Here is a 57,020-nt window from a genome sequence, read left to right as displayed (position 1 = left end):
CCATAGAACTGGTCGGCCACCGGCCTGTCCAGGCTACCACCGGCATCTACTGCCTGCGCCACCATGGCATCCACGTCTTCCACATAGAACATCAGGGTACTGGTGCGGCCCTTGAGGGTATGCGGGCTGATGGCGCCCCAGGCGGGGAATTCATCCGACAGCATCACCCTGGAATTGCCAACTGTATCTCGGCATGCGCAATCTTGCCGGCCTCGTCCGGCATGGTCAGGACCACTGTTGCACCAAAGGCACGCTGGTAGAAATCCAACGCTGCATGGCCGTCATGGACGGTGATGTAGGGCGTGATGCTGTAATAGCCATCAGGGATGGCGCGTGTGGCCTTACTCATGGAGACCTCCGGGTTTGTGCTTGTGCAAACAGTGTAGATAAGCGACATCCGTTTTGCCGGCCGTGCGATATCCGCATCGGCTTGTAAAGCATATTCAACAGTGCTAGCTTGCTGCCAGTACGCCGACCACGCCCGGAAACCCACCATGCTGAAGTACGATCGCCAGCCTCATATCGACTCCTACTACGTCGCCAGCACGCCCGACATCCCCAGCTACCCCGCCCTGGACGGCAGCATGCAGTGCGATATCTGCGTGGTTGGCGGTGGCCTGGCAGGGCTGTCCAGCGCCTTGAACCTGGCCGAACGTGGCTATAGCGTGGTACTGCTGGAGGGCTCCCGCCTCAGTCATGGCGCATCGGGCCGCAATGGCGGCCAGGTCATCAACGGCTATGCATGCGATATGGATACCCTCAGCCGGGCAGCTGGCGAGACTGCAGCCAAGGCCATGTGGGACATGTCGCTGGAAGCCATAGACATCATTGAGGAGCGCATACAGCGCCATCAGATCGATTGCGACTGGGAGCGCGGCCACACCCTGGCCGCCGTCAAACCGGCCAAGTTCGAGGAACTGGTGCAGTGGCAGGCCGAGGCCGAACGTCGCTTCGGCTACCGCCACTACACGCTGTGGGATAAAGCCGAGCTGCGCCAGCATCTGGATAGCCCACGCTATTGCGGTGGACTGTACGACGCCCTGGGGGGTCATATCCATCCGCTCAAATACGCCCTTGGGCTGGCCCGTGCAGCGCATACCGCCGGTGCCCGCCTGTACGAGAACACACCGGTTATCCGTATCGAGCAAGGCGCCCAAGCCAAGGTCCATACCGCCAGCGGCGTGGTGAGCTGCAAGCAGCTGATCCTGGCGGCCAATGTCTCCATGGGCGATCTGGTGCCCCCCTTGGGCAACAAGATCATGCCAGTGGGCACCTATGTCATCACCACCGAGCCACTGGGGGAAGCCCGCGCGCAATCCTTGATCAACCCGAACTTTGCCGTGGCCGACACCCAGTTCGTACTGGATTACTACCGCCTCACCCGCGACCATAGACTGCTGTTTGGCGGCAAGGTCAGCTACTCCGGCCTGCCCCCACCCAATTTGGCCAGCGCCATGCGCAGCGACATGCTGCGGGTATTCCCCCAGCTTGCCGATGTCCGGATAGACCATGCCTGGGGTGGCTTTGTTGATATCACCATGAGCCGCGCGCCGCACTGGGGCAGGCTGTCTCCCAATGTCTATTTCTGCCAGGGTTTCTCCGGCCACGGCGTTGCCGTGACCGGCCTCGCCGGCCGGCTGATCGCCGAGGCCATTGCCGGCCAGAATGAGCGACTGGACCTGTTCAGCCAGATCAACCACCACCCTTTCCCAGGCGGCAAACTGCTGCGCATGCCCAGCCTGGTGCTAGGCATGGCCTGGTACAGGCTGCGTGACTATTTCTAGTCGTGTCGCGTGTCGCTCGTGCAAGTCACGGTATATGCCCGGCACCTCAGAAACGCACAACACGCTTGCGCTCAACCTGGAAATCCGGCCGTAGCAAGCTGTCGCAATCGTGAAAGTACCGCGAGCTGTCCGCCAACAGGCTGGCGCCGCTGCGGTGGCATAGGGCCATACCACAGCCCTCCTCCGTCAACAGCTGGCCAAGCAGGGTATGCGGTACACCCGCCTCCACCAGATGTACGGTACTCACACCATGGCTCAGCGCATCCAGGGCAGCACGCACCGTAGTCGCACCAAGTGCCTCTGAGTGCTCGCCCAGCCAGACCTCCAATTGGGCACGGCTGTTCAAGCCATCATGGCTATCCACCGCATGCAGCACGTCGCCGTTCACCATCAGTACCAGTGTGTTGGCCTTCAAGCGCTGGGCCAGCAGGCTGCCGATTTGTTCCGGCACCAATAACTGATCGTTGCCATCCGCGTCGGGCGCCATCGGCATGATCACAGGCAGCAAGCCATTGGCCTGCATGATCTGCAGCAGGCTGGCATCCAGCGTGGCAACTTCTGCGGCCCGGCCAGCCGCTGCGGGCGGGGCGGCGCGCAGCAACTGACCATCCTGCCCGGCAAGGCCAATTGCTCTCGGACCGTCCTGATTGATCAGCCGCACCAGTTCCAGATTGATTTCAGCCAAGGCCGTCCTCGTCACCTGGGTCGCCACCCGCTCGACCAGGCTGGCGCCCCCTGCCGCATGGAAGGCAGGGGCGCCACCATGTATCAGTACGGCCTGCGCCCCCATCATGGCAAGCAGGCTGATGTCCTGGGCAAAGGTCTGCCGTATGGCGGGGTCGTAGCTGGCCGTACCAGCAAAGACCACTACCACCGTCTGCTGTTGCAAGGCCTGGACAAAGGGTAGCGATCCCGCCAGCAGATCAGCATTGAGGCCTTGCAGATAGGTCTGGGCGTTTGCCTTGGCGGGTGTCGCCATACCGGTGAAATGACGGACATTGGGAGTCATGATGCTTGGCTTTCGAGCAGAATACGACGCACATCGAAGGGAGTGGCAGCAGCGCGCAGCAAGGCGCGGAATGATCGCTCGCAGAATAGCCGGGCCGCATCGGCGAGAATTTGCAGGTGATCCTGGCTGGCATGCTGGGGAACCAGCAAGAGGATGAGCTCGCCGACCGGCTTGCCGTCTGGCGCATCAAAGGCTATGGGCAGTTCGGGGCGGATGAACACCGCCAGCGGGGCGGAAAGATCGGACAAGCGGGCGTGGGGTATGGCCACCCCCTGCCCCAATGCGGTCGAACCCATGCGCTCCCGCGCTTCCAGGCTACCGATGATGGGCTCGGCTGCCAGGCCATAACGCCGCTGCAGGTGCCGCGCCACATACTCAAACAATTGGTGCCTGTTCTGCACCTTCGCATCAAGCAGGATGTCCTCTACAGGACACATTCGGGCCAAGGTATTCATGGTTATTCCCTACGTCCGGCCGGGGCTTGCAAACCCGCGCCCCAAGAGCCTGTTCAATGTCTTTTCGTCGTGTCGTTCGCAGCCTTGCCGGCGAATGGCGGCGTTGCAAGCCGCTGACGGTACCCGTACCGCTGCGCGACTTGCGCCTTGCCCTTCATCCGGCAAGGTTGCGAACCCAGCGGGCCGCGACACGGCGAAAAAACATTGAACAGGCTCTATTGCCACAGCGGGGCGATACCGGATGAGAGAAGTGCCTGGATTGCGCTTGTGCTTGTGCTTGTGCTTGTGCTTGTGCTTGTGCTTGTGCTTGTGCTTGCAAGCGTTGCTATATCCGGTATCGCCAGGAAAGTTTATGTGGCTGGACGTAAAGAAGGCATATAGAGCGGTGCCACGCAGCTAAAGATTGCATAAAGTGGGTTTGATCCGACTGCCCGATGGCGCACCCACGGCGAGCGCGCCACAGTGCGCCAAACACGCTAGGGAGCAGCTGCGGCTAAGCTGCTTGAGAGCGTGAGGTATCGTGGGCACCCGTGCCTTCATGCCCCACTCCCACCAGCCTGTACCCCACCCCCAGCTCAGTCACAAAATGCCTGGGCTGGCTGGGGTCCGCTTCCAGTTTTTGCCTTAGATTGCCCATATAGACGCGCAGATAATGATCGCGCCCACTGGCATTCGGCCCCCAAACCGCCATCAGGAGCTGGTGATGGGTCATGACCCGGCCATGGCTTTTGATCAGGGCCGATAGCAAACGGTATTCGATAGGTGTCAGGTGGACTGCCGTGCCGCCACGGCTGACTTCGCGGCCTGCCAAGTCCACGCTGATCTCGCCAAAGCACACCACGGCGCTACTGGGCTGGATACTGGCGCTATTACGGCGCAGTTGCGCCCGCACGCGGGCCAGCAGTTCCGGCACGCCAAAAGGTTTTACCAGGTAGTCGTCGGCACCGGCGTCTAGCGCCGCCACTTTTTCTTCTTCGCGGTCGCGTGCCGACAACACGATGACCGGCGCTTGCGTCCAGTTGCGCAGCTCGCGTATCAGTTCGCGGCCGTCACGGTCCGGCAGGCCAAGGTCCACGATAAACAACTCGGGTTGGCGGCTGGCCGCCTCGATCAGCGCCCTGGCCACGGTCTCTGCCTCAAACACGGTAAAACCTTCGGTTTCCAGCGCGGTACGGACAAAGCGCCGGATATGGGGATCATCTTCGACGATCAGCAAGCGTTGCGCACTCATGGGCAGCTCAATGTGGGGCCAGCTCGGCCTCCGCCATCGACGGCGGCGTGCCAAGTGGCAAGGTGAAAACAAAACGGGCACCGCCTTCCGAGCGGTTCTCGGCATGGATGCGGCCGCCATGTGCCTCGATGATGGCGCGGCAAATGGCGAGGCCCAGCCCCACACCAGGCAGTGCTGATTCATTGTCGCCACGCTCGAACTTGCCGAACAAGCGCTCCTCGCGCCCATCTGGCAGGCCTGGGCCATTGTCCTCCACCACCACCCGCAACAGATCGCCACGGTGCTGCGCCCGTATGCAGATTTCGCTGCCGGCAGGGGTGTACTTGGCAGCATTATCCAGCAAGTTCACCAGCACCCGCTCCAGCAATACCGGGTCGAACTCGCACAGCGGCAGATCAGGCGGCAACTGACTCACCACCCTGTGGCCTGCCAGCACCGCGTCCAACTGGCGCCGTGCCGAACCCAGCACTTCTTCCAGCGAGTGCCAATCCCGCCGCAGCTCTACCGCTCCCGATTGCAAACGCGCCATGTCCAGCAGCTTGCCTACCAGTTCGGCCATGCCCCTGGCCTTGTCGCCCACCGCCAGCGTCAGCTCCTGGCGGCTGGCCTCGCTCAATCCCTCGCGCCCCAGGGTATCGGCCAGCCCCACCAATGCCGTCAGGGGGGTGCGTAAATCATGCGAGACGGCGGTCAGTAGCCCATTGCGCAGGCGCTCACCTTCCATGCTGACCAGCGCATCCTGCGCTACTTCCACGAAATGTACCCGCTCCAGTGCCAATGCCACCTGGGCGGCACAGGCTTCCAACAGGCGCCTGTCCTCGGGTTCGTCCAGCAGCGTGGGGTCGGTCGCCTGCAGTGCCAGCACGCCGCGCGTGCGCATGGGTGCCTTGAGCGGCAGGTAGTGCGCCGGGCTGGCTGGCAGGGTTTGGGTACCCTGCCCCGCAGCTTGCTGGTGGTCATACACCCATTGGGCAATCTCGCTATCGGCCTGCAAGCCCTCTCGCTCGCCAAGCGTATGCGGCCCTACCGTCGTGGAGCGCACCCGCTCGTGTGAATCCGGCAGCAGCACTGCACAGCGGGCATGGAAAACCCCTTGCAACCGTTCCAGTGCCGTGCCCACGATCTGCTCTGTCGTCAGCGCACCCGATAGCTCACGAGCCAGCCCGGCCAGTTCGTCCGCCCGTCGCTCGCGCTGACGTGCCACATCGGCCTCGAAGCGCAGCTTGGCAGCCAGTTGGCCGATGACCAGGGCCACCCCCAGCATCAAGGCAAAGGTCAGTACATACTGTGTATCACTCACCGCAAAGGTAAAACGCGGCGGCACGAAGAAAAAATCAAAGCTCAGCACTGCCGCCAGCGCCGCCCAGGCACCCGGCCCACGCCCATACCGCAGCGCGGCGCCCACCACAGCCAGCAGGAACACCATCACCACATTGGCCAGGTCAAAAACCGACAGCAGCGGCGTGGCCAGCAGCGTGGTCACCGCCACATAGGCAGTTGCCCAGGCATAGCCGCGCCAGTCTGGTCGCGCTGGTCTGCCGCGCGCGTCCCGCTCGCCCAGCGCGTTGGTGTCATCCCCCCCCACCAGGTAAAGATCCAGCTCCACTGCCTGTTCTGCCAACTGGTCGGCCAGACCGGGCAGTAGCTTGCGGCGCCAGCCGGCCTTCAGCCTATGGCCTATCACCAGCTTGCTGGCATTACGGCTGCGGGCATAGGCGGCCAGGGTTCTGGCTGCATCGGAACCCGCCAATGTCGCCGTCTCGGCCCCCAGCTCTTCGGCCAATTTCAATGTTTCCAATACCCGCGCCCGTCGCTCTGCCGGTAGCCGTTGCAGGGATGGTGTCTCCACATACACCGCAATCCAGTCGGCCTGCAGTTTAGCTGCCAGCCGGGCCGCCGCCCGTACCAGCTTCTCGCCGCTGCTCCCCATGCCCACGCACACCACCAAGCGCTCCTTGGCCTGCCAGACATTGGCAATGGCCCGATCGGCGCGATAGGCCCGCATCTGGGCATCCACCCGGTCGGCAGTACGGCGCAAGGCCAGCTCGCGCAGGGCAATCAGATTGCCCTTGCGAAAGAAGTTGCGCGCTGCGCGCTCGGCTGCATCCGCCAAGTACACCTTGCCGGCCGCCAGCCTCGCCAGCAGCTCATCCGGAGGCAGGTCTACCAAGGTCACTTCGTCCGCCCCATCAAAAACCTGGTCAGGCACCGTTTCACGTACCCGCACCCCGGTAATCGATCCCACCACGTCGTTCAGGCTGTCCAGATGCTGCACATTGAGTGCGGTGTAGACATCAATCCCTGCAGCCAGCAACTCCTCCACATCCTGCCAGCGCTTGGCATGGCGGCTACCCTCCACATTGCTGTGGGCTAACTCGTCCACCACGATCAGGCGAGGCTTGCTGGCCAGTGCAGCGTCAAGGTCAAATTCGGCCAACAATTTGTCGCGGTATTGCATCTTGCGCGAGGGCAGCAGGGGCAAACCCTCCAGCAGCGCCCCCGTCTCAGCCCTGCCGTGGGTTTCGACTATGCCTATCAATACATCCACGCCTTCGCTCAGCTTTTGCCTGGCAGCCTGCAACATGGCGTAGGTCTTGCCTACGCCGGCACAGGCGCCAAAGAATATCTTCAGCTTGCCCCGCGCAGCGGCCATCGCCTCTGCCTGCAAGGCTTCCAGCAAACGGTCTGGATCAGGTCTTTGTTCGGTCATGGTTCGATGCCTGTCATCAGGCCATTATGCGGTGGCGCCAGGCAGCCTGGCGAGAATGCAGGCGAGGTGCATGGTCTTTGACCATACACCTCGTATGCACAACCAACATGGCACGGCCACTGCCACCGGTCTTTCGAAAGGAGATCGGGCGATGAGCCCGCGTTGGCAACAGCCTGCCAGACTTGCCTTCAGCCGTGTTTCAAGCTGCGAAACACGGCTGCGCAAGCCCTGGGCTCAAACCCTGCCCTGCGCGTTCAACGCCATATTCAGTTTCAGTACATTCACCGTGCGATCGCCAAAAATCCGCCAGCTGGGGTACTCGGTATGGGCATCCACCAGCCGCTGTACGTCCTCCGGCTTCAAGCCGCGCGCCTTCGCTACCCTGCCTATCTGGTAATACGCTGCGGCAGGCGAGATGTGCGGATCCAGCCCCGACGCCGAGCTGGTGACCAGCTCGGCAGGTACCGGGCCGGCCTGATCAGGATGAGCGACACGCATCGCCTCTATCCGCGCCTTCACCGCCTCAGCCAAGGCCGGATGCTGCGGGCCATAGTTGGAACCGCTGGAGGCAGCCGCGTTGTTTGGTACTGGCCCCGTGGCCGATGGCCGCCCCCAGAAATAGCCTGGGCCGCTAAAGCTTTGGCCTATGAGGCTGCTGCCCACTACCTGGCCTTGCCGCTGTATCAAGCTGCCATTGGCTTGATCCGGAAACACCACCTGCGCCACACCGGTAATCGCGGCCGGGTAAAGCACACCGGTAATGACACTCAGCACTACAAATAGCGTCAAGGCTGGACGTATCAGGTTCTTCATCATGTTTACTCCTTGTGGGCCGGTGCCATGGGCGATGCCCTGCACCGGCCTGTTGTCTTAGAGCCTGTTCACGATCTCTTCGCCGGGGTGAAAAGTCGTGATCAGGCGCTTAAGCCAGGCCCAAACCGCCCAGCACCATATCGATCAGCTTGATGCCCACGAATGGCACCAGCAGGCCACCAAGGCCATACACCAGCAGGTTGCGGCGCAATAGCGCACCGGCAGCCATCGCGCGGTAAGCCACGCCCTTCAGTGCCAGCGGTATGAGGAAGACAATGATCAAGGCGTTGAAAATTACCGCCGAGAGTATGGCCGAGGCAGGACTGTTCAGACCCATCACGTTCAGTGCTGCCAGTTGCGGATAGGTCACCGCGAACGCTGCCGGAATGATGGCGAAATACTTGGCCACATCATTGGCCACCGAGAAGGTGGTCAGGGCACCGCGCGTCATCAGCATCTGCTTGCCGGTCTCGACTATCTCGATCAGCTTGGTCGGATTGCTGTCCAGGTCGACCATATTGCCGGCCTCCTTGGCAGCCTGGGTGCCGCTGTTCATGGCGACCGCCACATCGGCCTGGGCCAGCGCCGGGGCGTCGTTGGTACCGTCGCCCGTCATGGCAACCAGCCGGCCTTCAGCCTGGTAGTCGCGTATCAGCTTAAGCTTGTCCTCTGGCCTTGCCTCTGCCAGAAAATCGTCCACACCCGCCTCGGCCGCGATGGCAGCTGCGGTCAGGCGGTTGTCGCCAGTGATCATCACCGTCTTGATGCCCATCTGGCGCAGCTCAGCAAAGCGCTCCTTGATACCGCCCTTGACGATATCCTTGAGCTCCACCACCCCCATCACCAGATTGCCGTCGGCAACCACCAGCGGCGTACCACCACGGCGTGCCACCTGCTCAACCAGTTCGACCACCGCCTGAGGCCACTGACCGCCCTGGGCCAATACATGCGCCCTGACTGCCTCGGCCGCGCCTTTACGTACCTGGCGGGCGCCGATATCCACCCCGCTCATACGCGTCTGCGCCGTAAAGTGGACAAACTGGGCGTCGTGCAATTCGCGGCCACGCAGTGCAAAGCGGGTCTTGGCCAGCACTACGATGGAGCGTCCCTCGGGCGTCTCATCGGCCAGTGAAGCCAGTTGGGCTACATCCGCCAATTCACCACCGCTCACGCCCGGCGCCGGCAGAAAGGCACTGGCTTGGCGATTGCCGAGCGTAATGGTGCCGGTCTTGTCCAGCAGCAGCACATCCACGTCACCGGCGGCTTCTACTGCACGGCCTGATGTGGCTATCACGTTGGCCTGCATCATCCGGCTCATGCCCGCCACACCAATCGCGCTCAGCAAGCCGCCTATGGTGGTCGGGATCAGGCAGACCAGCAGCGCCACCAGCACCGTCACGCTCACCGGGCTGCCAGCACCTGCCGCACTCACGCTATACATCGAGAACGGCAACAGGGTTGCCGTCGCCAGCAAGAACACCAGGGTCAGTGCCACCAGCAGTATGGTCAGGGCAATCTCGTTAGGCGTCTTCTTGCGCTTGGCGCCTTCCACCATGGCAATCATGCGGTCCAGGAAGGCCTCGCCCGGGTTGGCCGTCACACGGGCGATCAGCCAGTCGCTCAGGACCCGCGTACCGCCAGTGATGGCCGAAAAATCCCCCCCCGATTCACGGATCACCGGGGCAGATTCGCCCGTGATGGCCGACTCATCCACCGACGCCACGCCTTCCAGCACCTCGGCATCGGCCGGTACGGTATCACCGGCTTCCACCAGCACGATGTCGCCCCGCCGCAGGCTGGCAGAGTCCAGCACCGTTACCTTGCCATCACGGCTGGCATCCGACAGCTTCTTGGCGACGACATTACGGCGGCTACCCCGCAGGGCCGCAGCCTGGGCCTTGCCACGGCCTTCTGCCAATGCCTCGGCAAAATTGGCAAACAGCACGGTAAACCACAGCCAGGCAGCAATCCCCAGGATAAACCCGGCGCCCGCCTCACCCTCGCCCCCCAGGGCGTGGATACCCAGCACCGTAGTCAGCACGCTGCCTACCCACACCACAAACATCACGGGGTTGCGAAACTGCGCCTGCGGCGACAACTTTCTGAACGACTCCACCACGGCCGGCTTGAGCAGCACAGGGTCCAGCAAACGCCAGGATTGATTCATCGGCTTGTTTTCCTGCAAGTCCACACCCTTGGCTGGCGTGGCTGTCTTTAGTCTGTCATTCATCTCAGCCTCCTTGGCCAGCAAACAGTTGCAGATGGTCAACCACCGGCCCCAGGGCCAGGGCGGGGATATAGGTCAGGGCGCCGACGATCAGCACCGTGCCCACCAGCAGCACGACGAACAGCGGCCCGTGGGTAGGCATGGTGCCAACCGACACAGCCAGCCTGGGCTTGCGCGCCAGCGAGCCGGCAATGGCCAACACGGGGATCAGCACGCCAAAGCGGCCAAACCACATGGCCAGACCCAGCGCCAGGTTGTAGTAGGGGGTGTTGGCAGAGAGGCCGGCAAAAGCCGAGCCATTGTTGTTGGCAGCAGAGCTGAAGGCATACAGGGCCTCGCTGAAACCATGGGCACCAGGGTTCCACAGGCTAGTCAACGCCTGGGGCAGCAGCACCGCCACAGCCGTACCGCCCAGCACCAGCAAGGGGGTAATCAGGATGGCGATGGAGACCATCTTCATCTCGAACGACTCGATCTTCTTGCCCAGATACTCCGGCGTGCGGCCTATCATCAGCCCAGCCAGAAAGACAGCCAGCATGGCGAACAGCAGCATGCCGTACAGGCCCGAACCCACACCGCCAAACACCACCTCGCCCAGTTGCATCAGCCAGGTAGTCACGCCGCCAGCCAGTGGCATCAGGCTATCGTGCATGGTATTGACGGCACCGCAGCTGGCTGCCGTGGTAATCACGGCAAACAGGCTGGAAGCCACGATGCCAAAGCGTGTTTCCTTGCCTTCCATATTGCCCAGGCCGGCATCCATACCCAGTTGTACCAGCAGCGGGTTGGCATGCGATTCCGCCCAGACCACTACCGCCACCATGGCGACAAAGATCAGGGTCATTGATGCCAATACCACCACGCCCTGCCGCACATCGCCCACCATACGGCCGAACATGAAGCACAGCGCGGCCGGTATCAGCAGGATGCTAAGCATCTGCAGGAAGTTGCTGGCGCCCGTGGGGTTCTCATAAGGATGGGCGGAGTTGGCATTGAAGAAACCTCCACCATTGGTACCCAGCAGCTTGATGGCCTCTTGCGATGCCACCGGCCCCATCGCCAGCGTCTGGGTGCGCACCGTCACCGTTTCCATCACAGCGGCGCCTTGTGCATCCACCAGCGGCTTGCCTGCCTCATCTGTCTTGGCCACTTGGTAGCTCACTGGCTCCACCAGCTGTGCCTCAACATAGGGCGAGAAGTTCTGTATCACGCCCTGGCCCACCAGGAATACGGCAAACAGTGATGCCAAGGGCAGCAGCAGCCAAACCGTGGCACGGCTCAGATCCAGCCAGGCATTGCCCAGACCTTGGGCATGCTTGCGGGCAAAGCCACGTACCAGGGCAACCACCACCGCAATACCGGTAGCCGCCGACAGGAAGTTCTGCACCGTCAATGCCAGCATCTGGGTCAGGTAGCTCATGGTGGCTTCGCCCACATAGCCCTGCCAGTTGGTGTTGGTAACGAAGGAGACGGCTGTGTTGAAGGCCGAGGCCGCCTCCACATTAGGCATGCCCGCCGGGTTGAAAGGCAGACTCAGTTGCAGCCGTTGCAGCAGATACACGGCCAGCAGGCCTGCCAGGTTGAACAGCACGATGGCCGCTGCATAGCGCCACCAGGGCATGTCTTCTTCGCCATTCGCGCCGATCAGCTTCATCAGGCCACGATCGACCTTGCCCATCCAGCCCAGCCGCTGGGCCAGCCCCCCTGACATCAAGGCAGCCAGATAGCGCCCCAAGGGCCAGGCCAGGGTTAGCAATACCAACAGGTACAAACCCGTTTGCACAACTGCGGACTGGTTCATGCCACCTCCTCCGCATTGAACAATGCATAAAGCAGGTAGGCGAACAGGCCGATGGACACACCACCGGCCAGCCAGTAAATCCATACCAATCCAGGGTTCATTTTGCTTGCCCCTCCAGTTTGCGGCAGGCAGCAATCAGGCCCAGAATGGCCCCGCCAAACACCGCGATCAACGACAACACCAGCATTTCCACAGCCGACTCCATGAATGGGAAAAGACAGTGCCCATGCTAGGGAGATCGCCGTAAAGACAGTGTCGAGATAGGCGGAACGGGTATAAAGATTGTGTAAAGATGGGGCGCCAGGGGGCCTGGCTTGCGCCGGTGATAGAACTGACATGGTGTAGCGAAAAGCCTGCTCCGGCAGACAGGGGCGACCGACAAGGTACAATGGCGGCTTACGTGTCTCACACCGAAAGCAGGACCATGAAAAACTGGCTCAATCGCCATTCCAATAGCCGCATACGCCGTCTCAACCAGCGTCAGCGCAAGAAGTACCATCTGGCCGAATTCGTGGAACTGGGCTTTCACCTGACGCTGCGCTTCAAGCAGCTGCTGTCTGAATCCGAACTAGAATCCTGGATCAACGCCATCTGCGATGAAGCCGAGCGCACACACCTGATCGTGGGCGGTTTCAGCAGCGGCATGACAGCCCTGGAAACCGACGGTTTTGTGGTGGCAGAGCACGGCTCGGTCAGTGACACCCAACGCGATGCCTTTACCGCCTTCCTCCGCCAACACCCCCTGGTCGCCGAGGTGGATGCCGGTGAGCTGGTCGATAGCTGGTACGGCCAACTGTAATCACACACGCGGGGTTGCAACTGCACCAGATGCCTCCCCGCCCCGCCCTACCCGTTCCAACGCGCCATGGAATACCCATGAACATCAGCGAAACCCTCATCAGCCCCACCGAGCTCAGGCCTGTACGCGAATGGGTGGCACGCATGGCCAGTCCGCTGGGCATCACCTTGGCCGGACGTAGCACGGCTGAGCTGGTTGGCGCAGTCGAGCAGGCTGTCAGCCAGTGGCAGCAAGGTCGCCCGCCCAAGGCCGCCGAGGTCAAGCCCGAAGACCTGCATATCGTGCTGGGCACCATCTGGGGAGAGCAGTTGACCGCCCAGTTCGACTGGCTCTGGGTCAACCTCACGTTTCACGACTTCAACGACTGGAGTTCACTGGCCGTGGTCTCGCCCGACCGCGCGTTGATGATCCTGCCCTACGCCTATGTCTGCCTGTGCCGCGATGACCAGAGCGTGGCCGTGAACATGCTTGCCGCCTTCAATGCCATCGGCCGCCAGACACTCCCTGCCGCAGCGCCGGGCAGCTACAGCAATGTCATGGATACCGTAGCAAACTAGCCCTTGCCCCAGGCACTTCGTGCCTGGCTGGCGCGCTCGAATTTTGCCGTCATGCCGTCCGCATCGGCTTGTTGCAACTGCGCAATCAAGCTATCGAGTTCCGCCCGGTAGGCACGCAGGTCCTCAAGCAAGCCATCGCGGTTGGCGAGTGCAATATCGCGCCACATCTCGGGGTGGCTACCCGCAATACGGCTGAAATCGCGGAAGCCGCTGGCTGCCAAGGCCAAGCAGGTATCGGCATCGGGCCGATTCAGCACCGTGTTCATATAGGCAAAAGCCAGCAGGTGCGGCATATGGCTGACTGCCGCAAAGACTGCGTCGTGCTCGGCGGCGTCCAGCACCACCAGATGGGCACTACAGGCCTGCCATAAGGCGCTTATCCTGGCCAAGGTATCGGCACTGGTTTCCGGCAGCGGGCATAGCACCACCTTGCGGCCCTCATACAGGCCATAGCGTGCTGCTGCAGCGCCAGACAGATCCGACCCCGCAATCGGGTGGGCCGGCAGGCAGCGATCCAGGCTATCGCCCAGATGCTTGCGGTAGAGCGCCGCGACATCGCGCTTGGTGCTGCCCGCATCGGTCACCAAAGCGTGGCGCGGCAAGGCGGGTGCGATACGCGCCAGGACGGCGTCCATCTGGCCTACCGGTGTCGCCAGCAGGACCAGATCGGCATCGCGGACAGCCGTTGCGGCATCCTGTTCAGCCAGATCAATCACCTTGAGCTGCATGGCCCGCGCCAGATTCTCGGGCGAACGCCCCACACCCACGACCTGGCCCACCAACCCCGCCCGCTTCAGGTCCAGGGCAAACGATCCACCTATCAGGCCCACACCGATTACCACCAGCTTGCTCAACACATCCCACTCCTAGATTTTGCGCCGCCAGCCAGATTTTCCCGGCATCGGGGTCACCCTGTAAGCCTATCGCCATTCAAGCGACCAAGGGTGCCAGAGCGCCACCCATCTCCAGCCCGGAACCCATCATGCGACAACTGATACTACTGACCCTGCTGTGCAGCCTGACCACCTTTGCGGCAGAACCCGCGCCTGGCCTGCAGGATGATGCAGCCGGCCAGGCCCTGCTGAGCGAGCGTATCGCCCGGGCCTATGTCTGGCGAGGGCTGGAGGCAGAGAATGCCGAAGCCCGCCGCCAGCAACAAGCCGCCTCTGCACAGTTCGAGCGGCAGCTGGCCAAGCTACGTGCGGGCAGCCGGGAGCACGCCGAACTGGCAGACGACTATGCCCTGCTGGCCCAGCTTTGGGCTGACTACCACGCACTCACCCAAGCCCCGGTGACACGCGAAGGAGCGGCACGACTGGCCGAACTGTCGGAGGAGCTGGCCTGGATAGCCCGCAAGGCGAGCGATCGACTGGCACGGCCCGCGGGCAACAAGCCACAGCCCAACCGGATAGCCGGCGATATTGCCACTTTGTCGCAGCGACTGGCCAAGACTTATCTCTTGCAAGCATATGGCTTGAAGGTTGCCTTCCTGCAGCGCGACCTGATCGAAAGCCGCGCAGCCTTTCTGCAACTGAGCCAGCAACTGAAGGCCCGCCCCGACAACACACCCGCCCTAGAGGCCAAGCTGGCCTTGATGGATAGCCAGTGGTTCTTCTTCCAGCAGGCCATCGATGAGCTAGCCAAGCGCAATACTGATCCGCAACTGCGCCGCAATGTCATCACCACCAGCGACCGTATTTACGAGGTAGCGCTTGATCTGGCCGCCCACTACCAAAGGCGCGGCCAGGATTGATCACGCCTGCCACATCGCTGTGCTCTTACAGCTCCCGGCCTACCGCCTGGGCAATCAGGCGCAGGGAGGCCATCAGGTCGTTGAGCTCCTGTGGTGTCAGTGCCTGGTCGGCATCACACCAGGCATCGCAGGGGTTGGGGTGCATCTCTACCAGCAGGCCATCGGCACCGGCAGCCACGGCGGCGCGAGCCAGCGCCGGCACCATCCAGGCCTTGCCACCGGCGTGGCTAGGGTCCACCAGTACCGGCAGATGGGTTTCCTTCTTCAACACCGGGATGGCCGTCACATCCAGCACATTGCGGTAAGCCGTCTCGAAGGTACGTATGCCGCGCTCGCACAGGATGATGTTGTTGTTGCCACCCGCCGCAATGTACTCGGCCGCCATCAGCCACTCCGAAATCGTGGCCGACAAGCCGCGCTTGAGGATGACGGGCTTGTTGACCCGGCCGACTTCCTTGAGCAGATCGAAGTTCTGCATATTGCGGGCACCGATCTGTATCACGTCCACATCGTGCTCCAGGAAGGTATCCAGCATGCGCACATCCATCAGCTCGGTCACGATGGGCATGTTGTACTCGCGTGCCGCCGCCTGGAAGAATTCCAGACCCTGTACCCCCAAACCCTGGAAAGCATAGGGGCTGGTACGCGGCTTGAAGGCGCCACCCCGCATCATCTTGCAGCCAGCCGCATGCACGCCTGCCGCCGCCAGGTGCATCTGCTCCTGGGTCTCGACCGAACACGGCCCAGCTATCACCTGCACCTGCTTGCCGCCCAGCTTGATGCCACGGATATCGATCACGCTGCCGGCCGGGTGTCCTTCACGTGCCACAAGCTTGTAGGGCTTGACGATATGGATGGCACGCTCGACGCCCGCCATCTGCTCGAAGCTCTGCTCGTTGAGCGGGCGCTCGTCGCCGATGGCGCCCACGATGGTGCGCTCGCTACCGCGCGAAACATGCTCGGTAAGGCCAGAGGCGCGGATCTTGCTGACAACGGCGTCAAGCTCGGACTGGGTCGATTCGGGGGACATTACGATGATCATGGCGGTCTTTCTATGGGGTGGATGGCAGAAAATGGACAAAGAAAAAGGCGGGCCTTTTGGGCCCGCCTTCTTGAATCTTTACTTGCTTCAGGGTGTAACAGGGCAGCCCGCGTCAACTCGTGATCGGAAAATAATAAAACGAGAAGAAAGCGGTGAAACGACGCATGACGGTTACGGCTGCCTGAAGTAGATGTTGGGGCCAGCTTAACCCAAAATTTCGCGCAATGCAGCAATTGCTGCCTGTACCGATGCAAAAATCGCCGCCGGGCTGGCTTCGTCGAACATATAGGCCGGGGTTGAAATAAACGCATGGGTACGGTCCAGGCAGGCCTGGTCCACCGCCAACGGCATATGGAACTGCCCCCAGGCCTCGATGGCATCGGACAAGGGGTTGCCGCCATAGCCCACGGTGATCTGTGCCTTGCTATAGCCCGCCTCGCGGGCGGCCAGGCCCAGCAGCAGCGGCGCGGCGCAGATGGCCACCACCGGCTTTTTGGCCAGCACAAACGGCATGATGGCGGCCTTTACATCGTCATGCATGCGGGCATTGACGCCCTCTTCGGCAAAGGTACAGAGATTCTTGGCCGCCCCAAACCCACCGGGGAACACGATGGCGTCGTATTCATCGGGATTGAGCTGATCCAGCGCCCTGACATTGCCACGGGCAATGCGGGCGGCTTCGACCAGAATATTGCGACTCTCCTCTGTTCCCTCGCCGCTGAGATGATCCACCACATGGCGCTGCGGCCTATCGGGTGCATAGCAGTCGTAGTGCATGCCATGCTGACTCAGCGCCACCAGGGTAGCGACTGCTTCGGTAATTTCACTGCCATCCAGATAACCGCAACCGGACAGTACAACCGCTACTCTGGACATGGTCATCTCCCCGTTCATGGCTTGCGCTCAACAATCATATAGTGCTTCTTCATGGCTTCCAGTACGTGGAACTCGCCCTTGAAACCCGCCGGTATCACCAGCGACTCCCCTGCACCCACCTCCACAGCCAGGCCAGCCTCGTCGATCAGGCGGCAGCGCCCTTCGGTGACAAAGAAGAACTCATCCTCGGTATCGCCCATGGCAATACGCCAGCGTCCCGGCTCACACGCCCAGACACCGGCATACACCTCGCCGCTCTCATTGGTGTAGTGATTCCAGGTAGTGCGCTGCGGATTCCCCTCTACACGACGCTCCTCCCTGGGATGGTCATACTCGGGCGCAGTGTTCTGCTGGCTGAAAGCAATGATGGCGGGCACGGCACTATCCTGTTGCAGTAAGGTTTCAAGCCATTCTAGCTGTATGTCGCCCCGCTTGGGCAAGCATGACGTTTGCAAGTTCTGCCACATCCCTGCGCCAGGGTGCCGCACAAACAGCGCACGCAACACAATGCGTATTTACAAACTGATACAAGCCAGTGAATAATATACGCAATGCGTAAACGGATAACACCATGACTCTGCCACAACAGACCCTGCTGCGCGACGCCATGCGTAGCCTCAACCTGACCCGCGATGCGCTCTGCGAGAGGCTTGGCGTGAGCCGCAGAGCGTTGGACAGTTGGCTACTCCCCGATGATTCCAATGAGCAGCGCAGCATGCCCACCGTGGTTGCCCGCTTCATTGGCGAGATCATGGCAGCACAGCAGCCCGAAAAATATACACATAGCGTACACAAACCAATCAGCAACATCGTCGCAGGCAGCCCACACCTGCTCTCAGTCAGCCAGTTTGATAGGGAATCCGTACAGGCCCTGTTCCGGCTTGCCGACCTGCTGCAGCCGGTAGCCCGGCGGCAAAAGGTCTGCCGGGTGCTGGAAGGCGCCGTGCTGGCCAACCTGTTCTTCGAAGCCAGCACCCGCACCCGCATCAGCTTTGGCGCCGCCTTCTGCCGCCTGGGTGGCGCAGTCTGCGACACCACCGGCTTTACTTTCTCGTCCATGGCCAAAGGGGAATCCATCCATGACACCAGCCGCGTTATCAGCGGCTATGTCGACGCCATGGTCGTGCGCCACCCCGAGCAGGGTGCTGTGGCCGAGTTTGCCAGCGCAACCCATATACCCGTCATCAACGGCGGCGACGGCCCCGGCGAACACCCCACCCAAGCCCTGCTGGACCTCTACACACTGGAACGGGAATTTTCGCGCCTGGGCAAGCTGATCGACGGCTGCCACATCGCCATCGTAGGCGATCTCAAACACGGCCGTGCCGTGCACTCCCTGGTCAAGCTGCTGTGCCTGTATCAGCGACTCACCATCAGCCTGGTCGCCCCGGTCGGGCTGGAACTCCCCAGCGAACTGATGGATCAGCTCAGCCGCAATGGCAATCAGCTGCGTTGCAGCCAACAACTGGCCCAGGGTCTGGCCGGTGCCGACGTAATCTACGCCACCCGCGTGCAGAAAGAGCGCATGGGCGGCGAAGTGCTCGAAGGCTATAGCCCTGACTTCCAGATCAATCTGGCCGCCGTGCAAAACTGGTGCAAGCCCGACACGGTCATCATGCACCCCCTCCCCCGCGACAGCCGCCCCGATGCCCACGACCTGGCCATCGACCTGAACCCCGACCCCCGCCTGGCCATCTTCCGCCAGACCGATAACGGCATTCCGGTACGCATGGCCATCTTCGCCCAGCTGCTGGGGGTAGACCAGCAGGTGCCCCACGCCCTGCGCGACTGCAACTGGCGCCACCCACCGCACCTGGGGCCGGAGGATGCAGCGTTTGATGTGCTGGAGTGAGGGGCTGGTATGGGCTCAATTCATGGATGGCGGATTGAGTGGTCGGCGCCCCCCCCGGTGCTCACCGTTTGCGTAGCCTCAACCAGCCGGCTGGGATGCGTTTATCAATTGAGCAGCTCAACCTCGACTTGTTCAAACCAACCGTATTGAAGTACGGCATCGCAAGCCAACTCTGGATCGGGCGAGTAGTAGACGACTGCCAAGCTCTTCTCTGCTCGGCTGCAGGTCACGTAGAACAAGCGGCGGGTGCGGTCCGAACCGGTCTCTCGGCCAGCGGCTTCGTTTTCAAGATCCGTCTTTGACTTCTCCTTGATGCCGAAGAACTTGTCGTAGGCAAATAGGAAGCCTCGCGCCTCGTCGTCGTTGATCACCACCAACACACGGGGGAACTCAAGCCCTTTGACGCCCTGGTGCGTTCCGAACTGCGACTGTCCTTGCACGTACAAGTCGTAACGTTCGATCTGGCTCAGTGGGGCTTCAAGAGCTTTGCTCCACGCGCTCAACTCAGGGCTGATGTCGTCGGCCTCTCCATTATCAGAGCCTTCCACCTGATCGCCCTGATCGGCGTTGTCCTCGGCCGCCGCAGCGCTGGCGTCACCTAGAACAAAGGGGGCCAATGTGTCCGGAACGACAAATAGATTCGTCTGCGCAACAAACTCGAGCACTGTCTGCGCAGTGACATCTGGCTGTTCCGTGATCAGCGCCAGAAGCCCGTCGCACGCTGCCTTGGCCTTGCCGAGTTGCGCAACCTGATTTGATCCAGCCTCTTGAAGCGTTGCTCGATCCAGGAGCGGCGACGACGCCTTGATGATCGCCGTGGCCCCGAACCGGTCGTTAGCGCGAAGCGCTTTGATCAGAGGCAAAACGTCCCGCGTGAAGAATCCAAGACCTGCACCGGTGCCTTGGAGCAAATTCGTCCTGAAGTTGTCGATACCCCAAAGCGATTCGAAGAACTCCACGAAGCCGAATCGTCGCGCAGACATCAGATGCTCAAGGGCAAGTGTCTTCACCGTGTCAGAGTTCTGCCAGTCTGGGTCACCGGTGATTGTCGCCATCCGTTGACGTACCGCCGCTTCGATAGCGGAGGGGTCAACGCCTACCTGAGGAGCAATGAAGAACCGAACCACGCCCCTTTCAGCATCACTGCGCGAGACCTGCTGTTCGCCGTCGACATCACGGCGGATGCTGTTGGTGAGCTCAACGATGCGGGATGGGCACCGGTGGTTCATCCGCTTCCGAGGCAAAGCCCACCTGGGCGGGATGACCTTGTCCAGCCGTTCTTTCCCGTCCAAGTAGATGCGTTGCATCATGTCGCCGAACAGTCCCAGGCTGAACCGGCCATGAAATTCTTCTTCCAGATGCAAGAAGGCGTCCATGAGTGCCGTGTTCGTGTCCTGGCTTTCATCAATGAGCAAGACCGGACACCTGCTGACCAACATCCGCCGCAAGCCTGGTTTGCTGGTCAGGAATGCGGCGGTCATGGCGATGACCTCCGAGTGATTCAGAGAGTCACGCGAGCGGTTGTCGCTAGTCGGGCTGTAAATGAACTTGATGATGGAATCTAAACGCGCCAGCCGGCGACGTTTGCTCTCCATAGATCGAAGCCGTTCAGCGCCTGATTTCGTGCTGAGACGCCCCTTCCTGTGCTGCTCCTCGAGCTTAGCAAGCTCCTCTTCAAGATTCTTTGCGACCCACTGACGGATGTCAGCGTTGAAACCCTCGATCAGCGACCACGCGAAAGCGTGGATCGTCATGACTTCGACCCGTGGATCGAACTCGAGACGTTGCTTGATTTCTTCGCAGGCGGCGTTGGTGTAGGTGATGATGCCAATCTTCTTGCCAGTGAGCGTCAGATGCCGGCCATGCTCTCCATCGATCGTTTTTCTGACGGCGCTGACCAAGGACCGCGTCTTTCCTGAGCCAGCACCTGCATACAGAAAGAAGCTTCTTGGCTTGCCCAAGTCAAGACACTCGATGATCGTTGCGTCGGCATCGGCATCAAATTGATCATCGGCAGCCGTCATGGCGTGCCTCCCGGCCCAAGACCAGCAGCGGCAGCTACTGGAACGGCTGTAGCCGCCGCTGTCGTTAAGATTTCCACCTGTTTTTTCTTCAACTGCTCCTGTAGCCATTCCAGACCTTCGGCGATGTACTGAGGCACCTTCAGATTGTGGAAGTTGTCCGCCATCAAGACTTCGAGCGCGAACTCCGCCTTCTTGCCGCCCTTCAGCTCGTTGTACATGCGAGTACCGATCGCGGTCGCCCCACCACCATTAGCGATGGCATTCCGAAATTTGGCGTTCAATCCGGGGCCGGCAAACGCAGCAAAGAAGTCCACGTTTTCGAACACGAGCGCGTCCTCAAAAGTATAGGGATAGGCGGTCTCCTTGGTTGTGGCACCCGGCAGTGTGACCTCAACAGGTGTCTGGTATGCCGCGCGTACGGCGAACAGCGTGTCGCTGGCATCCGTGATCGTCTTGGCCGCCGGCGGTGCGCCGATGAGGGCGTCTACATCGTCCAAGGCTGGCACCCAGGTCTTGAGGGTGACGTTGTTGGTTTTCTGGCTAGCGCCCAAAGCAGGTTGGACTGATGAGCCCCCTGTCCCCGTCAGACTGTCCAGATCGGTGATGATCAGCGTCAACAGGCCAAGATGATCGATCAACGGGCGCAGACGATGGGCATGGCTACCGCCAATCTCCAGCAACGTGAGGTAGCTCTGATGCAGCACCTTGTAGTGCGCCCGAATGAAGTTGGGTATGAGCATGCGCTCAGCAGGTCCCTCGACGAGGATCGCTGCGTCAGCGAAGAACAGGTCGGCGTGCTGCGCACGCAAGTACCGGGTAACGAAGTGCTCGGTGTCCGCCCCCTCCCCAAACACCTGCGACAGGTTGATCACCGTCGACACAGGTACCTTGGCCACCATGCCGGCCGGCAGTCTCCGGAAATACCTCAGGTTTGCGAAGGGCGTTTCGTGCGCAACGTGGCTCGAGTGTGTGCTGACGATTAGCTGCGTGCGTAGTGCGTCGCTCTCGCCTAGCTCTGGGCGTCTGCGTAGCACCTCATAAGCCTTCTTAATGAAGACTTGCTGCACTTGCGCGTGCAGGTGAGCTTCAGGCTCCTCCACGAGGACTAGGTGAAGCGGCTCAATGCTTGTAGCTTCGACACCTTTGGACGCCTTGCCGACGCGCATCCAGGCATCGCGGAAGCTCATCAGCCGGAAGATCATCGAAATGAGGTTCTGATAGCCGAGTCCGTTGCTACCTTCCGGAAGCAGCAGGAGGGGCGCTACTGCGCCCGCATCTGAAATCACGTCAACCTCGAAATTGACCGCAGCACTGTGGTTTAACCCATCGATCGCTCGTAAGCGTGTCGATACGCGCGGCCGCGGGTCGCTGACACCTGGATAGCCCAGGCCTTCCACCTCGGTGAAGCATTCGCTGAAGCTCTCTGTCAGTTTCAGGTCGAATGCATCTTCAGCCGCCTCCATGGCTTGGAGAGCCTCCAGATCCATGGGGTCTGGCCCCTTGGCTGGATCCAGATGCTTGGCGTAGTAGCTTCTGAGTTGTTCCGACAGCCGTGTTCCGCCTGCCGAGGTTTGCAGCTCACCTTCTTCTTCGGCCCCACTCGGGATCTCGCCAAAGCCGCGCTGCGCGGGAATGTCATGCACTCGAATCAGACCATTGAGAGGATCGCCCTCAATCGGCAGTGCTGTTGCCGAAAGCGCCTGCGGCACAGCACGAAGCTTTTCAGGGTTTGCAAGTAGCGCTGGATCCAGCGGATAGACCCGAATCGTGAACATCGAGCTCAGTCGCTTGGTGAGGAAGTCGACCAGCGTTTCGGGCCAGACCGTCAACTTGGAAGTGGACGCTGCATCGGCGGCCTTGGCTGCGGCAGCAACCGCAGCTGCGGTGCGCATGGTATTGGCTTCGGTGACTGCAGTGATGAACTCCTTGAAAAGTGCATTGAGGGCCTTGGGCTCGTAGCGCAATCTCACTCCCAGCCGTCCGCCAGTCCATTCCATGAGCGGGACCAAATCTCGAACACGATGGACTTCTTCTTCCTTGACCTGTAGCCATAAATCTAAGGTTGGGAGCGCGTGCACCCAGGGATCCAGGGTGAGTTCTGCCACGCCACCTTTCTCGTCACCTTTCTGGTTCGCCTGCAGCCATGCTTCGCCGATGTCAACGAGGGTCCTCAGGTGACACAATGTGAAGTCATGAATATCGAAGGGACAGCGTCGCGGCGTTAGGAATCGCCGTAGGGCCAGTATGGCCGAGGTCTTGCCGCTGTTATTCGCACCGACAAACAATGTCGTTTTGGGCGACAGATCCACGCGTGCCGACAATAGCTTCCTGAAATTCGCGATCTCGACGAATTCGATGTGCATGTAGCACCCTCCCTTTGGCATGTATTTTTGTAGCGCTAACTTTAGCGTGAGGCTGCGGATAGCCGGAACAGATCCGAACTACCCAACTATAGCTAGGCGTGTTCTTTGTTAGTGCTGCTCAAATCTAGTGGATGGGAAAAGGCGTTGCCAAGCGGAATCTCGGACGACCGCCTAGGCCGATCAGCTGACAAGTTGTTGCTGCTGATGCACCCAATACGCCATGCATGCGAACCCTATGATCTTCACAAGCCTTCAGCGTAGGAGATCATGTACGACAGCATCCACCGCTGACGGCACTTCTGGCATTGCGGTAACCGCTTGCCATGCCACTGCAAACGGCGCGACCAGCCCCCTGCACGACGCTGCAGCAGGCGGGTACGCTGGGCGCCATGAATTACCTCGCCCACGCCTACCTTGCCCAGCATGACGACGAAGCCATGGTCGGCACGCTGCTAGGGGATTTTGTCGGCCTGGACAAGCTTGATCATTTACTGGCCCACACTGCAGCTGGAAATCCGCCTGCATCGCAAGATAGACCTCTATACCGACAGCCACTCGGCCGTACTGGCCACCAGGCAGCATTCCCCTGGCGCCAGCTATCAGCGCAGCCTGAGACAGCGTACTTCCCGATGAATTTATACAGTCCCCGCCCGCGCTGATACCACCCAGCAAGATGAATGACACCAATTCTTCCACCTTAAGAAACAATCAATTCACCAAATCAGCCATTCTTCCTCCAATCGGTTTTTGGCAAAGTAGCGTCACTTGCATCGCAACACGGATGCCAACACTACTGAAGACAAGGACCCACCATGAGCCGCATTGCGCTCATCACCGCCGACATTGCCACGCGTGAACAGCACGCTCTGCTGCACAGCGTTGGCGAGCTGCAAGGCTATATCCCCAATCTACTGAGGATCGTTGCCAACTCGCCCGCCGCGCTACGTGCTTTTCTCGATCTGCACAGCCTTACCCGTGATGGCAGCCTAGACCTCCCCACCCGGGAGCGGATTGCAATTGCGCTAGCCCAGAAGAACGGAAGCACCTACTGCCTCTCTGTACATGCGCAGCTGGGCAGCCAGGCCGGACTCAATGGTGCCGAGATGGAATCGAACCGGCTGGGCGATAGTCACGATGCCAAGGCGGCTGTGGCTGTCCGCTTTGCCTGCCAGCTGATCGAACACCGCGGTGATCTGGATGACGATGAGCTCCGGGCCATGCGCAATGCCGGCTACAGCGACGCCGAGATTGTCGAGGTCATTAGCCATACCGGGCTGAATTTCCTTAGCAATCTGATGAGCAAAGTGAGCCAGGTCGATATTGATTTCCCCTTGGTTACGCTGAACTGAGCACCCACAACATGATTTCCAGACTCATGTCTTTCTTGCGCACTGGCCGCCACGGGCACCCCTTTTCCGCCTCAACATCCGCAAGCGGTTTGAGCTGGCTGCTGCTCGCTGGCCATACGCCACAACGCAGCCCCATTGCCGAAGGCCGCGATCTGCTGGCTCTGGCAGACGGAGCCGATCACCTCGAATTGGCCTTACAGCTTCACTGTACCTACTAACCCTCGACTCACCCATACAGGAGCACTCTCATGTCCAAACAACCCGTCAAACTCTATACCTTCCCCTTGTCCGGTCATGCCCACCGTGTCCGGCTGGCGCTGTCGCTGCTGAACGTGCCTACCGAGCTGATCGAAGTGGATCTACGCAAGGCGGAGCATAAGCAGCCTGACTTTCTCAAGTTGAATACCTTTGGCCAGGTACCGGTCATTGACGACAACGGCACCGTGATTGCCGATTCCAATGCCATCCTGGTGTACCTGGCTCGCAAGTACGGCAACAGCGACTGGCTGCCGGCCGACGCTGCTGGAGAAGCCGCTGTTCAGCGCTGGCTGTCGGTTGCTGCAGGGCTGGTGGCATTTGGTCCGGCTGCTGCGCGGCTGGTGACAGTATTTGGTGCAGGTTTCAACGCTGACGAAGTCATCAACCGCTCGCATAATCTGCTTAAAGTGATGGATGCCGAACTGGCCGATCGTCCCTTCCTGATCGGCAGCAAGCCCAGCATTGCCGATATCGCCAACTACACCTATATCGCGCATGCACCCGAGGGTAATGTCGCACTCGGTGCATACCCCCAAGTCAGCGCTTGGTTGCGTCGCATTGAAGCTCTGCCCGGCTTTGTAGGCATGCAGAAAACAGCCGTCGGCCTGGCTGCCTGATCAGCCAGTTGCAAAGGGCAGGCAAGCTGCCTGCCCTTGAAAACCTGTTTGTCGCTTGCGGGATTTCAGCTATCAGCGCCTCGCCCGGCAAGGCCAGGACTATGCATGTCCGCGCAACAGCGCATCGACTAAGGAAAAATCATGAGCTCCCCGAACACCGGCACTACCTCCCCCTGGCATCGCGGTGAACGGGCGATCCATGAGCAAATGGGCACTGCAGCCCAGATGGAGGCCATTGGCAGGCGGGTCATCCGAGACTACATGCCGGACCAGCACCGCACCTTCTATGAGCAATTGCCCTTTATTGTGGCGGGTGGCGTGGATGAGCAAGGTTACCCTTGGGCCAGCATCCTGGAGGGTAACCCTGGCTTCATCCGCTCACCCGACCCGCGTCAGTTGCTGATTCGCACCAAGCCTGCAACTGGCGATCCATTGCTAGAATGTCTGCAGGATGGCGCTGCCGTCGGACTACTGGGTATCGAGCTGCATACCCGTCGCCGCAACCGCATGAATGGACAGATCCACCTGCAGCAGGATGGTGATATCGCGGTGCAAGTTGGCCACTCCTTCGGCAACTGTCCGCAATATATCCAGGATCGGCAGTTCTCTTTTTCCCAGCCACCCGGGCAAGCTTATAGCGGTGCCGTCGAGCAGTTGAGCGGGCTCGATGCAGCGGCGAGGGAAGCCATTGTCGCTGCCGACACTTTCTTTGTTGCCAGTTACTTTCCCGGCGACGCTGACAATCCCGGCCCCCAGGTCGATGTATCGCACCGTGGCGGTAAACCAGGTTTTGTCCTGGTCGACGGTGACACGCTCGCGATTCCCGACTTTGCCGGCAATATGCACTTCAATACGCTAGGCAACCTGCTGGTTCACCCCAAGGCGGGGCTGGTATTCATCGACTTCGCCAGCGGCGATATGCTGCAATTGAGCGGCAGTACCGAAATCCAGTTTGCTGGCGAGGACATTGCCGCCTTTCAGGGGGCCGAGCGCCTGTGGCGCTTCCAGGTCGAACGGGTTGTACGCCGCCGCGCCGTGCTGGCCTTGCGCTGGCAACTCAGGGACTTCTCACCTAACTCTTTGATGACCGGATCCTGGGAACAGGCTGCTGCCAGGCGAGCTGCGGCGGCACTGGAGAACGCTTGGCGACCGTTCCGCATCGAGCGGATCGTTGAGGAGAGTTCGGCGGTACGCTCGTTCTATCTAAGCCCGACCGATGGCGTGGGTCTGGCCGCCTTCCGTGCGGGGCAGCATCTGCCGATACGCCTGTCCCTGCCGGGACAGGAAAAACCGGTAATCCGTACATACACCTTGTCACTCGGGCCGTCCGAAGGCGTCTACCGCATCAGCGTCAAGCGCGGCAGTACTGTTTCAGCGCATCTACACGACACGCTCCGGGTCGGCGACCTGATCGAGGCCCGCGCCCCGCAAGGTGACTTTGTGGTCGATGCAGCCGAGCGGCGTCCGCTGGTGCTTCTGGCCGGTGGTATCGGCATTACGCCCATGCTGGCGATGCTGCATCATGTCGTCTTTGAGGGACTACGCACCCGCCGGATAAGGCCGACCTACCTGTTTTATGCCACCCGCACGGTTAGCGAGCGGGCGTTCGATGCTGAAATCGACGACTTGCTCCGTCGTGCCAGCAATGCCGTGCAGGTCGTGCGTCTGAGCAGTCAACCCGAAGCCGACCGCGTACATGGTCACGATTACGAAGTTGCGGGCCACCTTGATCTGGCCTTGATCAAATCGGCTCTGCCGCTGGATGACTACGACTTTTACCTTTGTGGCCCGGCACCGTTCATGCAAAGCCTGTATGACGGTCTGCGTGATCTGCGGATTGCCGATGACCGTATTCATGCCGAAGCCTTTGGTCCGGCAGCTTTGGCGCGGCGGCAGGATAGCGCGCCTGCGGTGCCTGCACTCGCGCCTGTCGCCGATCACGACGTCAAGGTACTGTTCGCCGAATCAGGCAAAGAGGCACGCTGGCAGGCCGGTGGCGCCAGCCTGCTCGAACTGGCCGAGGAACGCGGCTTGACACCGGAATTCAGCTGCCGCGGTGGTAGCTGCGGTACCTGCAAGGTGTCACTACTGGAGGGTGCCGTTACCTATCCTCAACGGCCCGCATTTCCATTGGCCGAGGGTGAGGTCTTGCCGTGCTGCGCCGTACCCGCCCGTAGCAGCGAGCAGGCTGCCCGCATTGTCTTAAAGCTCTGAACCCGCTGGCTGAGCATTTACTCACACTCAGTTCAGGTGCTTGTCGGCGCGCAGGCGATCTACCATGAGGTCGATGAAACTGCGCACCTTGGCCGAGCCGTACTTGCTCTCGCGGTGCACGATGTGTATGGGCAAAGGCGCGTTCTCATATTCGGATAACACGATCTTGAGTTCACCCGTCGCTAGGTGCGGAGCTATCTGATACGACATAAGGCGGGTAATACCCAGCCCGCTGCGCGCAGCCTCGATCGCAGCATCATTGCTGGTCACCGTAAGCCGCGGCTTCAGCTTGATATTGGCGGGACCGGATTCCGGCCCGAACTTCCACTCCACCGCCGGCGACACCCCGGTCGCAGCAATGATAGTCCGGTCGCGCAATACCTGGGGGGTTAGCGGAATGCCGTGCCGTTCCAGGTATTCAGGCGAGGCGCACAGCACGCGCCGGACCTGGCCTACCTTGATGGCACGCATGCTGGAGTCAGGCAAGGGGCCGATGCGTACCGCCACATCCACACCTTCCTCCAGCATATTCACCACCCGATCCAGGAACAGCGCCGACACATCAGCCTCAGGGTAGCGGTTCAGGTAATCAATGATGCCGGGCATGACAAACATCTTGCCGAACAGTACTGGCGCCGTCACCGTGAGATGGCCGCGTGGCGCCGCATTGATACCTGCCGCCGCCTCGTCGGCCTCATCCACCTCACCGAGGATGCGGCGGGCATCGTCCAGATAGCGCTGACCTGCCTCTGTCACCCGCACATAGCGAGTCGTGCGTTGCAGCAGCTTGACCCCCAAACGGGCTTCCAAGGCCGAGATGGCGCGCGTCACAGCCGGCGGCGACATGCCCAATCGCCTTGCACCACCTGCAAAACTCTCTTCCTCGCCCACCGCTACGAACACCGTCATCAGGTGCAGTCTGTCCATACATTCATTCCTTTAATTGGAATAATCTATTGCATTCTACATCCATTCTTCTATTCGATGAACTTTGGCAAAGTGGCGTCACTCGCACCGCACTGGGCGCTGCGAACTGCAAGCCACCCAACCAAGGAACCATCATGAGCCGTATCAGCATCCCTACCGTCGAACAATCTCTTGAAGCAAGCAAGCCGCTTCTGGCAGCCGTGAAGCAACAACTCGGCGTTGTCCCCAACCTGATGAAACTGATCGGCCACAGCCCCGCCGCATTGGAAGGCTATCTGTCGCTTAATGCCGCATTGAACAAGGGCAAGCTGGACGCCGCATTGCGTGAGCGGATCGCCCTGACGGTAGCCGAGTACAACGGCTGCGACTACTGCCTGTCGGCGCATACCTACCTGGGTCTGAATGTCGCCAAGCTCAGCGAAGCCGACATTGCCGCCGCCCGTGACCACCACAGCAGCGATGCCAGAACTGCCGCCGCCCTGCGCTTTGCCTACCGTGTTGCCACTGAGCGCGGCCGGGTCAGTGATACCGATCTGGCCGCGCTGCGCCAGGCCGGCTTCGACGAGGCCGAGGTAGTGGAAATCGTTCTGGTCGTTGCCCTGAATGTGCTGACCAATTACGTCAACAACGTCGCCCAGACCGATATCGACTTCCCCAAGGTCTCGGCCAAGTAAGCCAGTTCGCCAACCACCCTCTCCACTCACTCAGGAATCCACATGAAAGTCGCCCACACCCGATTCATCGCCCAACTGGCACTCGCCGCCACCATGATCATCCCGGCCTTTGCCGCAGCACCCATGACCAAGGACGGTGTCACCACCATCCACCTGACGGAGTACAACGGCTACTTCGCTGCGCAGGAAACCCTGACTGACCTCAAGCCCGGCGAGTACGATTTTGTCGTCACCAACAAGGCGGGCAAGTTTGTCGGTTTCAATGTGCAGGATCAAAAGACCCATGAGCTGCTGGGTGGTTTTGGCCTGAACCCCAACGAAACCAAGACGGCCCGTGTCACGGTTACGGCCAATGGCTTCCGCTACCGCTGCCCCATCAATGTCACGCCCTGGTACGACGTGGACATGACCAAGTAATCCTTCCCACCCTGCCTGCAGCTGCATTGCCTAAGGCAGGGTCACTGCCGCTACGGCTGGCAAGCCAGCCCTGCGGGAAAACTGATGATGGCGCTGGAATGGCCACATTGACGAGGCGCTTCATGCGCCTCGTACTCTTCTTGCCTGGCTGTTGACACACAGAGCCAGTTCACGCTCTTTTCGCGCCCGGGTGTAAATCGTGAGCCGGCTATAGGCACCGGCCGGCAGGCAGCTCAAGCGCACAGCCAAACACTGAACTATCGTGTTGGTGTGAAAACCCCGGTTTGCCTCCATCCACTCTTTATCGGCACCCACCATGTCAAATCCCCCTTTTGACGTCCATCAGACGCCACACAATCAGGGCCTACTTCGCAGTTTGATGCTGATGGCCTGGATGGTCGAAGCGCGCGACCCCTACACCGGTGGTCATTTGTGGCGCGTGGCACGCATGGCCGAGGAACTGGGACGATCATTGGGCATGCCGGACAAGGAAGTCCACCGCATTGCCCTCGCCGGGTTCCTGCACGATATTGGCAAGATCGGCGTTCCCGATGCCGTGCTGCGCAAGCCGGGCAAGCTGGACGACGACGAATATGCGGTCATCAAGGCCCACCCAGCCATAGGCCAGCGCATTCTGGCCGAGCATCCGCTGGCACATTTGGTCATGGACGTCGTCTTCCACCATCACGAAACACCAGATGGCCGCGGCTACCCAGTGGGTCTGGTTGGCACAGCCATTCCACTGGACGCGCGGTTGGTGGGCATCTGCGACGCCTTCGATGCCATGACCAGTACCCGCCCCTATCGCAAGGGCATGCCTATCGCCGCCGCGCTGGAGATCATCAGCAGCGCCGCAGGCAGACAGTTTGACGCCGAACTGGCGAGCCGTTTTGTGGCACTGGGCCGGGAGGGCGCCTTTGACCATATCGTCGGCCATACCGACGAGGGAATTCCACTCGGTGTTTGTGCCAGCTGCGGTCCGGTGATCCAACGCTATCGCGCTACTCAGCCTGGAGAGCATGCCGATTGCCCGGCCTGCAATGCGCGCTATGAGTGGCAGCAGACAGGCAGTGGCCTGCATGCAGCCCATGTGGGTAAAACCCATGGCAACCTGAGCCTACCTTTGCCCGATACCAGTCTGCTACAGACACTGCTGAGCGAGTGGGCACCTTTGCTGACATAAAGTGCCGGTCACGGCGGCGGCCCCAGGCATACAAACAAAGCCCAATTATTCCACCTGTCGTAACAATCATTTCCCCACAGAGAGGATTCTACTCTTCCTGCAACACGGTCAAAGTGGTGCCTGTTCGCTATTCGATCACCCACAACCAAAGGAAGCGCCATGACCGACATCACTCTGTTCCACACCTCCACCTGCCCCTATTGCGTACAGGCTGAACGTTTGTTGGGCCGTAAGGGCATCACCGCCATAAACAAGGTCAACATTGAACAGTCGGCCACCTTGCGTGACGAAATGATCGCCCGCAGCGGCCGGCGCACAGTGCCGCAAATCTTTATCAACGGCGAGCACATAGGTGGGTTTGATGACTTGGTTCGACTTGATCAGGGCGGCGCTCTCGATCCTCTGCTAGGTCTATGAGCCTGTTCAACGTCTTCTCGCCTCGTCGAAAAGCATTGAACCGGCTCTCCATGCATAGCAGCCGACCAGTTGCAGCAAACCACCCCAAAATACGGTAAACCATCATGACAGACCAACAGATCACTAGCCGCCCGCCCCTGCCACCTTTCGACCGCGACAGCGCACTAGCCAAAGTCAGGGCAGCTGAAGACGGCTGGAACGGGCGTAATCCTGCCAAGGTTGCGCTGGCTTATACAGCAGACAGCCGTTGGCGCAATCGCAACGAGTTCCTGAACGGCAGGGAAGAAATTGCAGCCTTCCTGCACCGAAAATGGCAGCGCGAACACAACTACCGACTAATCAAGGAGCTATGGGCCTATACCGGCAACCAAATCGCCGTACGTTTTGCCTACGAATGGCATGACGACACAGGTCAGTGGTACCGCTCTTATGGTAATGAGAACTGGGAATTCGATGCACAAGGGCTGATGGCAGTGCGCCACGCCAGCATCAACGACTTGACCATCGCTGAAACCGAGCGGCTGTTTCACTGGCCGATAGGCAAACGGCCGGAAGATCACCCAGGGCTGAGCCAACTGGGTCTGTAATACATGAAAGACTCCGCTGCAGACGCCCCCTCCTGACTTTGCTGTCACTGCTCACCATGCCCAAGACAGGCGGAGCGAGGGCACGGCCAGTGCCGTACACGGCGCTGCACCGGGCGGGTACACTGGGTGCCATGAACTACCTCGCCCATATCTACCTTGCCCAGCACGACGACGAAGCCATGGTCGGCGCCTTGCTGGGGGATTTTGTCGGCTCGGACAAGCTCGATCATTACAGCCCCACGCTGCAGGCGGAAATCCGCCTGCATCGCAAAATAGACCGCTATACCGACAGCCATGCTGCAGTGCTGGCTGCCAGGCAGTGTTTCCCAGATGGTCGGCGCCGCTACGCCGGTATTTTGCTCGATGTCTATTACGACCATCTGCTGGCTCGCCAGTGGTCGCGCTACAGCGATACGCCGCTGGATCAGTTCAACCAGCGCTTCTATGCCGCCCTGCAGTCCAGGCAAGACCAGTGGCCTGAGCGGCTGGCAGAGATCGCCCCGCACATGATGGCGCATGACTGGCTGGGCGCCTATCGCCAGCGCGAAAGCGTGGACCATGCCATACGCCGTATCGCCACGCGGCTTTCCCGCAATGGTGACCGCCTGGTCGATTGCCTGGGTGACCTGCAATCGCATGAAGTGGCGCTGGCGCGGGGTTTCGATGTTTTCTTCCCCCAGCTTATCGGCTACGTTCAGGCCGAGCGCCGAGGGTTGTGAGCGGTCGCCGGGCTATCGGTGCCCGGTTTCGCACCACCAGCCTGCCCTTCCGTCCCTACCGGCCGGGTTTCGTCCCAAGGCCAACACGGCGGCGCCACTTGCCCGCTATGCTGCACACCATTCCTGCCACGACGGACACGCCATCATGCTCAGCAGCCTGCTATTCACCTTTCGCCTGCTCCTCACCTGGGGTGCCATTTTCTGGGTTGTCATTGTGCTCTGGAGCACCATAGCGCCACCCGGCCATGGCGACCCACACTGGGTCTGGGTGCTAGCCATCGGCCTGGTGATGAGCTGCCTTGTGATCAGCGCCGCCTCGCACAAGCGCCGGGTACGGCTAATTGCAGGCAGGCTTGATGGCAGCACGCTGTCCAATCGGCAACGGCGACAGATCGAGATCCCCCTGCCAGCCAGCGAGGCCTTCGAACTGGTCGATGCAGCGATCCGGGAATTACCACGGGTCGAGGAAATCGAGAGCACCGCTGACAGCCTGCAGGTACGGGCCAAGGTGCAGCGTATCGACCCCTATGGCAAGGGCCTGCCTGGCCGCATCCTGTTCGGCATGTTCCGCACCGGCCGCAACCAGATATTGGCCACTGTGATGCCGGGCGAAGGCACAGGCAGTGTGACGCTGATCTGCGAGCCGGAAGGCGGTGCCTGGGGTGACTGGTTCAAGATGGACGATGCCACCAATCTGGAGAATGCCGAAGCCATCGCCCGCGCCATCCGCCGCCGGGTAACCACGCTCCGCCAGCTTGAGCAGGAGCAGGCACGCCAGAGCGAGGCCGAAAAGGAGCTCACCCTTGCCAGGCTCAGCTTGTTGCAGGCGCAGGTGGAGCCGCATTTTCTCTACAACACCCTGACCAGCGCCCAGTACCTGACCCGCAGCAATCCGGCCTTGGCAGACGAGATGCTGGGCAATCTGATCGTGTATCTGCGCCGCTCCCTCCCCAGCACCGACCACGCCTTTGCCGGCCTGGGCAACGAGCTGGAACGGGCCCGTGCCTACCTCGATATCCTGCGCATACGCATGGGCGACAGGCTGAAGCTGCAGATCGAGGTGCCCAACTCACTGCTGGCGCTCCCCCTGCCCAGCATGATGCTGCAAACCCTGGTGGAGAATGCCATCAAGCATGGTCTGGAACCCAAGCCCGGCGGTGGCACCATCTGGATACTGGCCCGCGCCAGCGCCGGTCAGATCACATTGACGGTGGCAGATGATGGTCAGGGCTTCAATGCAGAGAGCAGCGGCACCGGCATAGGCTTGAAGAACCTGCGCGAGCGCCTGCGCCTGGCCTATGGCAATCTCGCCTCGTTTACCATCGTCGCCAACTTCCCGCAGGGTGTGGCTGCCACCCTCACCCTGCCCGGCAGCAGCCTGCCCACCCTGGCCTTGCAGGAGCAGCAACATGCTTAGGTGTGTGATTGCCGAAGACGAGCCCCTGCTGCGCCAGGCACTGCAAGTGCTGCTGAGCGAGACCTGGCCCTCGGCACAAATCGTCGCCCTATGCGAAGAAGGTGGCGAAGCGCTGGAAGCCATCAGCACCTTGCTGCCCGACGTCGCCCTGCTGGATATCCGCATGCCTGGCCTGACCGGGCTGGAGGTAGCCGCTGCGGCCGCCGAGGTCAGCCCGGCGACCCAGGTGGTATTCATTACCGCCTACGACCAATACGCCATCGATGCCTTTGAGCGCGGCGCCGTGGACTACCTGCTCAAGCCGGTGAGCCGGGAGCGGCTGGCCAGCACCATGCACAGGCTGCAGACCCGCGCAGCCGCCGGTGCCATAGACCACGCCACCCTGGTGCAGTTGTTGGGCCAGCTCAACCAGCGCAAGCTCATCACGCCAGAGCCAGCCCCGCTGGTGTGGCTGACGGCCAGCGCCGGCAAGGAGACGCGGCTGATACTGGTGGAAGACGTGGTCTATTTTCAGTCTGACAATAAATACACGGTGGTCATGACAGCCGAAGGTGAAGCCTTGCTACGCAAGCCGTTAAAGGAGTTGCTGCCCTTGCTGGATACCAATCTGTTCAAGCAGATTCATCGTGCCACCATCGTCAATCTCAAGGCCATTGCCTCCATCAGCCGGGACGACAGCGGCAAGGGCGCACTCAAACTGAAGCAACGTCCCGAATTGCTGAGCATCAGCCAGCCCTTCATGGCCCTGTTCAAAACCATGTAGCTGCCACACCTTGCGTGGCGTGGCTTATCTCGCGGCCAGCGGTAGACGATCGGGCGCGATGAATGCCTGCCGCGATGACTCCTGCGCCAGCAGGCCTTCGCTGTAGTGATGGCTCAAGGCATCGCGGCTGCTCAGCATCAGCCCGGCCGCACGCCGTTCAAACCGTCGCCATTGTTGCTGCCAGCGCAGGTGCTGCCCGGCATCGTCGGGCAGGTACAGGGCGATCAGCTTCAACAGCGCCTCGGTGATGGTGACGTGGTACTTGTCATCGGCCTTGAGGTGGCCGCAATAACAACGCAAGGCATGGCGAAACCGTGTCGCCCCCTCTTCCAGGCCGTATTGGCGCATGGCGGCCCAGGCTGCAAATACATGGGCCCTATGGTCGAACGCATGGGGTGCCAGCGTCCCGCGCTCCAGCGCTCCCAGCACATCGGGCAAGCCAGGCAAACGTGCAGCCACCAGCGTCTCTGACGAGGTGCTGGCGATATGGGTGACCGTACCGGGCGTGGGAATAGGGCTATTCACAAAGGCTAAGCAATGGCGGCAGGAAGGCGGCGCCATTGTCGCACCCCTGGGTGAATATTCCCGAATATATCCAGCACCACAACGCTTCCTGCACAACGCTTGCCCGGCACGCAGCCCTGCTGCCAAGGCTTTGCGCACGCCTTGCCCTGGCAAGGCATCACCTTGGGCAGCACGGTTCAACTGCCGCTTATCGGTCAAACTTAAAATTAGTATTTCGTTATATTGCCATTAACAAATCAATAGCCTAGCCTTGGTTTTGTCGCCACCAAACCGATAACCCTTCAGGAGTCCGCCATGTCCTCCAAGCTGCCACGCCTTGCACTCATCACCCTGTTGATTGCCAGCCAAGCCGGCACGGCGGCGGGCCTGACGGTAGGCATGAGCTGGCACTTGCAACTGCAAGGCACCCTGCAAAAGCCGAACCGCCAGTTGTACGACATCGACCTGTTTGATATGCCTGCCACCACCATCGCCCAGCTGAAGAGCCAGGGCCGTACCGTCATCTGCTATTTCAGTGCCGGCAGCTACGAAAACTGGCGGCCCGATGCCAACCAGTTCCCCCAGGCTGCCCTGGGCAAACCGCTGGATGGCTGGGAAGGCGAGAACTGGCTGGATATACGCAATGCCACCGTGCGCAGCATCATGGGAAAGCGCATGGATCTGGCCAAGCAGAAGGGTTGTGATGGGGTGGACCCCGACAATGTGGACGGCTACAGCAACGATACCGGCCTGCCACTGACCGCTGCGCACCAGCTCGACTACAACCGCTTCCTGGCTGATACGGCCCACGCCAAGGGCCTGCTGATCGGGCTGAAGAACACGGTGGAACTGGCGCCCGACCTGGTGGGCAAGTTTGATTTTGCGATCAACGAAAGCTGCTACAAGTACCGCGAGTGCGGCGTCTACCAGACCTTTATTGCCATGGGCAAACCCATATTCATTGCCGAATACCGCAGCACGCCCAATACCAACTGGTGTGCCGATGCCAAGCGCAATCGTTACTCGCTGCAGTATTTCAAGCTGGCGCTCAAGGGCGTAGGCACGCTCTGCAGCTGACAGGCCTGGTTGTGGCCGGGTGGTGGCAACTAGAACGGCACCACTCGGCTCACCAGGTCCTCACGCTCCACTTCGGCCAGAAAGGCATCACCCAGGCGCGCCGTTTCGGCCCTGACCTGGCGCCAGTATTTTTGCCGTGTACTGTCGTCGAAGTCGCGAAAGTCGTTACGGTCGGGAATCTTGCCGTGTGGCAGCCTTGCCACCCAGTCTGGCGAGGGGGCAACCAGCACGACATTTTCCAGTCGCTGTGGCAACGGCCGGCGCCAGGGCAGGTTCTTGTCGAACCATCCCGGCACGATGTGCGGGTAAAAGTGTGGATAGAGCACCAGATCACTGAGCTGGGTATAGGGCAGGTCCAGGTGGTAGTCGATCAAGCCGCCATCACGATAGCGGCCTGCGGGTGCGTGGTTGGGGTTGTTCACCCCCGCAACCACCAAGGGGATGGCTGCCGTGGCATGCAGCGCATCCAGCAGATTATCGGCCTTGAGTGGCGCGATATGGGTGGGAAAATCCCCCGCCAATGGGGGTGCCGGATGGCGGGGGTCGGCAAACCAGACGCGATCCCAGCCTTTGGCATACAGCTTGCGCGACAACAGATTGGCGGTGGCCACCGCCAGCACCCCGGCCAACTGGGTAGGCCCATGCTCGGAGGCCAACAGCCCCCGGGCTTTCACCGTCGTCAACGTCAGGCTGTAGCTGGGGTGATGCAGCAGGCTGGCCGGATCGCCCTGGAACAAATCCGCCAACATGCACCGCAAGGCGGTGCCCACCTGGCTGGCCGTCACGCCCTTGGCATAGGTTTCCTCGGTATAGCGCTCCGCCAGCCTCCCCAGTGCACGTGCCGGGTCGTCCTGCATGGCACAGACAAAACGCCAGGCGCCGATGGAGCTGCCTATCAGTTGCCGCTGGCGTGGACTGCGCGCTAGCCAGTCACCGAACAAGGCCTGATCCAGCCCGGTCAGCGCCAACGCCTTCGGCCCGCCCGCGGCACCGGGCAACAGGCCGATATCGGCCGGCGCCAGGCCACGCTGCCGGATATGCTGCAGCGCACGATGCCCCGCCCGCCAAACCAGGGGCGCGGAGTGTTGTATATGGATGGCAGGCGTTAATGACATGGCAGTTTTCGCGGCAATGCAACAAAAACACATTCTAGAGCCAGCAGCGAGCTTGCCGCCAGTTGGCTATCAAGCACCGTTTACCCAGCCCAGCGCCACGTTCAGAGCGGGTGCGGCATCACGCGGTTTCTGCAAGTGGCCTCCAGGCCCTAGAATGCTGCCTTCCTCGCCCCGTCATTGCCGCTCCCATGAACTTCAGCGTCCTCCTTCTGCTCCTCGTCACCCTGGTCTGGGGTACCACCTTCCCCTTGCTCAAGTCGGCTTCCAGCAGCCTTAGCGGGGTCGAGATATCGGCCATACGCTTTGTCATTGCCGCCGTCTGCATGCTGCCGTTTGTGTTCAAGGCACGCCGCGAAACCTGGCGGGATGGCGCTCTGCTGGGCGCTTTGGCGCTGACCTCCTATGTGGCGCAGGCTTACGGGCTGGAGCACATCTCGTCCAACCGCAGTGCCTTCCTGACCAGCCTGAACGTGCTGATGGTGCCCTTTATCGGCCTGCTGTTCGGTGGCCGGCTCTCCATCCTGATGGTGGGGGCCGCCACTGTGGCCTGCAGCGGCATAGGGCTGATGTCATGGGAAGGCGGCGGCAACCTGCTGGGCGACAGCGCTACCTTGCTGTGCGCCCTGGCCTATGCCCTCTACACCATCATGCTGTCGCAGCGTGCTGGCCGGCATGATGCCCGCCAGCTGGCCGCCACGCAGATCATCCTGATGGCGCTGTTTGCCAGCCTGTGGGTGCTGGGCAGTGGCGCCAGCGGTGGGGGAGCGGCGTTGGCCAGCCTGCCCGAACGACTGATGCCGCATATTGGCACTCTGGTTTATCTGGGGCTGGTCGCCACGGCCGGCATGCTGATGCTGCAGGCCTATGCGCAGCGCAATGTCTCGGCCGACAAGGCCGCCGTCATCTACGCGCTGGAGCCCGTCTTTGCCGCCTTGTTTGGCTGGCTGCTGCTGAGCGAATCGCTGACCGTACAGGCAGGCATCGGTGGCGCCATGGTGGTGGTGGCCGTCATCATCAGCGAGCTCAAGCCGGCCGAGCCCAAGCCCGCGAGCTGATTGATATTACTGGTCTGCCGGGCTATCACTCAGCTATCGCAGCTCCTTACCCTGCCCATCATGCCGGTATCCCTCAAGCGTACGCACAGCTACCTGTTGGCCATCACCCTGGCATTGGCTGCCTGCGGTGGTGGCGGTGGGGGCGGTAGCACACCTACCCAACCCACCCAGCCGGGCAACCCGGCAGACCGGGGCTTTAGCGACCCGTTGGCTTACTCGAGCAGTGGCAATGCCTCGCTCAGCGTGGCCAATGAGGGTGCCGCCCTGACCCACCACAGCCTCAACCTGGGCGGACGGGTAATCGACTACACCGCAACGGCCGGCCACCTGATCGCCAGCCATCCACAGACCAGCCAGCCCAAGGCAGCCTTCTTCTATGTGGCCTACACCGCCAAGAACCAGGATGTGCGTACCCGGCCTGTCACCTTTTTCTACAATGGCGGGCCGGGTTCTGCCAGCGTCTGGCTGCACCTGGGCTCCTATGGCCCCAAGCGCCTGCAGGTAGGCTACCCAGCCACCAGCCAGCCACAACCGTTTCCGCTAGTCGATAACCAGGAGAGCCTGCTCGATACCAGCGATCTGGTATTCGTCGATGCCATCGGCGCCGGGCTATCGCAGGCCATCGCGCCCCATACCAACCAGACATTCTGGGGGGTGGATGCCGACGCCGAAGCCTTCCGCGACTTTGTCACCCGCTACCTGGCGGTCAACCAGCGTACGGCTTCGCCCAAGTTCATCCTGGGGGAATCCTATGGCGGCGTGCGCAGCAGTGTTCTGGCCGATCTGCTGGAAGCGGCCGGCACCCGCATGAACGGTGTGATCCTGCTCTCCCCCATACTCAACTACTATAGCAATTGCGCCGTCTATAGCCCTGGCGAAGCCAACTGCACCGGGTTTTTGCCCACCTACGCCAATACCGGCGCCCATTTCAGGCTAACCAATCCGGCCCAGACCGACTACGCCGCCTACGCCCAGCAGATGCGCAGCTATGCCGCCAGCACCTATGGCCCCGCTGTCGCCAGCTGGCTGGGCAGTCGCCTGCCGCCCAGCAACAGCCTGGTCGATCAACTGGTCGGCCTGACCGGCGCGCGTGCCAATCTATGGCAGGCCAATCTCAGCCTCCACCCCAATACTTATCAGTTCCAGCTGATTACCGGCACGGTACTGGGCCGCTACGATGCCCGTGTCACGGCACCACAGGGCAGCGCCCTGGCCAGCGAGGGCGACCCCTCGTCCACCTTCATCACCAGCTCGTTTGCCAGCACAATACGCAGCTACCTGACCAGCCAGCTGAAGTACACCGCCCAGACCAGCTATGCCATCAGCAGCAATGCCATACAGAGCTGGAACTGGCAGCACGATGGCCAGGATCTGCCTGATACCTTGCCCGACCTGGCCGCCGCGCTGCAGCAGAACCCCAATCTCAAGATCATGGTGCTGCATGGCTATAACGACCTCGCCACGCCCTTCCACCAGACCGAGCTGGATCTGGCACGCCTGGGCAATGTGCCCGGCCTGCGAATTCATAACTACGAAGGGGGTCATATGATGTATCTGGATGACGCCTCGCGCGTCAGGACCAAGGCCGACCTGGTCACCTTCTATGCCAGCGCGCTGAACTGAGGACGCCACCATGCCCCTTCGCCACCTCGCCCCCATGCTCGCCGCCCTGCTGGCACTTGCCGTACAGGCGGCGCCCGGCAACGGCGACTCAGGCACACAGCCCGAGGATCGCAGCCACCTGCCACAACTGGGCGACCCCTATCTGCCACCAGCCGCCCGCAAGCCTGCCCAGCGCCCACCGCTGGCTGGGGCAGCACTACAGGCACAAGCACGCGCCAAGCTGCAGCAGCGCTTTGCCGCTGCCGATACGCTCAAGACCGGCAGCATCAGCCTGGCCCAGGCCAAAGCCGCCGGGCTGGGCTATGTGGTGCAGCATTTCGCCGAGATAGATCGCCAGGGCAGCGGCCGCGTCAGCTTCGAGCAGGTAGTAAGCCACCAGCAGGGGGCGCGCTAGATCCACCTTCTGGCGTCAACCTCGTCAGGGCACGCCACCAGCGCCGCTGCGCGCCCCTTTGGGGCCGTTGATGGCACTGCCCGATGCGATGCCGCCGTCAGGAGGTGGCGGTACGTCGCTACTGCGCTACCCAGCCGCCGTCCACATTCCACGCAGCCCCACGTATCTGGCTGGCCGCTGGGCTGCAGAGAAACACCACCAACTGGCCCAGCTGCTCGGCGGTGACAAAGTCGTGCGATGGCTGTTTCTCGGACAGGAGCTCACGCTGGGCCTCCTGCACGCTAACCCCCTCCTCCCTGGCGCGTGCCTCGATCTGTTCCATCACCAGCGGGGTGCGCACCCAACCGGGGCAGATGGCATTGCAGGTGACACCGGTTTCGGCCAGTTCCAGCGCCGCCACCTTGGTCAGGCCTATCAACCCATGCTTGGCCGCCACATAAGCGGATTTCTGCCGCGAAGCCACCAGACCATGCACCGAAGCGACATTGACGATACGCCCCCAGTTGCGCTCGCGCATGGCCGGAATCGCCAAGCGGCTGGTATGGAAAGCCGCCGTCAGGTTGATCGCGATAATGGCGTCCCAGCGCTCCGGCGGAAAGTGCTCCAAGGCGGCCACATGTTGTATGCCCGCGTTGTTGACCAGGATATCCACCGCCCCCAGCTCGGCAGCCGCATAGCGCATCATGGCTTCGATCTCGGCAGGCTGGCTCATATCGGCACCGTGGTAGCGCACCGCCACGCCGTAAGACGCTATCTGCTTGACCGCCGCATCGGCATCGCCAAAGCCATTCAGTACGATATTGGCGCCCTGGCTGGCCAGTTCGCTGGCTATCGCCAGGCCTATGCCGCTGGTCGACCCGGTGACCAACGCCGTCTTGCCCTTGAGTGTGTGCATCGGATTCCTACCTCCAGAAACTATTGTCGGCACGGGCCTGCCCCTTGCCGCGTTGTTATAAGAGCCTGCAACATGCAGGCAGATATTAATAGGCTCTCCCCTATCCAGGGAGGGCACGCCATGCGCTTTCAGGTAGATTGCTTGTCCGCCGTTGCAGACAGGCTAGACCAGATCAGGTTTGGTTGCCTGCCCCAGTAACCGGAAACTAGGCCAGTTGAGGCCTGTCTTACCATCCAGTCATCGCCGATAGTCGCAAATCGTCGCATGCTAGGTGCTTAGGCGTTGCCTGCAGCGTATGCTGCGCGGCTTTGCTATCTTTCCGACTTCCGAATCCCGTTATGAAACTGTTTGCTATGGCCACTGCCACGCTATTGTCCATCGCCACTCTGGCTGCCGAACCACCCAAAGCGCCCATGCAACCCAAGAAGCTCAGTATCCACGGCGATACCCGTGTCGATAACTACTTCTGGCTGCGCAACAAGCAGAACCCGGCCACCATTGCCTATCTGCAGGCCGAGAACGCCTATGCCGAAGCCGTAACCGCGCCGATCAAGGCGTTTGAGAACACCCTGTTCGAAGAGATGAAAGCCCGTATCAAAGAAGACGACAGCTCGGTGCCCTACCGGCTCGACGGTTTCTACTACTATTCGCGCTTCGAAACCGGCCACCAGTACCCCATACTCTGCCGCAAGCCAATTGCAGCCGACGGCAGTTGGGAGGCCTCGGCCGAACAGATACTGCTGGACGTGAACGAACTGGCTCGTGGCAAGCGCTTCATGGATGTGGGTGAGTTTGAAGTCAGCCCCAACGGCAAGCTGCTGGCCTTTACCACCGACGCCACCGGTTTCCGCCAATACAAGCTGCAGATCAAGAATCTTGAAACCGGCAAACTGCTGCCCTTCAAGCGCGAACGGGTTACCTCCGCCGCCTGGGCGCTGGATAATGGCACACTGTTCTACAGCACCGAAGACAAGCAGACCAAGCGCTCCAACCAACTCTGGCGCCATCGCTTGGGCGAGAAGACAGACCAACTGGTGCACGAAGAGAAGGACGAGCGCTTTGGCCTGGATGTCTACCTGACCCGTAGCGAGGGCTACCTGATCGAACAGGTGGGCAGCCATACCAGTACCGAGATACGTTATCTCAAGGCCGATGCCCCAAATGGCCGCTGGAAGGTATTGGCACGTCGCCGCGCCGACGTGCAGTACAACGTGGACCACCACGGCGATGATTTCTATATCCGCATCAACGATACCGGCCGCAACTACCGACTGGTAAAAGCCCCCGTCAGCGATCCCGCCAAGGCCAACTGGACAGAACTGCTGGCAGAGCGCCCTGACGTCATGCTGGAGGGCATAGACCTGTTCAAGCGCTTCATGGTGCGGCACGAGCGGGTCAACGGCCTCAACCAGATGGTGATTACCGACCTGGCCAGCCAGCAAAGCCACAATGTGGCCTTTGACGAGCCCGCCTACAGCGTCAGCACCGAGGCCAATGCCGAGTGGGACAGCCAGGTCTATCGCTATGGCTACGAATCAATGACCACGCCGGATACCGTATTCGACTACGACATGGCCAGCCGCCAGCAAGTGCTGAAAAAGCGCCGGCCGGTGCTGGGCAGTTTTGACCCCGCCAACTACGTCACCGAGCGTATCTGGGCCAAGGCCCGCGACGGCGTGCAAGTGCCTATCTCGCTGGTCTACCGCAAAGGTGCCAAGGTGGCCGGCGGCGCCCCCATGTGGCTGGAGGCCTATGGCGCCTATGGCTCGCCCAACGACGTGTACTTCTCGTCCAACCGCCTCTCCATGCTGGATCGCGGCGTGATCTTTGCCGTAGCCCATATACGTGGTGGTGGCGACCTGGGCGAGAAATGGCATGACGCCGGCAAGATGCAGTACAAGATGAACAGCTTCAATGACTTCATCGACAGCGCCGAGCACCTGATCGCCCAGGGCTATACCCGTGCCGACAAACTGGCCATCGAAGGCGGCAGCGCTGGCGGCCTGCTGATGGGCGCGGTGACCAATATGCGCCCAGACCTGTTCAAGGTGGTGCTGTCCGAAGTCCCCTTCGTGGATGTATTGAGCACCATGCTGGACGCCAGCCTGCCGCTGACCGTGGGCGAATACGAGGAATGGGGCAACCCCAACAAGAAGGCCGAATACAACTGGATGCGCGCCTACTCGCCCTATGACAACCTGGCCGCCAAGGCCTACCCCACCATCCTGGTGAAGACCTCGCTGAACGATAGCCAGGTGATGTACTGGGAGCCCGCCAAATATGTGGCCAAGCTGCGCACGCTGAAGACCGACCAGAACCCCCTGCTGCTGGTGACCAATATGGGCGCCGGCCACGGTGGTGCCAGTGGCCGCTTTGACCGCATCAAGGAGGTCGCATTCGATCAGGCCTTCATCATGAACCAGTTGGGCATCAAGCCGTGAGTGGCGCGGCCCACCAGATGCTGGATGCGATCAAGCTGCACCGGCTGAGGCGTATCGATGCGCCTGCCGTGCGGCAGCTGATCGAGGCTGCGCTGATGGAACACTGGGGCAAGGTCGAGGCTGCAGCCCATCCCGACCTGGCACAGTTGTTCGATCACTACGCCCAGAGCATCTTCCTGGTGGCCGAAGCCGGTGATCGCATCATAGGCTGCGGCGCCCTGGTAGCCGAAGCCGGCGGCGGTGGCCGTATCGTGCGTATGGTGGTGGCGCCAGAATGGCGCCACCATGGCCTGGGCGGCCGCCTGCTGCAGAGCCTGCTTGATGCAGCCCGCGCATTGGGCTACCAGACCGTACAGCAGGAAACGCCCGCGCACTGGCAAGATGCTGTGCGCTTCTACCAAAGCCACGGCTTTACCCTGGTGAAAGAACAGGCAGGCAGCGCCCACTTCAGCCTGGCACTGGCAGCCTGAGCGCAGCCAGCCCGGCAGCCAGGGCTGCGCGCGCCGTTGGTCTGAAATCAGCCCGCTAGCGCTACGCGCGCAGGCCCGCAGCCGAACCGCCCCCGGCAGGGTGATGTCCAACCCTTGCGGCTATTTGACCGCACACCCCAAGCCGGAGGATAGGATCATGCGCAAACGCTTGTATTTCCTGCATCCTGACCACGATAGCGCCAAGCGCGCCATGGACGAACTGCTGCTCGCCCGTATCGAGGTCAAGCACATCCATTTCATGGCCCGCGACGGCACCAACCTGACTGGCCTGCACGAGGCCAATCTGCTGCAGAGCTCCGATATCCTGCACGGCGCAGGCGCAGGCTTGCGCTGGGGCGGCATGACCGGCCTGTTGATCGGCCTGGGCATGATCTTCGCCCCCATAGAAGGCATACCCCATGGCGCGGCAGCCCTGGTGACCTTCCTGTTCGGCGCGGTGTTCGGCTGCTGGGTCGCCAGCATGGTGGGCAGCTCGCTTCCCAACAGCCATATCAAGCCGTTCGAAGCTGACATCGCCAATGGCAAGATCCTGTTGATGGTGGACGTACCGATAGGTCGTGTCGCCGAAATTGAATCCATGCTGCAGCGCATGCACCCGGAAGCAGAAGACCGCGGCCTGGACCCGGTGATACCCGCCTTCCCCTGATGGCGAGCGCCATGCCATACCACCCTGGCGCCTCCCCAAGCGGAGGCGCCAGCCTGCCCTTGGGGAACACTTACCCCCTGTGCATACCGGTATCAAATCGTCTTTTCCAGCCTGGACACGCATAACATAGCGGCCCATGGCCGATCTCCCCCTCTACCGTCAACCCGCCTTCCTGCTGCTTTGGCTGGGCAGTGTCGCCTCCAGCTTCGGCCTCGCCATCGCACTGCTGGCCGAGACCTGGTATGCCGTCAATGTGCTGCAGCTGAAGGCCGAACTGGGCTATGTCATGCTGGCCGGCACCGTGCCCCGCATCGCCCTGATGGCGCTGGGTGGCGTACTGGCTGATCGCCTGCCGCGTAGCCGCATCATGGCGGCCAGCTTCATGGCCCGCAGCCTGCTATTGCTGGCCATGGGCCTCGCGGCCTACCAGCAGGTGCTGACCCTGCCCTTGCTGATCCTGCTGGCAGCAGGTTTTGGCATGCTCGATGCCCTGTATTGGCCCGCACGCGACGCCATACTGCCCGCCATCATCCCGCCAGCCCAGTTGGGCCAAGCCAACGCCTGGATGCTGGCAACCAACCAGCTGGGCATGGTGGCAGGCCCCGTCATCGGCGGCATCCTGCTGGCGGCCCTGCCCTTTGCCGGTGCCTTTAGCCTGACTGCCGGCCTGATGCTGGCAGGTGCCGTGGCCGCAGCCTGCATTGCCGAGCCCTCAAGATCGGCCCGACAATCGCGTGCCCTCTGGGCAGAGCTGCAGGAAGGCCTGGCCTGCGTGCACGACACACCGGTGCTGCGGCTGCTGCTGATCATCTACGCCATTGCCAATCTGCTGTTCATGGGGCCCATGGGCTTTGCCCCGCCACTGCTGGCAGCCAGCTTGCCGGGGGCCAGCGCAGGCCTGCTGGCACAGCTGCAAAGCGCCTTCGCCGCCGGCATGCTGGGCGGTGGCGTGCTGCTGGCACTCTACCCACCGCGTTACAAGCGGCTGCAATTCATCTGCTGGATCATCGCCCTGGAAGGCCTGCTGCTGGCCGCACTGCCGCAACTGGGCGCCACCGCCGCCACCGCCACCCAGTTCGCCATCGGCTTCTGCATCGCCTGCAACAACGTACCCATGCTGTCGCTGCTGCAGCAACACACCCCGCCCGAACGCATAGGCCGCGTCATGAGCCTCAACAGCATGGCATCGCTGGGCCTGACCCCACTGGCCTACGGCATCAGCTCGGTGCTGCTATCGGCCGGTGCATCGCTGGGCCTGCTGGCTGCCAGTTGCGGTATCGCACTGGCCATGGTCTGCGCAGCCGTGGCGGTGTTGTCGCCTACGGCAAGGGCGGTCCGGTAGCATAGGCATGAGTGCGGCCCCCCCAGCCCCCCACTTCTAGGCTAGACAAGGTGCGAGTCACCAATCTCAACGCCACAAACATTGGATAGACAATGAAAATATCGCTCTACAGCAACGCTGTATTGCGACGAAAGTGGGGTTTGGAAGCCCCCTAAAGTGCGGACTTAGGCAGCCCGTGATACAGACACCTGCGCCTGCGAACCTCGGCGTAACCGTGAATACTCCCCCCCTCTTACCCATATGCAATGGGCAAGATATGCTTATGTAATATTCAAACACCATTGCGCCACCCCTAGCGCTCGCCACTCCTTCACCAAACGCACCATGCCCCTTCCCTACCCAGACCCCGCCACCTTCACCAGCCAACCCAGCTTCACCGATAACGCCGATGACCTCGCATCGCTGCTCGATAAACACTTATGCGGCAACCGCGACGATGCCCTATGGCTGCACCAGATTGGTATGGCCTTGCAGCCACACGATGCCGGTATCGATGCCAAAATTTTTCCCACCCTTTTCATCGATGACGATGACGATGGCGATGATGATGAAGAAACCCAGCCGGCTGCCCTCCAGATTGCCATCAAGCTGGAACAGGTATTGGAAAGGGTAGACCTGACCGAGGACATGTCAGAGGCGGGTGAGCCTTTACGCGATGCCTTGCGCTGGAGCTATATGACGCAGGCGCGCGCACAGGCGCGGGATGACGATGAGTTTGAAGCGTTGGAGCTGGCACAGAAGGCCGTGGAACTTATGCCATCCAGCACGTGTACTGGCAACCACGGCTCTGCCTTTATGTTGATGGCGCAAATGCTGGATGAAGTGGGTGGCAATGCGCAAGCACTGGTTGCGTCCATCCACAGGCTGGTGGACAGTGGGGGGAGCACCGCCCATCTGCTGGCACTGCCAGCAGACTTCTCAGCACTGGCCGCCCATATCCTGGCACAACGACAACTGCAGCAGAACGATCAAGATATCGTCCTGCCCCGTCGCCAGCTATCCGATAGCTTTTTTCGCTTTCGCTATGCCGAGGCAGAGGAGCGCCAGGCACTGATCGACCGTGGCCTCGCCATGCCGGATGGAGACAGGCAGTGGACGGAAATGGCGCGCACCTATCTAGCGATGGATTCCGGCTGGCGCATCCACGAGGGTGATCTGTATTTGCCCGATGGCGAGACCATCGTTGACCTCAATCTGATCGTTACCGGGGATTTGATCTGCGACGTGTACAGCGATGAGGGCGAATGCACGGTCCTGATCCTGGGCGACCTACGCTGCCAGCAGGTCTTTTCGGTCTATGGCCTGTTTGTCTGGGGCGATGCCATCGTTGGCGACACCGTCTACCAGTATTACAACGATTGGGCCTTTGAAGTGGTGGGTACGCTATCGGCCCGTGGCTTCATCGTCCAGGACAAGTCGGCTGGTGCCCACAAGACCGTGCTGGACTACCACTACAACAGCTATGGTTTTGACAATCAGCTGTCTGACCATGCGATGTACTGGGCCGGTCTGAACCCGGAAAAACGTGGCGGGGCCAGCATGAATGTGCTGCGGCGCGCCTACGCCAACGGGCGCTCGCCCTACCCCGCCCCGCCTGCCCATGAAGCACGTGTGCAGCAGCACGGTGAAGCGCGAGCCTGGCAACGGCGTATCGTGGAAGGTAGCCTGACCGCGGAAGAAACCCAGGCCAAACTGGCCGACCCCGATTGGGCCTGGCAGATTGCCAGCCTGTTGCCCGCACCTTGCTGGACACCTGCGCTGCTTGAACAAGCCGGCCACCACCCCGAGCCACGCATCCGGGCACGGACTGCCGCACGCCTGACCCAGGGGGCAGATACACTCTTCGCCCATTTGGCGTCAGACCCGGTGGCCGCCGTGCGCGCCGAAGCGGCCTTCAATGCACACTGCCCGACTGCGCTGTGGCCCGCCTTGGCCGGCGACGAAGACGCCGACGTACGCGCCGCCCTGGCCTATGGCCGCTACGCCTGCAAGACCGCCTTGCCAGAGGCCTTGCAACTGGCCCTGGCCAGCGATCAGGAAAGCCGGGTACGCCGCGCTATGGCAGTACAGACCGATCTGGTGGATACGGCCAGGCAACGCTTGGCCCAAGACCCGGATGAAGTGGTACGGTCGCGCTTGAAAGAACCACGGTAGCTTCAGCCATGGGCAGCAACAAAACAGGCCGCTCATGCGGCCTGTTTTGATTTGCACTACCCAGCTTAGAACCGGAAGCTCCCATCACTCCGCGTTACCGAACCACCGCAGGCAGGTGTGGTGAACTCGCGATTGCCGCTGGCCGTGGCCTGGTTGCTCTCCCAGGTGGCACTGCTGCCATTCCACTTCACGTACTTGTACTGCGTGGCCGTTGCTGGTGGCAGGTTGGCGGTGCCGCTCCAGGTCGCGTTGCTGCCGCTGCCTTGTGCCGTCAGGGCATAGCCGTTGGCAGGCGTCCAGTTGCCCAAGGGAGTCTGGTTGCCGACCACATAGACACGCTGGCCGCTAACGGTGCTGGCATTGGCGATGCTGAATGCCACCGGCACGGATGTGCAACCGCCACCGCCTGTGCTCTTGCTCCAGACGGCGTACTGGTTGCCTGAGGTACGCAAGGTCCAGCCTGCGCCGGGGTTCCAGTCGGTGGGGCCTATCTTCATCGCCACCTTGCCGTCGACAATAGCCGCATAGAGACCCTGCTCGGCGCGCTGTATGGCCACCGCAGAGGTCGAGCTCAGGCCTTGCTCCTTGCGGACATCGAGTATGGCCTTAATGGCCCCCTTCAACCCCCAGTTATAGGCATGGGCGTAGTACACACTGGGGATGCCCGGGTGGGTCAGCACATAGGCGTAGCCCTGCATGACCTTGTCGCAAGGCACAGGCCAGTGGTTCTGGCCCACGCCGCAGCTCTCGCTGGGGCCGGTGTCGTGGTTGTCGACGAAGGTCACCATCTTCTGCCCCCACCAGCCTATGCCACCAGCGGGCTTGCCGCTGCCATCGCGCAGGCGGCCATACTCGTTGTAGCTGAGTGCCTGGTTGAGCAAACCCTTGGTGGTGAAGTCGAACACGCCGCACTTGCCTGCCGTGCCGTCCACAAAATTGACCAGCAGCTGGCGATGCCCGTCCACGTTGTTGAAATTCAGGTCGGTCCAGACCTCGCCCACGCAAAAGCTGGGGTTCATGGCATCGTGGTAGAGCGCCGCATAGCCCGGCGCATAGCCTTTTGAATAATCGTAACGTATGCCTTTGAAGCCCACACCCTTGAGGCGGGACGATAGCCAGGTCTTGATATCGTTCTGCACCACGGTCTGGCTATGGTCCAGATCGCGCGCGGCGGCATAGCCATCGCCCGAATCGGCGTTGCCGCACTTGCCGGTCCATTCGTCGCTACTGACCACGGCATTGCAGCCCCAAGTCGGGTTGGTGAAGTCCCCCCAGTTGGTGGTGCCGATACGGTGGTTGATCACGACATCGGCCACGCTGTGTATGCCCTGCCCGTTCAGTGCCGAGATAGCAGCGGTCAGCGCAGCTTCGTTGCCGTAGTTGGAATCGAGCTTGTTGAGCTGCCGCGGCAGGTAGCCCTCGCGCGAGCCAGCATCGGATGGCGGCGGGAACCAGACGTGGGTGATGCCCAGGTTTTTCAGATCGCTGGCCTTGGCTTGCAGATCGCCATACAGCTGACCATTGGCCGAGTTCCAGTGAAAGCCTTGGAACAGCACAGCAGTGCTGGACTTGGCCTGTTCGGTTGCGGCCAGCGCGGGCAAGGCGGCGGCCACTGCGCTTGCCAGCAGGCTGGCACGCAGAAGGTGTTGCAGTTTCATGTCGTCACTCCGGTTTGATTTTTTATGTGCTTGTTGGGTTGAGGCCGTACCGTCGTTATGGTCTGTTGCGGCAACTCCTTGGCCATGCTGCAGCCGGCTTGGGGTTGAAAAAAGGCCGCCCTCTCGGGCGGCCTGACAGTTTACATTTCCACAAACACGGCGGTAGTCCTGGCCGGCACGCTAAAGCTGCCGGCGGCGCTGCTGAAGACAGCTCCCCTCACCACAGCATCCGCCCCGGCCTGCAGCACGGGGTGCAGCTGCAGCGTCTTGCCGCTGCTGCCTGCCACCGTGGTGGTATGCGCCACCTTGTCTGCATTGAACAGCACGAACACCGTCTTGTAGACCCCCCCGGCGTAGCCGGCACCATCCAGCTTCATGACGATCAAGCCCGGCAGTTGCGCCGCCCCCGCATCCGGAAAGCTGACCCGTGCCTGCACGTCGGCAGCGGTACGCAGACGGAACAGCGGGGTGCTCTTGCGGATGCGCAGTAGATCCTGGAAGGCACTACGGCTGGCGGCAATATGGCTGCTGCCGACCTTGAGGCCAGCGTCGGCCAGCAAGGGCTTCATGATGCTCCAGTTGTCACCGTTCTTGTCCTGTATGGGCAAGCCCACCGCCCAGTTGTTGCTGGTGCCGCTCCAATCGATGCGGTTGAACCAGTCACCCGAGTTGTAGGAATCACGATCCAGCGACTTGGAGCGCAGTAGATCATCGCCCGCGTGGAAGAACGGCACCCCCTGTCCCAGCGCAACCAACGACAAGCCGACCACCTGCGCCCTGGCTCGATCAGCGGCACTACTGGCGCGAGGCAAGCGGTACTGGCTGATATCGAACAGCGTCTGGTTGTCGTGTTTGCTGACATAGCTGATCAGCTCTTGCGGGTCCGCCGTATAGCCGGCCGGTTGGCCGTTATAGTCGATCTGGCTGCCTTTCTTGCTGGCACCGGTGTAATCGACCAGCGTGTAATCCTTCAGGTTGCCCGCCAGACCGAGGCGTATCAGGTCCTGCGCCTTGAGGGCGCTATTGCGCTCATCCGCAGTACAAGCACTAGCGTCGTTCTTGTCCACGCACTGGCCATTGATAAAGCCCTGGTTGCGTACCAGCCACTCGCCACCATCGAACGGGCTACCACCCCGGGCGGCATCGCGCAGGCGATCACTGAACGAGCCTATGCCCGTGCCGGCAAGATTGAGCTGGCTGGCCTGCTTGAAGCGGGCATTGTTTTCCACCTCGCCAAAGTTCCAGCCCTCGCCGTACAGGTAGATCTCTCGGCCGGCGGCCGCATTTACCTCGGTCTGCAGCCGCTGCATCACGTCCAGCGGCTGGTGGCCCATCAGGTCGAAGCGGAAGGCATCGATCTGGTACTGGCTGGCCCAGACCTTGACCGAGTCGATCATCAGCTTGGCCATCATGGCGTGCTCGGTCGCGGTATTGGAGCAACAGGTGGAGTTGGTGACCGCACCATTGCCATCTAGACGATGGTAATAACCGGGGACGATGCGATCCAGCACCGATTTGCCGTCCTGGCCCGATGCCGGCGTATGGTTGTAGACCACATCCATCACCACCCGCAGCCCGCTATCGTGCAGCGCCTTCACCGCAGTGCGCATTTCCACCGTGCGGGCCAAGCCATTGGGGTCGGTAGCATAGCTACCCTCCGGTGCGGTGTAGTGCAGCGGGTCATAGCCCCAGTTGAAGGCATCGCTGTCGCGCACGGCTGCCACGGCAGCTTGCTGGCTCTCGCCATCACCCGCCGCGGCGGTGTCTATCGCTGGCACTTTCTGGTCTGCGGCCAGCTCGGGGGCGCTGGAGATATCGTTCACCGGCAGCCAGTGCACATGGGTCAAGCCCGCCTGCTGCAAGGCTTTCAGGTGCTTCATCCCATTGCTGGTGCCATGGCTGAATGCCAGGAACTTGCCCTGATGGTTGGCAGGCACAGTCGCATCATTGGCCGAGAAATCACGCACATGCAGCTCGTACAGCGCAATATCCTCGGGCGCAGCCAGTGCCGGTATGGCGTGGCCATCCCAGCCTGCCGGCTTGGTGGCTGCTGTCGTCAGGTCGGTGATCAGGCTACGGGTGCTATTGGCCGACAGGCCCAGCGAGTAGGGATCGGTTACCGTATTGATCTCGACCTTGCCGGTACTGCGGGCATATACCTCCACCCGGTAAGCGTAATACCGGGCGTTGATCCAAGCCGCTTCACCATTGGCACTCCAGATACCCGTATTGGCATCCAGCTGCATGGTCAACGAGCCGGCGCTAGGGCTGGTCGGGCCATCAAACAGCTGCACATCCACCGACCTCGCTGTCGGCGCCCACAGCCGGAACACCGGCTTGCCGCCTTCGATCACTGCGCCCAGCGCCGCATTGGCTGCGGCACTGGCGTACAGATCGTCCAGCACCGGCCCCGTCTGTACCTGGCTGCCATCGACTACGACACCGTTCACCGTCTGCGACACCACCAACTGACCTTTGACCAGGCTCTTGGCATTGGCACCTGCCGCCAGCTTGAACGCAGGCGCACCGGCCAAGTGTGGGTAGCGGGCCTTGAGGGCATCAGCCAAGGTGGTCGCCGCCAGGTCTATCACACCATCGGCACCGCTGATGCCACTGGCCCCCAGCACCATGCCGCCATTGGCAGCATGATGCAGCTTGTAGCTGGCGCTCAGGCTGGCGCCAGGCCAGACCAGGGTATCAGCAGTCAACCACACAGCCTTGGCCGACGAGAGATTGGCGCTGCTCTTAGCCGGCTCGCTACTATAGACCGTGCAATCACCATCCTTCACCCATACCTGCTGGCCCTTGCTGGCGATATCTGCCGCAAAGGTCGCCAATTGATCGCTGCCGCACAGCTTGGTGGCATCCTTGCCATCGGCCGTCGGGACGGTGATCAGGAAGTCCATCTTGCCCTTGGCCACATCCACCTCGATATCGGTGTAAGCGCCGTAGGCATTGGTCTTGTCAAACAGGTAACGGTTGCCGGGCCAGCCGGTAGAAGGCGTCTTGGGGCCGGACCAGGAATACACACCCCAGTCCTTGTAAACACCATCCTTGCGCCAGAGATTGACGCGCAGATGGCCTGCCTTGATTTCAGCCGTGGGTGGGGTAGTCGTGCCGCCGCCGTCACTGCCGCCGCCTCCACCGCCACAGGCGGTGATCAGCAAGCTGCCGGCGAGCGCCGCGCCAAACAGGCGCAGCCGGGCCCAGCGGCCCGAGTCGCTAAGGTATTGCATGGGTCATCACTCCGGTTTATTCGCCGCCGGGTATCCCGGCTGGCTGGTTTATTGTGCGGTGCAGCGTAACTACGGGTAAGCAAAGTCCTGAAACTACACAACTTTTTGCTGCACTCGGTTATTTGTGCCCCAGGACTGGCGCGAGGTCAACGCCCAAGACAAGACAGGTATGACAAGTAGTTTTACAACCTTGCTGCAACGGGCTTCGTCGTCATACAAGCCGGCATGCGCCAATCTAAAAACAAAAAAACGCCAAGCACAAAGTGGTTGGCGTTTTTCGTAGTCTGCACATTAGCAGCTACTTGTTTGGCACAGCCCTGCAGCAAACCAGGCCGTATCAGAGGGGCTGCAGATCCAGCTTTTCAAACAACTGGCGATCGCGATCCGCCTCCGGGTTGCCGGTGGTCAGCAGCTTATCCCCATAGAAAATGGAATTCGCGCCGGCCAAAAAGCACAAGGCCTGCACCGACTCCGGCATCTGCTGGCGGCCGGCAGACAGACGCACAAAGCTGCGCGGCAAGGTGATGCGGGCCACGGCTATGGTGCGCACGAACTCGCTCCAGTCTATGCCTTCCTGCTCCGCCAGGGGCGTGCCCTCCACCTTGACCAGGTTGTTGATGGGAACAGACTCGGGTTGCGGATCCAGATTGGCCAACTGGGCCAGCAGGCCGGCACGCTCCTCGCGCGTTTCGCCCATGCCCACAATGCCGCCACAGCAGACATTCATGCCCGATTCCCGCACCTGCCGCAGGGTATCAAGCCTATCGTCGTAGCCACGGGTACCGATGATATCGCCGTACTTCTCCGGCGCGGTATCCAGATTGTGGTTGTAGTAATCCAGGCCAGCGTCCTTCAGCTCCCCCGCCATGCCTTGCTTGAGCATGCCCAGGGTGGCACAGGTCTGCAGCCCCAGGGCCTTGACCCCGGCTATCATCTGCTTCACCTCGTCCAGATCACGCTGCTTGGGGCCACGCCAGGCTGCCCCCATGCAGAAGCGCGAGGCACCAGCAGCCTTGGCTGCCTGTGCCGCCTGCAGCACCTCATCCAGCGGCATCAGATCCTGGCTGGTGACACCGGTGTCATAGCGCACCGACTGCGGACAGTAGCCACAATCCTCCGGGCAGCCCCCCGTCTTGATCGACAGCAAGGTGGACAGCTGCACCTTGCTGGCATCGAAATGCTCGCGATGCACCGTCTGCGCCATGAACAGCAAGTCATTGAAAGGCAATGCAAACAACTCCGCCACAGCCTCTACCGACCAGTTCTTGGCCTCGGCATGTGGTACGGGTTTCTTGTGGAAGACAACAGCGTTGGGTGCAGCGGCTTGGTTCATGGCGGGGAAGCATGTCTCGTTATCGTTATGCTAATTTTTGGGCCTACCGCCGCACTTGTCAAATATTCAACGCAGCAAAATTTGACTAGTAAACCACCCCGCCCCCCGTGGAAGCTGTTTGGTTTAAGTCAGGCAGGCTCAGCAGCCTGACTGGCGTATGGCGGTTGTAGTTAGCCGCCGCCACTGCGGGCGGGATATGCCCCATCAGAACGAGATAGCGCTGACGGTTGATTCCCAAGACACCCGCTTCAGCCTGCAACGGTACGGTCGAAAGTGGCCTCCCCAAATGGTGAATAGTTCACAACTACATGATTTGTAACAAATCCATGATATGAACGTCCTTTGCCTGAAGTTCCACCCTAAGGATTTGTCATGAGTCGTTCCGCACTTTTTAGCTGTCTCCTCGCCTGCACCGTGGCCATTGGCCTGCCAGCACACGCTTCAGACCCCAAGGCCATTACGGTTGGGCTGATTGCACCGACCAACGAGGCGGAAACGCTCAAGAAATGGCAACCGGTGCTTGATGACATGGCCGCAGAACTGAAGGTGCCGGTGGTCGGCATGCCGGCCAAGGATTATGGCGCCCTGATCAAGGGTATGGCAGATGGTAAGGTGCAGGTTGCATGGTTTGGTCAGAAATCGGCCTTACAGGCCATCACCGATGCGCATGGCGAGGTGTTCGCCCACCATGTGAAGGCAGATGGTAGCAAAGGCTATTCATCGCTTTTGCTGGCGGCCAAGAGCAGCCCGATCAGGTCCGTGGATGAGGTCATCGCCAGCCCCGGCAAATATAGCCTGGCAATGGGCAAGCCCAGTTCGACCTCGGGTTTTCTCATTCCTATTTACAACGTGATCACCAAGAACAAGCTGGAAATGAAGACCCATTTCAGCCGCCTTCAGACGGGTAGCCATGAAGACAACTTCCTGGCGGTTGCCAATGGCAAGGTGGATATCGCCACGAACAATACCGATGACTTCGACAACTTCCGCAGCAAGCATCCTTCGGAGTATGCCAAGGTCAAGGTAATCTGGACTTCGGAGCCGATAGGGCTGGACCCTATGGTGATGGACAAGCGCCTCAATGCACCACTCAAGCAGCGGATTGCCGGCTTCTTCAGAGCCTATGGCAAGACTGCCCAGCAGAAGGCGCGTTTGCTGCAGGCCAATGAATTGGTGGGGTTTGCCCGGGCCAACAACAAGCTGCTGAGCCGAATTGCTGATCTGGAAGCATTCAATGAGCAATACACGCTGATGAACGATGAATCGCTCACTTCCGAGCAAAAGGATGCAAAGTTCAAGGTGCTGTTCCAGAAGCACAAGGACACGTCCCGGCTTCTCGGGGGCAATTGAACGGGGTTGCGCAAGGCTGTGATGGGGCGACCGGCTCAGGTAGGCATGATGCTCGCTCCGCTCCTGATCGCCTTCAAGGAAGTTGCCCGCCAGGGCAGTGTGACGGCGGCAGCCAGGCAGCTCGACTGCAGTCAGCCCACGATCACAGCCCGAATAAGGCAGCTGGAGGAACGCTACGCCGTTGAGCTGTTCCACCGTCGAGGCAGCAGGCTGGATTTGACCGATATCGGCACCCGCCTGCTACCCTTGATTGATCAGCTGCTGCAGCAGGAAGGGGATATCGACTTCTTGCTGCGGAACGCAGGCGCACTGCGTGGTGGCAGTTTGCGCATAGGGGTCACAGGGCCTTATTACATACTGCCCAGCGTTGCCGCCTTCAGGCAGCAGTATCCCGCTGTTGAAGTGAGCATAGAGGTGGGTAATTCCCAGGCTGTGCTGGAGGCGCTCGATGAATATGAAATCGACCTGGCTGTTTCATCGCACGAGGTCGAGGACAGCAGGCTGGAGCGCAGGACCATCGCAGCCGACCCCTTGGTATTGATCGTGCCGCAGCGGCATCGGCTTGCCGCTCTTGCGGACATTTGCCTGGCCGATCTGGCCGATTGCAACCTGCTGCTGCGCGAGCCGGGCTCCATGACCCGCAAGCTGACGGAGCAGGCCCTGCAAGGTGCCGGCATCAAACTGGCGTCTTGTATGGTGATAGGCAGCCGTGAGGCGATCTGCGAGGCAGTCAGGCTGGGCATGGGCTGCAGTCTGATGCCGCGTGGCGAGGTGCCTACACAGTCTGGCCTGGCCATTTGCTCCTTGCGCGAGCCTATCCCCGTCTTGCATGAGTATCTTTACATCTTGAGTACGCGCGCGCACAACC

Annotated in this window: 52 protein-coding genes (1 of these 52 running past the window's edge); 28 read left to right on the top strand and 24 right to left on the bottom strand. The window is 61.1% G+C overall.

Features of this window, described 5'->3' with window-relative positions; all coding sequences use genetic code 11:
* Window positions 1–164: the 5' portion of a VOC family protein gene (locus tag QWZ03_RS10510; protein WP_290332669.1), read on the bottom strand. 124 nt of this gene lie to the left of the window's left edge; 164 of the gene's 288 nt are visible here — the first part of the coding sequence; its start codon is at window positions 162–164; its stop codon lies beyond the left edge, outside the window.
* Window positions 164–349, bottom strand: coding sequence for a VOC family protein (locus QWZ03_RS10505; protein ID WP_290332668.1), 186 nt, complete (start codon window positions 347–349; stop codon window positions 164–166). The genes QWZ03_RS10510 and QWZ03_RS10505 overlap by 1 nt, the downstream gene beginning before the upstream one ends.
* 145 nt (window positions 350–494) lie before the next feature.
* On the opposite strand from QWZ03_RS10505, the gene QWZ03_RS10500 reads away from it, so the two are divergent.
* Entirely contained in the window at window positions 495–1,784 is a 1,290-nt protein-coding gene (locus QWZ03_RS10500) for an NAD(P)/FAD-dependent oxidoreductase (protein ID WP_290332667.1), read from the top strand.
* A 46-nt stretch (window positions 1,785–1,830) separates the two neighbouring features.
* On the opposite strand, the gene QWZ03_RS10495 is transcribed toward QWZ03_RS10500, so the two are convergent.
* The 8 genes from QWZ03_RS10495 to kdpF all read right to left on the bottom strand — a co-directional run bounded on the left by QWZ03_RS10495 (window position 1,831) and on the right by kdpF (window position 12,131).
* Entirely contained in the window at window positions 1,831–2,793 is a 963-nt protein-coding gene (locus QWZ03_RS10495) for an amino acid kinase family protein (RefSeq protein ID WP_290332666.1), read from the bottom strand.
* A complete protein-coding gene (locus tag QWZ03_RS10490) occupies window positions 2,790–3,248 on the bottom strand; it encodes a PTS sugar transporter subunit IIA (RefSeq protein WP_290332665.1) in 459 nt (152 codons plus the stop codon). Before QWZ03_RS10490 ends, QWZ03_RS10495 begins: the two co-directional genes overlap by 4 nt.
* A gap of 493 nt (window positions 3,249–3,741) precedes the next feature.
* Entirely contained in the window at window positions 3,742–4,479 is a 738-nt protein-coding gene (kdpE, locus tag QWZ03_RS10485; protein WP_284196552.1) for a two-component system response regulator KdpE, read from the bottom strand.
* Window positions 4,480–4,486: 7 nt separating this feature from the next.
* Entirely contained in the window at window positions 4,487–7,189 is a 2,703-nt protein-coding gene (locus tag QWZ03_RS10480; RefSeq protein ID WP_290332664.1) for a DUF4118 domain-containing protein, read from the bottom strand.
* Window positions 7,190–7,423: 234 nt separating this feature from the next.
* Window positions 7,424–8,005 carry a potassium-transporting ATPase subunit KdpC gene (gene kdpC, locus QWZ03_RS10475; protein WP_308447543.1) on the bottom strand — a complete coding sequence of 194 codons (582 nt, stop codon included), beginning with the start codon at window positions 8,003–8,005 and terminating at the stop codon, window positions 7,424–7,426.
* A gap of 106 nt (window positions 8,006–8,111) precedes the next feature.
* Complete coding sequence (gene kdpB, locus QWZ03_RS10470) at window positions 8,112–10,232, bottom strand: potassium-transporting ATPase subunit KdpB (protein WP_441302636.1); 2,121 nt, start codon at window positions 10,230–10,232, stop codon at window positions 8,112–8,114.
* Between the two features lies 1 nt (window position 10,233).
* On the bottom strand, window positions 10,234–12,030 hold the full coding sequence (kdpA, locus tag QWZ03_RS10465; protein ID WP_290332663.1) for a potassium-transporting ATPase subunit KdpA: 1,797 nt from the start codon (window positions 12,028–12,030) through the stop codon (window positions 10,234–10,236).
* A complete protein-coding gene (gene kdpF / locus QWZ03_RS10460) occupies window positions 12,027–12,131 on the bottom strand; it encodes a K(+)-transporting ATPase subunit F (protein ID WP_284196555.1) in 105 nt (34 codons plus the stop codon). Before kdpF ends, kdpA begins: the two co-directional genes overlap by 4 nt.
* A 323-nt stretch (window positions 12,132–12,454) precedes the next feature.
* On the opposite strand from kdpF, the gene QWZ03_RS10455 reads away from it, so the two are divergent.
* Both QWZ03_RS10455 and QWZ03_RS10450 read left to right on the top strand, forming a co-directional pair.
* Window positions 12,455–12,829 carry a 50S ribosome-binding protein YggL gene (locus QWZ03_RS10455; RefSeq protein ID WP_290332662.1) on the top strand — a complete coding sequence of 125 codons (375 nt, stop codon included), beginning with the start codon at window positions 12,455–12,457 and terminating at the stop codon, window positions 12,827–12,829.
* Window positions 12,830–12,906: 77 nt separating this feature from the next.
* Entirely contained in the window at window positions 12,907–13,386 is a 480-nt protein-coding gene (locus QWZ03_RS10450) for a hypothetical protein (protein ID WP_290332661.1), read from the top strand.
* On the opposite strand, the gene QWZ03_RS10445 is transcribed toward QWZ03_RS10450, so the two are convergent.
* Window positions 13,383–14,243, bottom strand: coding sequence for a prephenate dehydrogenase (locus QWZ03_RS10445; RefSeq protein ID WP_290332660.1), 861 nt, complete (start codon window positions 14,241–14,243; stop codon window positions 13,383–13,385). The two genes, QWZ03_RS10450 and QWZ03_RS10445, sit on opposite strands and share 4 nt — an antisense overlap.
* Before the next feature lie 125 nt (window positions 14,244–14,368).
* Here QWZ03_RS10445 and QWZ03_RS10440 point away from each other — a divergent pair, with 125 nt between their 5' ends.
* Window positions 14,369–15,139, top strand: coding sequence for a hypothetical protein (locus tag QWZ03_RS10440; protein ID WP_290332659.1), 771 nt, complete (start codon window positions 14,369–14,371; stop codon window positions 15,137–15,139).
* A 25-nt stretch (window positions 15,140–15,164) separates the two neighbouring features.
* Here the strand turns inward: QWZ03_RS10440 and aroF are convergent, their stop codons facing one another.
* The 3 genes from aroF to QWZ03_RS10425 form a co-directional block, all read right to left on the bottom strand.
* A complete protein-coding gene (gene aroF / locus QWZ03_RS10435; RefSeq protein ID WP_290332658.1) occupies window positions 15,165–16,169 on the bottom strand; it encodes a 3-deoxy-7-phosphoheptulonate synthase in 1,005 nt (334 codons plus the stop codon).
* A gap of 216 nt (window positions 16,170–16,385) precedes the next feature.
* The gene (gene elbB / locus QWZ03_RS10430) at window positions 16,386–17,057 is read right to left on the bottom strand and encodes an isoprenoid biosynthesis glyoxalase ElbB (protein ID WP_290332657.1); all 672 of its coding nucleotides are present in this window, start codon (window positions 17,055–17,057) and stop codon (window positions 16,386–16,388) included.
* A 14-nt stretch (window positions 17,058–17,071) separates the two neighbouring features.
* Window positions 17,072–17,434, bottom strand: coding sequence for a cupin domain-containing protein (locus QWZ03_RS10425; RefSeq protein WP_290332656.1), 363 nt, complete (start codon window positions 17,432–17,434; stop codon window positions 17,072–17,074).
* Window positions 17,435–17,628: 194 nt separating this feature from the next.
* On the opposite strand from QWZ03_RS10425, the gene QWZ03_RS10420 reads away from it, so the two are divergent.
* Entirely contained in the window at window positions 17,629–18,909 is a 1,281-nt protein-coding gene (locus QWZ03_RS10420; RefSeq protein ID WP_290332655.1) for an aspartate carbamoyltransferase, read from the top strand.
* 104 nt (window positions 18,910–19,013) lie between these two features.
* Here QWZ03_RS10420 and QWZ03_RS10415 read toward each other — a convergent pair whose 3' ends face one another.
* The 3 genes from QWZ03_RS10415 to QWZ03_RS10405 all read right to left on the bottom strand — a co-directional run bounded on the left by QWZ03_RS10415 (window position 19,014) and on the right by QWZ03_RS10405 (window position 23,721).
* Window positions 19,014–20,933 carry a UvrD-helicase domain-containing protein gene (locus tag QWZ03_RS10415; protein ID WP_290332654.1) on the bottom strand — a complete coding sequence of 640 codons (1,920 nt, stop codon included), beginning with the start codon at window positions 20,931–20,933 and terminating at the stop codon, window positions 19,014–19,016.
* Window positions 20,930–23,296 carry an AAA family ATPase gene (locus tag QWZ03_RS10410; protein WP_290332653.1) on the bottom strand — a complete coding sequence of 789 codons (2,367 nt, stop codon included), beginning with the start codon at window positions 23,294–23,296 and terminating at the stop codon, window positions 20,930–20,932. Before QWZ03_RS10410 ends, QWZ03_RS10415 begins: the two co-directional genes overlap by 4 nt.
* A gap of 242 nt (window positions 23,297–23,538) precedes the next feature.
* Window positions 23,539–23,721 carry a hypothetical protein gene (locus QWZ03_RS10405; protein WP_290332652.1) on the bottom strand — a complete coding sequence of 61 codons (183 nt, stop codon included), beginning with the start codon at window positions 23,719–23,721 and terminating at the stop codon, window positions 23,539–23,541.
* A gap of 55 nt (window positions 23,722–23,776) precedes the next feature.
* Here QWZ03_RS10405 and QWZ03_RS10400 point away from each other — a divergent pair, with 55 nt between their 5' ends.
* The 4 genes from QWZ03_RS10400 (at window position 23,777) to QWZ03_RS10385 (ending at window position 27,734) form a co-directional block, all read left to right on the top strand.
* Window positions 23,777–23,929: a hypothetical protein gene (locus tag QWZ03_RS10400; RefSeq protein WP_290332650.1), complete on the top strand. Its 153-nt coding sequence runs from the start codon at window positions 23,777–23,779 to the stop codon at window positions 23,927–23,929.
* A 179-nt stretch (window positions 23,930–24,108) separates the two neighbouring features.
* Entirely contained in the window at window positions 24,109–24,645 is a 537-nt protein-coding gene (locus QWZ03_RS10395; protein ID WP_290332649.1) for a carboxymuconolactone decarboxylase family protein, read from the top strand.
* Window positions 24,646–24,893: 248 nt separating this feature from the next.
* The gene (locus QWZ03_RS10390) at window positions 24,894–25,520 is read left to right on the top strand and encodes a glutathione S-transferase family protein (protein ID WP_290332648.1); all 627 of its coding nucleotides are present in this window, start codon (window positions 24,894–24,896) and stop codon (window positions 25,518–25,520) included.
* Between the two features lie 141 nt (window positions 25,521–25,661).
* On the top strand, window positions 25,662–27,734 hold the full coding sequence (locus tag QWZ03_RS10385) for a pyridoxamine 5'-phosphate oxidase family protein (protein WP_290332647.1): 2,073 nt from the start codon (window positions 25,662–25,664) through the stop codon (window positions 27,732–27,734).
* Window positions 27,735–27,761: 27 nt separating this feature from the next.
* Here the strand turns inward: QWZ03_RS10385 and QWZ03_RS10380 are convergent, their stop codons facing one another.
* Complete coding sequence (locus tag QWZ03_RS10380; RefSeq protein ID WP_290332645.1) at window positions 27,762–28,661, bottom strand: LysR family transcriptional regulator; 900 nt, start codon at window positions 28,659–28,661, stop codon at window positions 27,762–27,764.
* A 134-nt stretch (window positions 28,662–28,795) separates the two neighbouring features.
* Here QWZ03_RS10380 and QWZ03_RS10375 point away from each other — a divergent pair, with 134 nt between their 5' ends.
* The 8 genes from QWZ03_RS10375 (at window position 28,796) to QWZ03_RS10340 (ending at window position 34,838) form a co-directional block, all read left to right on the top strand.
* A complete protein-coding gene (locus tag QWZ03_RS10375) occupies window positions 28,796–29,335 on the top strand; it encodes a carboxymuconolactone decarboxylase family protein (protein WP_290332644.1) in 540 nt (179 codons plus the stop codon).
* Window positions 29,336–29,377: 42 nt separating this feature from the next.
* On the top strand, window positions 29,378–29,752 hold the full coding sequence (locus QWZ03_RS10370) for a hypothetical protein (protein ID WP_290332643.1): 375 nt from the start codon (window positions 29,378–29,380) through the stop codon (window positions 29,750–29,752).
* Between the two features lie 316 nt (window positions 29,753–30,068).
* Window positions 30,069–30,935 (top strand): HD-GYP domain-containing protein, encoded by an 867-nt coding sequence (locus QWZ03_RS10365; RefSeq protein ID WP_290332642.1) that lies wholly within the window; start codon window positions 30,069–30,071, stop codon window positions 30,933–30,935.
* A gap of 159 nt (window positions 30,936–31,094) precedes the next feature.
* Entirely contained in the window at window positions 31,095–31,352 is a 258-nt protein-coding gene (gene grxC, locus QWZ03_RS10360) for a glutaredoxin 3 (protein ID WP_290332641.1), read from the top strand.
* 104 nt (window positions 31,353–31,456) lie between these two features.
* Window positions 31,457–31,939, top strand: coding sequence for a nuclear transport factor 2 family protein (locus tag QWZ03_RS10355; protein WP_290332640.1), 483 nt, complete (start codon window positions 31,457–31,459; stop codon window positions 31,937–31,939).
* 131 nt (window positions 31,940–32,070) lie between these two features.
* Window positions 32,071–32,658: an acyl carrier protein phosphodiesterase gene (locus tag QWZ03_RS10350; protein WP_290332639.1), complete on the top strand. Its 588-nt coding sequence runs from the start codon at window positions 32,071–32,073 to the stop codon at window positions 32,656–32,658.
* Window positions 32,659–32,803: 145 nt separating this feature from the next.
* Window positions 32,804–34,075, top strand: coding sequence for a sensor histidine kinase (locus QWZ03_RS10345; RefSeq protein WP_290332638.1), 1,272 nt, complete (start codon window positions 32,804–32,806; stop codon window positions 34,073–34,075).
* Window positions 34,068–34,838, top strand: coding sequence for a LytR/AlgR family response regulator transcription factor (locus QWZ03_RS10340; RefSeq protein WP_290332637.1), 771 nt, complete (start codon window positions 34,068–34,070; stop codon window positions 34,836–34,838). Before QWZ03_RS10345 ends, QWZ03_RS10340 begins: the two co-directional genes overlap by 8 nt.
* Window positions 34,839–34,862: 24 nt before the next feature.
* Here QWZ03_RS10340 and QWZ03_RS10335 read toward each other — a convergent pair whose 3' ends face one another.
* Complete coding sequence (locus tag QWZ03_RS10335; protein ID WP_290332636.1) at window positions 34,863–35,363, bottom strand: hypothetical protein; 501 nt, start codon at window positions 35,361–35,363, stop codon at window positions 34,863–34,865.
* A gap of 294 nt (window positions 35,364–35,657) precedes the next feature.
* Here QWZ03_RS10335 and QWZ03_RS10330 point away from each other — a divergent pair, with 294 nt between their 5' ends.
* The gene (locus QWZ03_RS10330; protein WP_290332635.1) at window positions 35,658–36,419 is read left to right on the top strand and encodes an endo alpha-1,4 polygalactosaminidase; all 762 of its coding nucleotides are present in this window, start codon (window positions 35,658–35,660) and stop codon (window positions 36,417–36,419) included.
* Between the two features lie 29 nt (window positions 36,420–36,448).
* Here QWZ03_RS10330 and QWZ03_RS10325 read toward each other — a convergent pair whose 3' ends face one another.
* Entirely contained in the window at window positions 36,449–37,534 is a 1,086-nt protein-coding gene (locus QWZ03_RS10325) for a patatin-like phospholipase family protein (protein WP_290332634.1), read from the bottom strand.
* 188 nt (window positions 37,535–37,722) lie between these two features.
* Between QWZ03_RS10325 and QWZ03_RS10320 the strand changes: the two genes are divergently transcribed.
* From QWZ03_RS10320 to QWZ03_RS10310, 3 genes are read left to right on the top strand one after another with little or no spacing between them, the layout of a single operon-like run.
* Window positions 37,723–38,589: a DMT family transporter gene (locus QWZ03_RS10320; protein WP_290332633.1), complete on the top strand. Its 867-nt coding sequence runs from the start codon at window positions 37,723–37,725 to the stop codon at window positions 38,587–38,589.
* Window positions 38,590–38,649: 60 nt separating this feature from the next.
* On the top strand, window positions 38,650–40,212 hold the full coding sequence (locus QWZ03_RS10315; protein WP_290332632.1) for a S10 family peptidase: 1,563 nt from the start codon (window positions 38,650–38,652) through the stop codon (window positions 40,210–40,212).
* Between the two features lie 10 nt (window positions 40,213–40,222).
* The gene (locus QWZ03_RS10310; protein WP_290332631.1) at window positions 40,223–40,606 is read left to right on the top strand and encodes an EF-hand domain-containing protein; all 384 of its coding nucleotides are present in this window, start codon (window positions 40,223–40,225) and stop codon (window positions 40,604–40,606) included.
* A 118-nt stretch (window positions 40,607–40,724) separates the two neighbouring features.
* Here the strand turns inward: QWZ03_RS10310 and QWZ03_RS10305 are convergent, their stop codons facing one another.
* On the bottom strand, window positions 40,725–41,501 hold the full coding sequence (locus tag QWZ03_RS10305; protein WP_290332630.1) for a 3-hydroxybutyrate dehydrogenase: 777 nt from the start codon (window positions 41,499–41,501) through the stop codon (window positions 40,725–40,727).
* A 338-nt stretch (window positions 41,502–41,839) separates the two neighbouring features.
* Between QWZ03_RS10305 and QWZ03_RS10300 the strand changes: the two genes are divergently transcribed.
* The 5 genes from QWZ03_RS10300 to QWZ03_RS10280 all read left to right on the top strand — a co-directional run bounded on the left by QWZ03_RS10300 (window position 41,840) and on the right by QWZ03_RS10280 (window position 48,575).
* Complete coding sequence (locus tag QWZ03_RS10300; RefSeq protein WP_290332629.1) at window positions 41,840–43,942, top strand: S9 family peptidase; 2,103 nt, start codon at window positions 41,840–41,842, stop codon at window positions 43,940–43,942.
* Window positions 43,939–44,412 carry a GNAT family N-acetyltransferase gene (locus QWZ03_RS10295; RefSeq protein ID WP_290332628.1) on the top strand — a complete coding sequence of 158 codons (474 nt, stop codon included), beginning with the start codon at window positions 43,939–43,941 and terminating at the stop codon, window positions 44,410–44,412. Before QWZ03_RS10300 ends, QWZ03_RS10295 begins: the two co-directional genes overlap by 4 nt.
* Window positions 44,413–44,569: 157 nt before the next feature.
* Entirely contained in the window at window positions 44,570–45,079 is a 510-nt protein-coding gene (locus QWZ03_RS10290) for a DUF1269 domain-containing protein (protein WP_290332627.1), read from the top strand.
* A 136-nt stretch (window positions 45,080–45,215) separates the two neighbouring features.
* Entirely contained in the window at window positions 45,216–46,421 is a 1,206-nt protein-coding gene (locus QWZ03_RS10285) for an MFS transporter (protein ID WP_290332626.1), read from the top strand.
* A 324-nt stretch (window positions 46,422–46,745) separates the two neighbouring features.
* Window positions 46,746–48,575, top strand: coding sequence for a hypothetical protein (locus tag QWZ03_RS10280; RefSeq protein ID WP_290332625.1), 1,830 nt, complete (start codon window positions 46,746–46,748; stop codon window positions 48,573–48,575).
* A 65-nt stretch (window positions 48,576–48,640) separates the two neighbouring features.
* Here QWZ03_RS10280 and QWZ03_RS10275 read toward each other — a convergent pair whose 3' ends face one another.
* From QWZ03_RS10275 to bioB, 3 genes are all read right to left on the bottom strand, one after another.
* The gene (locus tag QWZ03_RS10275; RefSeq protein WP_290332624.1) at window positions 48,641–50,233 is read right to left on the bottom strand and encodes a carbohydrate-binding module family 20 domain-containing protein; all 1,593 of its coding nucleotides are present in this window, start codon (window positions 50,231–50,233) and stop codon (window positions 48,641–48,643) included.
* Between the two features lie 140 nt (window positions 50,234–50,373).
* Entirely contained in the window at window positions 50,374–53,469 is a 3,096-nt protein-coding gene (pulA, locus tag QWZ03_RS10270) for a pullulanase-type alpha-1,6-glucosidase (protein ID WP_290332623.1), read from the bottom strand.
* A gap of 337 nt (window positions 53,470–53,806) precedes the next feature.
* Window positions 53,807–54,802: a biotin synthase BioB gene (gene bioB / locus QWZ03_RS10265; protein ID WP_290332622.1), complete on the bottom strand. Its 996-nt coding sequence runs from the start codon at window positions 54,800–54,802 to the stop codon at window positions 53,807–53,809.
* 372 nt (window positions 54,803–55,174) lie between these two features.
* On the opposite strand from bioB, the gene phnD reads away from it, so the two are divergent.
* Entirely contained in the window at window positions 55,175–56,152 is a 978-nt protein-coding gene (phnD, locus tag QWZ03_RS10260; protein ID WP_290332621.1) for a phosphate/phosphite/phosphonate ABC transporter substrate-binding protein, read from the top strand.
* Window positions 56,153–56,197: 45 nt separating this feature from the next.
* On the top strand, window positions 56,198–57,020 hold an 823-nt coding region (locus QWZ03_RS10255; RefSeq protein WP_308447542.1), incomplete at its 3' end, for a LysR substrate-binding domain-containing protein.

This window comes from Chitinimonas viridis (assembly GCF_030409555.1).
Lineage (GTDB): Bacteria > Pseudomonadota > Gammaproteobacteria > Burkholderiales > Chitinimonadaceae > Chitinimonas > Chitinimonas viridis.
This window is presented reverse-complemented; position numbering and strand designations above follow the sequence as displayed.

Bases quoted from the DNA above. Each gene is read 5' to 3' on its own strand.
- QWZ03_RS10355 (WP_290332640.1), top strand. From the start codon at position 31,457: ATGACAGACCAACAGATCACTAGCCGCCCGCCCCTGCCACCTTTCGAC.
- QWZ03_RS10305 (WP_290332630.1), bottom strand. From the start codon at position 41,501: ATGCACACACTCAAGGGCAAGACGGCGTTGGTCACCGGGTCGACCAGC.
- bioB (WP_290332622.1), bottom strand. From the start codon at position 54,802: ATGAACCAAGCCGCTGCACCCAACGCTGTTGTCTTCCACAAGAAACCC.
- kdpA (WP_290332663.1), bottom strand. From the start codon at position 12,030: ATGAACCAGTCCGCAGTTGTGCAAACGGGTTTGTACCTGTTGGTATTG.
- kdpC (WP_308447543.1), bottom strand. From the start codon at position 8,005: ATGATGAAGAACCTGATACGTCCAGCCTTGACGCTATTTGTAGTGCTG.
- QWZ03_RS10385 (WP_290332647.1), top strand. From the start codon at position 25,662: ATGAGCTCCCCGAACACCGGCACTACCTCCCCCTGGCATCGCGGTGAA.
- QWZ03_RS10320 (WP_290332633.1), top strand. From the start codon at position 37,723: ATGAACTTCAGCGTCCTCCTTCTGCTCCTCGTCACCCTGGTCTGGGGT.
- QWZ03_RS10365 (WP_290332642.1), top strand. From the start codon at position 30,069: ATGTCAAATCCCCCTTTTGACGTCCATCAGACGCCACACAATCAGGGC.
- QWZ03_RS10350 (WP_290332639.1), top strand. From the start codon at position 32,071: ATGAACTACCTCGCCCATATCTACCTTGCCCAGCACGACGACGAAGCC.
- QWZ03_RS10500 (WP_290332667.1), top strand. From the start codon at position 495: ATGCTGAAGTACGATCGCCAGCCTCATATCGACTCCTACTACGTCGCC.
- QWZ03_RS10375 (WP_290332644.1), top strand. From the start codon at position 28,796: ATGAGCCGTATCAGCATCCCTACCGTCGAACAATCTCTTGAAGCAAGC.
- QWZ03_RS10280 (WP_290332625.1), top strand. From the start codon at position 46,746: ATGCCCCTTCCCTACCCAGACCCCGCCACCTTCACCAGCCAACCCAGC.
- QWZ03_RS10450 (WP_290332661.1), top strand. From the start codon at position 12,907: ATGAACATCAGCGAAACCCTCATCAGCCCCACCGAGCTCAGGCCTGTA.
- QWZ03_RS10370 (WP_290332643.1), top strand. From the start codon at position 29,378: ATGAAAGTCGCCCACACCCGATTCATCGCCCAACTGGCACTCGCCGCC.
- QWZ03_RS10380 (WP_290332645.1), bottom strand. From the start codon at position 28,661: ATGGACAGACTGCACCTGATGACGGTGTTCGTAGCGGTGGGCGAGGAA.
- QWZ03_RS10410 (WP_290332653.1), bottom strand. From the start codon at position 23,296: ATGCACATCGAATTCGTCGAGATCGCGAATTTCAGGAAGCTATTGTCG.
- grxC (WP_290332641.1), top strand. From the start codon at position 31,095: ATGACCGACATCACTCTGTTCCACACCTCCACCTGCCCCTATTGCGTA.
- QWZ03_RS10495 (WP_290332666.1), bottom strand. From the start codon at position 2,793: ATGACTCCCAATGTCCGTCATTTCACCGGTATGGCGACACCCGCCAAG.
- QWZ03_RS10300 (WP_290332629.1), top strand. From the start codon at position 41,840: ATGAAACTGTTTGCTATGGCCACTGCCACGCTATTGTCCATCGCCACT.
- QWZ03_RS10405 (WP_290332652.1), bottom strand. From the start codon at position 23,721: ATGCTGGGCAAGGTAGGCGTGGGCGAGGTAATTCATGGCGCCCAGCGT.
- QWZ03_RS10340 (WP_290332637.1), top strand. From the start codon at position 34,068: ATGCTTAGGTGTGTGATTGCCGAAGACGAGCCCCTGCTGCGCCAGGCA.
- QWZ03_RS10390 (WP_290332648.1), top strand. From the start codon at position 24,894: ATGTCCAAACAACCCGTCAAACTCTATACCTTCCCCTTGTCCGGTCAT.
- pulA (WP_290332623.1), bottom strand. From the start codon at position 53,469: ATGCAATACCTTAGCGACTCGGGCCGCTGGGCCCGGCTGCGCCTGTTT.
- aroF (WP_290332658.1), bottom strand. From the start codon at position 16,169: ATGTCCCCCGAATCGACCCAGTCCGAGCTTGACGCCGTTGTCAGCAAG.
- phnD (WP_290332621.1), top strand. From the start codon at position 55,175: ATGAGTCGTTCCGCACTTTTTAGCTGTCTCCTCGCCTGCACCGTGGCC.
- QWZ03_RS10480 (WP_290332664.1), bottom strand. From the start codon at position 7,189: ATGACCGAACAAAGACCTGATCCAGACCGTTTGCTGGAAGCCTTGCAG.
- QWZ03_RS10455 (WP_290332662.1), top strand. From the start codon at position 12,455: ATGAAAAACTGGCTCAATCGCCATTCCAATAGCCGCATACGCCGTCTC.
- QWZ03_RS10505 (WP_290332668.1), bottom strand. From the start codon at position 349: ATGAGTAAGGCCACACGCGCCATCCCTGATGGCTATTACAGCATCACG.
- QWZ03_RS10415 (WP_290332654.1), bottom strand. From the start codon at position 20,933: ATGACGGCTGCCGATGATCAATTTGATGCCGATGCCGACGCAACGATC.
- QWZ03_RS10440 (WP_290332659.1), top strand. From the start codon at position 14,369: ATGCGACAACTGATACTACTGACCCTGCTGTGCAGCCTGACCACCTTT.
- kdpF (WP_284196555.1), bottom strand. From the start codon at position 12,131: ATGAACCCTGGATTGGTATGGATTTACTGGCTGGCCGGTGGTGTGTCC.
- QWZ03_RS10275 (WP_290332624.1), bottom strand. From the start codon at position 50,233: ATGAAACTGCAACACCTTCTGCGTGCCAGCCTGCTGGCAAGCGCAGTG.
- QWZ03_RS10330 (WP_290332635.1), top strand. From the start codon at position 35,658: ATGTCCTCCAAGCTGCCACGCCTTGCACTCATCACCCTGTTGATTGCC.
- QWZ03_RS10395 (WP_290332649.1), top strand. From the start codon at position 24,109: ATGAGCCGCATTGCGCTCATCACCGCCGACATTGCCACGCGTGAACAG.
- QWZ03_RS10290 (WP_290332627.1), top strand. From the start codon at position 44,570: ATGCGCAAACGCTTGTATTTCCTGCATCCTGACCACGATAGCGCCAAG.
- kdpB (WP_441302636.1), bottom strand. From the start codon at position 10,232: ATGAATGACAGACTAAAGACAGCCACGCCAGCCAAGGGTGTGGACTTG.
- kdpE (WP_284196552.1), bottom strand. From the start codon at position 4,479: ATGAGTGCGCAACGCTTGCTGATCGTCGAAGATGATCCCCATATCCGG.
- QWZ03_RS10345 (WP_290332638.1), top strand. From the start codon at position 32,804: ATGCTCAGCAGCCTGCTATTCACCTTTCGCCTGCTCCTCACCTGGGGT.
- QWZ03_RS10315 (WP_290332632.1), top strand. From the start codon at position 38,650: ATGCCGGTATCCCTCAAGCGTACGCACAGCTACCTGTTGGCCATCACC.
- QWZ03_RS10325 (WP_290332634.1), bottom strand. From the start codon at position 37,534: ATGTCATTAACGCCTGCCATCCATATACAACACTCCGCGCCCCTGGTT.
- QWZ03_RS10490 (WP_290332665.1), bottom strand. From the start codon at position 3,248: ATGAATACCTTGGCCCGAATGTGTCCTGTAGAGGACATCCTGCTTGAT.
- QWZ03_RS10285 (WP_290332626.1), top strand. From the start codon at position 45,216: ATGGCCGATCTCCCCCTCTACCGTCAACCCGCCTTCCTGCTGCTTTGG.
- QWZ03_RS10310 (WP_290332631.1), top strand. From the start codon at position 40,223: ATGCCCCTTCGCCACCTCGCCCCCATGCTCGCCGCCCTGCTGGCACTT.
- QWZ03_RS10420 (WP_290332655.1), top strand. From the start codon at position 17,629: ATGACTCTGCCACAACAGACCCTGCTGCGCGACGCCATGCGTAGCCTC.
- elbB (WP_290332657.1), bottom strand. From the start codon at position 17,057: ATGTCCAGAGTAGCGGTTGTACTGTCCGGTTGCGGTTATCTGGATGGC.